We start from the raw sequence: 43,028 nt of genomic DNA on the forward strand, positions 1-43,028 counted from the left end.
TCTAAAGATGAAGGTGGTCGTCACACTCCATTCTTCAAAGGCTACCGTCCACAGTTCTACTTCCGTACAACTGACGTAACTGGTAACATCGAGCTACCAGAAGGCGTAGAAATGGTAATGCCTGGTGACAACATCAAGATGACTGTTGCTCTAATCGCGCCAATCGCGATGGACGAAGGTCTACGTTTCGCAATCCGCGAAGGTGGCCGTACAGTTGGTGCTGGTGTTGTAGCTAAAATCATTGAATAATGATTTGACTAATCACTAGTAAAAAGGGCATCATTTGATGCCCTTTTTCTGCGCTAAACTTAAATGGCGGTGATTTAGTAGTCAAAAATCAAGATTTTTGAACGAAAAGCCTGATTAAAAACAATTAGTCTAGAAAAAGTGCTTTTTGGTTGGGTGTCGATTTAGCATTTAATTCGACATCAGTGGTTTTGCCCTGCAGCAGCGGGGTTATTGTCGTCTATAGTAAGACTTGTGCAGGTTGGTTTATGAAAGCAAATCATGCTGAAACTCCTGATAGTTCAAGTGCAGCAGATAAGTTCAAGTGGTTAATTGCCATCCTTTTGCTGGCTGCCGCTGTTGTGGGTAACTCATTTTATGGTGAGACGTTTAATGTAGTGATTCGCACTGCAGGTGTTGTTGTATTAATTGCGGCTGCTTTAGGTATTGCTGCTACAACAATTAAAGGTAAAGCTGCGATTAGTTTTGCACGTGAAGCTCGTTTAGAGATTCGTAAGGTTGTATGGCCTTCACGTCAAGAAACGATGCAAACTACATTAATCGTTTTAGCTGTTAGTATTGTAATGGCTCTGGCACTATGGGGCATTGACGGCATTATGGTTCGTCTTGTTGCATTAGCGACTGGAGTATAGAGGGTTTATACATGAGTGAAGCTCCAAAAAAACGCTGGTATGTAGTTCAAGCCTTCTCTGGATTTGAAGGTCGCGTTGCTCAATCGCTTCGTGAGCATATCAAAATGCATGGTATGGAAGACCTATTCGGTGAAGTTCTTGTCCCAACGGAAGAAGTCGTTGAAATGCGCGCGGGGCAGCGTCGCAAGAGTGAACGCAAATTCTTCCCTGGTTATGTACTTGTTCAGATGATTATGAACGATGAATCATGGCATTTAGTACGTAGCGTTCCTCGTGTTATGGGCTTTATTGGTGGTACCTCTGATCGTCCAGCTCCGATTTCTGATAAAGAAGCGGATGCGATTTTGAATCGTCTAGAAAAAGCGAGTGAAGCTCCTAGACCGAAAACGATGTTTGAAGCTGGTGAAGTGGTTCGTGTTAACGATGGTCCATTTGCTGACTTTAACGGTACTGTTGAAGAAGTTGATTACGAGAAGAGTCGTTTGAAGGTTTCTGTTTCGATCTTTGGTCGTGCAACACCTGTCGAACTCGAATTTGGACAAGTTGAAAAACTTGACTAATAATTCGTCATTTTATTCTTGTGAAAGGCGCGAAATCTGTTTATAATTTCGCGCCTTTTTGTTAACGGGGAGCTGATCGGTTGATTAGCGTTTGAACCCACAATGTAGGAAATATCATGGCTAAGAAAGTTGAAGCTTATATCAAGCTGCAAGTTGCAGCGGGTATGGCAAACCCAAGTCCACCAGTTGGTCCTGCTCTAGGTCAACGTGGTGTAAACATCATGGAATTCTGTAAAGCGTTTAACGCAAAAACAGAATCTGTAGAGAAAGGTCTTCCAATTCCTGTAGTTATTACAGTATATAGTGACCGTTCTTTCACGTTCGTTACTAAGACTCCTCCAGCAGCAGTTCTTCTTAAGAAAGCAGCAGGTGTTAAGTCTGGTTCTGGCCGTCCAAACACTGAAAAAGTGGGCACAATCACTGACGCTCAAGTCCAAGAAATCGCAGAAACTAAAGCTGCTGATATGACTGGTGCTGATATTGAAGCAATGAAACGCTCTATTGCGGGTACTGCTCGTTCAATGGGCCTAGTGGTTGAGGGTTAATAATAATGGCAAAACTAACTAAGCGCATGCGCACTATCCGCGAAAAAGTGGATGTAACTAAAGACTACGAAATCAATGAAGCAGTTGCTCTTCTTAAAGAACTTGCAACAGCAAAATTCGTAGAGTCTGTTGACGTTGCTGTTAACCTAGGTATCGACGCTCGTAAATCTGACCAAAACGTACGTGGTGCAACTGTACTACCACACGGTACTGGTCGTGAAGTACGCGTTGCTGTATTTACTCAAGGTGCTAACGCTGAAGCTGCTAAAGAAGCTGGCGCTGACATCGTAGGTATGGAAGATCTTGCTGAGCAAGTTAAGAAAGGCGAACTAAACTTTGACGTTGTAGTTGCTTCTCCTGACGCGATGCGTGTTGTAGGTCAACTAGGTACTATACTAGGTCCTCGTGGTCTTATGCCAAACCCTAAAGTTGGTACTGTAACTCCTAACGTTGCTGAAGCTGTTAAAAATGCTAAAGCTGGTCAGGTTCGTTACCGTAACGACAAGAACGGTATCGTTCACACTACAATTGGTAAAGTTTCTTTCGAAACTGACCAAATTAAAGAGAACCTAGAAGCTCTTCTAGTTGCTCTTAAGAAAGCAAAACCATCAAGCGCTAAAGGTACTTACGTTAAGAAAATTAGTATCTCTACTACGATGGGTGCTGGTGTTGCAGTAGATCAATCTACTCTAAGCACTCAAGCATAATTGTATTTGCTTAGGCGCAGGATTGATGTATAATTCTGCGCCTAATATTTGTGGTTGGGGCTGAACTTTTGGTTCTTTTTGAACAATAACCCAGTCTCCGTCCAAGACCGTAGGCGTCTTTAGTAATAAAGACTTAATAGTACCTACGTAGATGGTGCCCGAACTGACAGAAAGCTCTATTTTAAATACCTTTCTTCTGGGAATGCACCTAAGAAGCTCTCACTGTTGTGATAATAGTGAGTGGTGTAACGACAACCAGGAGTAAATCCAAATGGCTTTAAATCTTCAAGACAAAAAAGCAATTGTTGCTGAAGTCAACGAAGCAGCCAGTGGTGCTCTTTCTGCAGTTGTTGCTGACTCTCGTGGCGTTGAAGTAAGTGCGATGACAACTCTACGTAAACAGGCGCGTGAAGCGGGTGTTTATGTAAAAGTTGTTCGTAACACACTAGCACGTCGCGCAGTAGAAGGCACAGCTTACGAATGTCTAACAGACGTATTCGTAGGTCCTACTTTGATCGGTTTCTCTAATGAGCACCCAGGTGCTGCAGCGCGTCTTTTCAAAGACTTCGCTAAAGAGAACAAAAAATTTGAGATCAAAGCAGCTGCATTTGAAGGTGCAATCGCTGACGTAGAAGTACTAGCAACACTACCAACTTACGACGAAGCTATTGCACGCCTAATGATGTGCATGAAAGAAGCTTCTGCTGGCAAGCTTGCACGTACTATCGCTGCTATCCGCGACCAGAAGCAAGAAGCTGAAGCTGCATAAAGCTTGCTTTTTACTGGTTGCTTATTAAACTAATTGTTGACTTAGAAGAGAATTGTTATGTCTATTACTAACGAGCAAATCCTAGACGCTATTGCAGATATGTCTGTAATGCAAGTTGTTGAACTAATCGAAGCAATGGAAGAGAAATTCGGTGTTTCTGCTGCTGCTGCTGCTGTAGCTGGTCCTGCTGCAGGCGGTGAAGCTGCTGCTGAGCAAACTGAATTCGACGTAATCCTAGCTTCTGCTGGCGGTAACAAAGTTGCTGTAATCAAAGCAGTACGTGGTGCTACTGGCCTAGGTCTTAAAGAAGCTAAAGCTCTTGTTGATGGCGCTCCTGCTGCTATCAAAGAAGGCGTTGAGAAAGCTGAAGCTGACGCTCTTAAAGCACAACTTGAAGAAGCTGGTGCAACTGTTGAGCTTAAGTAATTATAGCTTAATAGTTTAGCCGAGAGGCTAATGGCTGGTGGTTTATTGACCACCGGCCTTTTTGCGCTGTAGGGTGTCGACGAATTTTCCCGCTGTTTAAGCGTTCGATATCCGTGCAAAAAAACGTATTTTTTAACAAAGTTAATCAATACGTCACTACAGTAAACAGCTAGTTAGTTACTGTCCTACACCTACTGCAGGCGGACAGTTTGGGTCACTTATCAGCGAGCTGAGGAACCCCATGGTTTACTCTTATACCGAGAAAAAGCGCATCCGCAAGGACTTTGGTACTCGTCCACAGGTTTTGGACATTCCATACTTGCTATCTATCCAGCTCGATTCTTTCGATAAATTTATCGAACAGGATCCTGAGGGTCAATATGGTCTAGAGGCTGCTTTTCGTTCTGTATTTCCTATTCAGAGCTACAATGGTAACTCTGAGCTGCAATACGTTAGCTACCGTCTTGGTGAGCCAGTATTTGACGTTAAAGAATGTCAGATACGTGGTGTAACTTATTCGAAGCCACTTCGCGTAAAACTACGCTTGGTGATCTACGATAGAGATGCGCCGGCGGGTACTGTAAAAGATATTAAAGAACAAGAAGTCTACATGGGTGAAATTCCACTCATGACAGATAATGGTACCTTCGTAATAAATGGTACCGAGAGGGTTATCGTATCCCAGCTGCACCGAAGCCCAGGCGTGTTCTTCGACAGCGATAAGGGTAAGACCCACTCATCAGGTAAAGTTCTCTATAACGCACGTGTTATTCCTTACCGTGGTTCATGGTTGGATTTCGAATTTGATCCTAAAGATCATTTATACGTACGTATAGACCGCCGTCGTAAGTTACCAGCTTCAATTATCCTTCGTGCATTAGGTAAATCGACGGAAGAGATTCTGGATCTATTCTTCGAGAAGGTTAACTTTGAAGTTAAAGATCAAACTCTGATGATGGAGTTGGTCCCTGATCGTTTACGTGGCGAAACCGCAAGCTTTGATATCGAAGCTGATGGCAAAGTGTATGTTGAGCAAGGTCGTCGAGTTACCGCGCGTCACATTCGTCAGTTAGAAAAAGATGGTGTTCAGTTCATTGAAGTACCAGTGGAATACATCGTCGGTAAAGTTGCATCTAAAGACTATGTTGATGAATCAACAGGTGAACTGATCGTATCAGCGAACCAAGAAGTAAGTCTTGAAGCACTAGCGAATCTTTCTCAGGCTGGATACAAGAAGATTGAAGTTCTGTACACGAATGACCTGGATAACGGTCCGTTCATGGCAGATACTCTTCGTGTCGATAGCACCACTGATCGTATCTCTGCGTTAGTTGAAATCTACCGTATGATGCGCCCTGGTGAGCCGCCAACGAAAGAAGCAGCAGAAGCACTATTTGAAAGCTTGTTCTTCTCAGAAGATCGTTATGACTTATCGACTGTTGGTCGAATGAAGTTTAACAGCTCTATCGAGCGTACAGATGCAGAAGAGCAAGGCACTCTCGATGAAGTTGATATCATCGAAGTGATGAAAAAACTTATTGCTATTCGCAACGGTAAAGGCGAAGTGGACGATATCGACCACTTAGGAAACCGCCGTATTCGTAGCGTAGGTGAAATGGCTGAAAACCAATTCCGTGTTGGTCTTGTTCGTGTTGAGCGTGCGGTAAAAGAACGTCTAAGTTTGGGCGATCTTGATAACGTAATGCCACAAGATCTGATTAATGCGAAACCAATTTCTGCAGCCGTTAAAGAATTCTTTGGTTCTTCACAGCTATCTCAGTTTATGGACCAGAACAACCCGCTATCAGAAGTAACGCACAAGCGTCGTATTTCTGCTTTAGGTCCGGGCGGTCTGACTCGTGAACGTGCTGGCTTCGAAGTACGTGACGTACACGTAACTCACTACGGTCGTCTATGTCCTATCGAAACTCCGGAAGGTCCAAACATCGGTTTGATCAACTCCTTGTCAGCGTTTGCTCGTTGTAATGAGTACGGTTTCCTTGAAACCCCATACCGTCGGGTTGTTGATGGTCTTGTGACTGATGAAGTTGATTACTTGTCCGCGATTGAAGAAGGTCAATTTGTTATCGCTCAGGCGAACGCAAAATTGACTGAAGAAGGTTCGTTCTCTGATGAGCTTGTTACTGCTCGTCAACGTGGCGAATCCGGTCTTCACCCTCGTGAACACATTAACTATATGGACGTTGCAACTAACCAGGTTGTATCTATCGCTGCATCGCTTATCCCGTTCCTAGAACACGATGATGCGAACCGTGCATTGATGGGTGCAAACATGCAACGTCAGGCTGTTCCAACTCTGAAAGCTGATAAGCCTCTAGTTGGTACAGGTATCGAACGTAACGTAGCGGTTGACTCTGGTGTAACAGCGGTAGCGAAACGTGGTGGTCATGTTCAATCAGTTGACGCATCTCGTATCGTTATTAAAGTTAACGAAGATGAATTGGTATCTGGCGAAGCCGGTATCGATATCTACAGCCTAACTAAATATACGCGTTCAAACCAGAACACATGTATCAACCAGCGTCCTTGTGTGATGCCAGGTGAACCTGTTGCTCGTGGCGACGTATTGGCTGATGGTCCATCAACTGACCTTGGCGAACTAGCGCTTGGCCAAAACATGCGTATCGCATTTATGCCTTGGAATGGTTACAACTTCGAAGACTCGATTCTTGTTTCAGAACGCGTTGTTCAAGAAGACCGTTTCACGACAATCCACATTCAAGAACTGTCTTGTGTGGCACGTGATACTAAGCTTGGCGCAGAAGAGATCACTGCAGATATTCCAAACGTTGGCGAAGCTGCACTATCTAAGCTTGATGAATCCGGTATCGTTTATATCGGTGCAGAAGTGAAAGGTGGTGACATCCTGGTTGGTAAAGTAACGCCTAAAGGTGAAACTCAGCTGACTCCGGAAGAGAAACTACTGCGTGCTATCTTCGGTGAAAAAGCATCTGATGTTAAAGATACATCTCTGCGTGTACCAAACTCAGTAACTGGTACTGTTATCGATGTTCAAGTATTTACTCGTGATGGAGTAGAGAAAGACAAGCGTGCACTTGAAATCGAACAGATGCAGTTAAAAGAAGCGAAGAAAGACCTAACTGAAGAATTCCAGATTCTTGAAGGTGGTTTATTAGCTCGTGTTAGAGCAGTGCTTCTTACTGGTGGTTACTCGGAAGCTAGACTTGACGGCATTGAACGTAAGAAATGGCTAGAGCAAACACTAGAAGACGACGAACTTCAAACTCAGCTAGAACAATTAGCAGAGCAATGGGACGAGTTAAAAGCTGACTTCGATAAGAAATTCGAAGCTAAGCGTCGCAAGATTACTCAAGGTGATGATTTAGCACCTGGCGTATTGAAAATCGTAAAAGTATATCTTGCTGTTAAACGTCGTATCCAGCCTGGTGATAAGATGGCGGGTCGTCACGGTAACAAAGGTGTAATTTCTAAGATCAACCCTGTAGAAGATATGCCATACGATGAAAAAGGTAACCCAGTTGATATCGTACTCAACCCTCTAGGTGTACCATCTCGTATGAACATCGGTCAGATCCTTGAAGTTCACTTGGGTGCTGCTGCGAAAGGCATCGGTGACAAGATCAACCAAATGGTAAAAGAGCAGCAAGAAGTCGCGAAACTTCGTGAGTTCCTGCAAGAAGTTTACTCTTTGGGTAACGATATTCGTCAGAAAGTTAACATCGCTGAGATGTCTGATGACGAAGTACGTACACTAGCAAGTAATTTGCGCAATGGTCTACCTGTAGCAACTCCTGTCTTTGACGGTGCTACTGAGCCAGAAATTAAGAGTCTTCTTAAACTGGCAGATCTTCCAACGTCTGGTCAGCTAACATTGTTTGATGGCCGTACTGGTGATGCATTTGAACGTCAAGTTACTGTTGGTTATATGTACATGCTGAAACTGAACCACCTTGTTGACGACAAAATGCATGCTCGTTCAACTGGTTCTTACAGCCTTGTTACTCAACAACCACTTGGTGGTAAAGCTCAGTTCGGTGGACAACGTTTCGGTGAGATGGAAGTGTGGGCACTTGAAGCATACGGTGCTGCATATACGCTACAAGAAATGTTAACTGTTAAGTCTGATGACGTTAACGGCCGTACGAAGATGTATAAAAACATCGTCGATGGTAACCACAGTATGGAACCTGGTATGCCTGAGTCATTCAACGTGTTGTTGAAAGAGATTCGCTCACTAGGTATCAATATTGAGCTAGAAGACGAAGAGTAATTCGATTTTTTGTCAGGAAAAATTGGATTATCTAGTAGAAAGGGGCTCGCTGCTGGCGAGCGCCTTTTAACTCCTCACAGGAGCTGATTGTGAAAGACTTATTAAACTTTCTAAAAGCACAGCATAAGACTGAAGAATTTGATGCAATCAAAATCGGTCTAGCTTCTCCAGACATGATTCGTTCATGGTCATTTGGTGAAGTGAAAAAACCTGAAACGATCAACTATCGTACGTTCAAACCTGAGCGTGATGGTCTTTTCTGTGCGCGTATTTTTGGTCCAGTAAAAGACTACGAGTGTCTTTGCGGAAAATACAAGCGCTTAAAACACCGTGGTGTGATCTGTGAGAAATGTGGTGTTGAGGTAACTCAAACTAAAGTTCGTCGTGATCGTATGGGTCATATCGAGCTAGCGTCACCTGTTGCTCACATCTGGTTCTTAAAATCGTTACCATCTCGTATCGGCCTTCTTATGGATATGCCGCTACGTGATATCGAGCGCGTACTTTATTTTGAAATGTACGTTGTGACTGAGCCAGGTATGACTGATCTTGAAAAAGGTCAGCTATTAACTGAAGAAGAATATCTAGACCGTTTAGAAGAGTGGGGCGACGAGTTCGTTGCGAAAATGGGCGCGGAAGCAATCAAAGACCTACTTTCTACAATGGATCTTGTTGCAGAAACTGAGATTATGCGTGAAGAGTTGGATACCACTAACTCTGAAACTAAGCGTAAGAAAGTGACTAAGCGTCTAAAATTGGTTGAGGCGTTCGTTCAATCTGGTAACAACCCAGAATGGATGATCCTAACTGTTTTACCAGTTCTTCCACCAGATTTACGCCCTCTAGTACCTCTAGATGGTGGTCGTTTTGCAACGTCCGATCTAAACGATCTATACCGTCGTGTGATTAACCGTAACAACCGTTTGAAACGTCTTCTAGAGCTAGCCGCTCCGGACATCATCGTACGTAACGAAAAACGTATGCTGCAAGAGTCTGTTGATGCGCTTCTTGATAACGGTCGTCGTGGTCGTGCGATCACGGGTTCTAATAAGCGTCCTCTGAAATCTCTTGCTGATATGATCAAGGGTAAACAAGGTCGTTTCCGTCAGAACCTACTAGGTAAACGTGTAGACTACTCTGGCCGTTCTGTTATCACAGTAGGTCCATACTTGCGTTTACATCAGTGTGGTCTTCCTAAGAAGATGGCACTTGAGTTATTCAAACCATTTATTTACAGCAAGCTAGAAACTCGTGGTATGGCTACGACGATCAAAGCGGCTAAGAAAATGGTAGAACGTGAAGAAGCGATTGTTTGGGATATTCTTGATGAAGTTATCCGTGAACATCCAGTGTTACTTAACCGTGCACCAACACTTCACCGTTTGGGTATTCAAGCATTCGAACCAGTACTTATTGAAGGTAAAGCGATTCAGCTACACCCACTAGTGTGTGCGGCATATAACGCGGACTTCGATGGTGACCAAATGGCGGTTCACGTGCCTCTAACTTTAGAAGCACAGCTAGAAGCTCGTACACTGATGATGTCGACTAACAACATTCTGTCGCCAGCATCAGGCGATCCGATCATCGTACCTTCTCAGGACGTTGTTTTGGGTCTGTACTACATGACGCGTGAGATGGTTAATGCAAAAGGTGAAGGTATGTACCTTTCTGGCCCTGCAGAGGCTGAGAAAGCATATCGCACTAAAACAGCAGCACTTCACGCTCGCGTAAAAGTTCGTATTACCGAAACTGTACGTGATGAAGATGGTAATGAAACGACTGAAACTAAGATGGTTGATACCACTGTTGGTCGTGCAATGTTGTGGCAAATTGTACCTAAGGGTCTGCCATTCAGCATCGTTAACCAAAAGTTAGGTAAGAAACAGATTTCTAACCTTCTTAACGTTGCATACCGTCGCCTTGGTCTAAAAGACACTGTTATCTTTGCTGACCAAATCATGTATACCGGTTTTGCATACGCTGCTCTATCTGGTGTATCTGTTGGTATCGACGATATGGTTGTACCACCAGCGAAATACACTGAGATTTCAGCTGCGGAAGAAGAAGTTCGTGAAATCCAGGAGCAGTTCCAATCAGGTCTTGTAACTGCTGGTGAACGTTATAACAAAGTTATCGATATCTGGGCATCAACCAATGATCGCGTAGCGAAAGCGATGATGGCTAACCTATCTTCTGAAACGGTTCTAAACCGTGATGGTGAAGAAGAGCAACAAGAATCGTTTAACAGCATCTATATGATGGCTGACTCGGGTGCTCGTGGTTCTGCAGCTCAGATTCGTCAGCTTGCTGGTATGCGTGGTCTGATGGCTCGTCCGGATGGCTCGATCATCGAAACGCCAATCACTGCGAACTTTAAAGAAGGTCTAAACGTACTTCAGTACTTTATCTCAACGCACGGTGCTCGTAAGGGTCTTGCGGATACGGCACTGAAAACAGCAAACTCGGGTTACTTAACTCGTCGTCTTGTTGACGTTGCTCAGGACGTTGTTGTTACTGAACACGATTGTGGCACACACGAAGGTGTTGTGATGAATCCACACATCGAAGGTGGTGACGTTAAAGTTCCTCTGACTGAGCTAGCTCTTGGTCGTGTAGTTGCTGAAGATGTATTGAAACCTGGTACAGAAGAGATCCTCATCCCGCGTAATACGCTGATTGATGAGAAATGGTGTCAAATCATGGATCAGAACTCTGTTGACCAGATTAAAGTACGTTCGGTTGTAACTTGTGATTCAGACTTCGGTTGTTGTTCACAATGTTATGGTCGTGACCTTGCTCGTGGTCACTTGGTTAACCAAGGTGAATCTGTCGGTGTTATCGCTGCACAGTCAATCGGTGAACCAGGTACTCAGCTAACGATGCGTACGTTCCACATCGGTGGTGCGGCATCAACAGCAGCAGCAGAGAACAGCATTCAGGCGAAGAACACAGGTTCAGTCAAACTTCATAACGCTAAGTTCGTTGTGAACAAAGACAGCAAACTGGTTATTACGTCTCGTGCAACTGAATTAACGATTATCGATGAATTCGGTCGTACTAAAGAGAAACACAAACTTCCTTACGGCTCTACTTTAAATAAAGCAGATGGCGATGCAGTGACTTCTGGTGAACTCGTTGCAAACTGGGAAGCGCACACTATGCCAATCATCACTGAAGTGGCAGGTCGTGTTAAGTTCATCGATATGATCGATGGCGTGACGGTTTCTCGTCAAACTGATGATCTAACAGGTCTTTCTTCTAGCGAAGTAACTGACCCAGCAGCTCGTCCGTCAGCAGGTAAAGACATGCGTCCAGCAGTTAAACTTGTTGATGAAAAAGGTAACGATGTGATGATTCCTGGTACTGATATGCCAGCTCAATACTTCTTACCTGGTAAAGCGATCGTTAACCTAGATGACGGCGCAGAAGTAGGTGTGGGTGATACGGTTGCTCGTATTCCTCAGAAATCTGGCGGTAACCGAGACATCACGGGTGGTCTACCTCGAGTAGCTGACTTGTTTGAAGCTCGTAAACCTAAAGAGCCTGCGATTCTTGCTGAACACACAGGTACTGTATCGTTTGGTAAAGAGACAAAAGGTAAGCGTCGTCTAATCATCACTCGTGATGGTGGAGATACTTACGAAGAGATGATTCCTAAGCATCGTCAATTGAACGTGTTTGAAGGTGAAAAAGTGGAACGTGGTGATGTTATCGCTGACGGACCAGAGTCTCCGCATGATATCCTGCGTCTACGTGGTATCCATGCTGTGACTGCATACATCGCAAACGAAGTTCAGGAAGTTTACCGTCTGCAAGGCGTTAAGATTAACGATAAACATATTGAAACTATCGTTCGTCAAATGCTACGTAAGTGTACTATTACCTTTGCAGGTGATTCTAACTTCCTACCAGGCGAGCAGGTTGAGTACTCACAAGTTAAGATTGCAAACCGTGAACTTGAAGCTGAAGGCAAAGAGCCAGCACGTTTCGAACGTGAGCTTCTAGGTATTACTAAAGCATCTCTTGCAACTGAGTCGTTCATCTCTGCGGCATCGTTCCAAGAAACAACTCGTGTTCTTACTGAAGCGGCTGTTTCTGGTAAACGTGATGAGCTACGTGGTCTGAAAGAAAACGTTATCGTTGGTCGTCTGATTCCTGCTGGTACTGGTTTTGCGTATCACCAAGATCGTCACGCTCAACGTGAAGCGGAAAAAGAAGGACCATCAGCAGAGCAAGCAACTGATAACTTGGCTGCATTGCTTAACGCTGGATTCTCTTCAGAAGAGTAATTCTTCTTTGGGATTAAAAAAGGCGCCGATGGCGCCTTTTTTGTTTCTATCCTATCGAAGATGAGAAGAGGTTAAGATTGATTAACTTATCAAGCTCCTGGTGGGACAGATAAACTATCAGCAATGAGTTGAATTAGGTAGTCTTCTACTTCAAAGCGTTCTTCAAGTATTTCCCCTAGTCGCGATAAATCGAGATCAAAGTGTTCAAGATCATCACCGTCTTTAATATCTAGATACTTATCAGCAAAATTGAGTAGTGGATCGGTAGTATCGACGATTTTAAAATACGTATCATTAATTTCGTCTGTTGCCTGAAATCCAGTGCATTCCCATTTCGCTTTGACCATATCGTAAATTTTAAAATGACCAGTCGAAATATACTCCACCAGATTTTGGGAGAAATCTTCAATTTCTGAATAAGATGGCAATTCAGTAACGCCAGCTTTTGCTGATGCTGCATTTGGTTGAGTGGTTGCAAGTTTGCAGTACGTCACGAGTAAGCGTTGACGATCATCCAGCCATTGGTCTATGACCTCACTGGATCCTCCCCATTGTTCTTGCACTCTTTTAAATTTATTTAGCATGATTATGCCCTCATGATCAGATCTTCAGTTGAGAGATCAAATTGAGCTGAAGTACGTTATACCTCTTAATTCATACCTGAGTTTGTCTCATTTTTTAATTGGTTACATTTAACTCTGGTATGAAACTAGATTGCCAGTAAAATAATTGGACTGCAAGGAATAGGGGGAATCATGTTAAAAAAAAGTGACACAAATGACGCTTATTGGTGTGTTGTTTCAGGAAGTGAACTTTGGACTGTTGACGGACAAATACCTTTTGGTTCCGCCAAGCAGCTCTCTCTGCCAATTGAAGATGCAATAGAAGTAGGACGAGTTAATCATTGTCCTGTCTATTGGCTAAATGAATCTGAGCTGGAAGGCCAGTATGAGATGACATCGTTGCGGTATTTATTGGAAGTTGAAGAATCGCTGTTCTTTGCTGCGAGCAAAGCCGTGCAATATGGTCATATGACCCAATCTCTACGTTTCTGCCCTCAATGTGGTGGGCGAAATCATCTAAACCATCAAGAGCTAGCGATGCAATGCAACGACTGTCGTTCCATGCATTATCCGCGAATATTTCCATGTATTATCGTCGCAATCCGTCGTGATAATCAAATTTTGCTTGCTAACCACGCTCGTCACTCATCAGAGCTTTACACGGTTATCGCTGGATTTGTCGAAGTGGGTGAGACTCTGGAACAGACGGTGGCTCGTGAGGTTTTCGAGGAAACTGGTTTGAAGGTGAAAAACATTCGTTACGTGAGTAGTCAGCCTTGGGCTTTTCCATCCAGTATGATGGTCGGGTTTATGGCTGATTACGAGTCTGGAGAAATTCGTCCTGATTATACTGAGTTAAGCGATGCAAGTTGGTTTGATGTGGATAATATGCCTCAGCTGGCACCTGTAGGTACCATTGCACGTGCTCTAATTGAACAAACTGTTACTGATATTAAGCGCGATTCCTGACGACAAATGGTAGAATACCGCCCATAAATAAGATAAATAGCCTGATTGGAATAAGTATGACTCAGCTCAAGAACGATACCTATCTGCGTGCTTTGCTTAAACAACCCGTAGAGTACACCCCTGTCTGGATGATGCGTCAAGCAGGACGTTATTTACCGGAGTATCGTGAAACCCGTTCACGTGCAGGAGATTTTATGTCTCTCTGCCGTAATGCAGAATTGGCTTCTGAAGTCACTCTGCAACCACTCAAGCGTTTTAAGCTTGATGCCGCGATTCTATTTTCTGACATTTTAACCATTCCGGATGCGATGGGCTTAGGATTGTACTTTGAGGCGGGTGAAGGCCCTAAATTTCAATGTCCAATACAGTCTGTCTCTGACGTAAAAAAAATAGGTATCCCAGATCCTGAGGGTGAGCTTCAATATGTTATGAATGCGGTTCGCCAGATTCGTCAAGATCTTAATGGTGATGTTCCTCTCATTGGGTTCTCTGGAAGCCCTTGGACATTAGCGACCTATATGGTTGAAGGTGGAAGTTCTAAGGCTTTTACCAAAATAAAAAAAATGATGTACTCAGATCCGGCGGTATTGCATCTTCTTCTCGACAAGTTAGCCGATAGTGTTATCTCTTACCTTAACGGTCAGATTAAAGCCGGGGCTCAATCTGTGATGATCTTTGATACGTGGGGTGGAGTTCTAACCCCCCGGGACTATAAGGACTTCTCATTGCAGTACATGCATAAAATCGTGGATGGCCTAGTTCGCGAAAATGAGGGTCGTAAGGTCCCTGTTACGTTATTTACGAAGAATGGCGGTATGTGGTTGGAAAGTATCGCCGAAACTGGTTGTGATGCTGTTGGCTTAGATTGGACAATCAATATTGAGGACGCGAAGGCTAGAGTAGGGGATAAAGTTGCCCTCCAAGGGAATATGGACCCTTCTATGTTGTATGCTTCGCCACAGCGTATTCGTGAAGAGGTTGAGAGTATTCTAGCTGGCTTTGGTCACGCAAAGTCGGGTCACGTATTTAACTTGGGTCATGGTATTCATCTTGATGTACCACCTGAGAATGCGGGTACTTTTGTTGACGCTGTTCATGAGTTATCACGTCAATATCACGAGTAAACCGTATGTGAGCTGGCTGGATCAATTCAGCCAGTTCAGAGGGTTTTCTGCACGACTGTTTCGTCTTACCTCGAAGTAAAGCGCAGGGCTTGATTGCCCTCCGGTATCACCGGCAAGCGCAATCGTTTCTCCAGCAACAACTTTATCCCCTTCTTTTTTTAGAAGTGACTGGTTAAAGCCGTACAGCGTCATATCACCTTTACCATGGTCCAGTAGAATTACTAAACCGTATCCACGTAGATATTCAGAGAACACAACTCTACCGGAATAGATCGCTTTAACTGGTTGTCCATAATTCGCATCTATAACAATGCCTTTCCAGTTAATCTGCCCGGTCTGGTGGCTACCAAAATGATGTAATACACGACCTTTCAGAGGCCAAGGTAATTTACCTTTTTGGCTTGCGATACCATTCATTAGGACTGAATTACGTTTTGCAGCTTTTGCTATTTCAGCTTTTAGCCGAGACTCATTTCTCTGCAGCTCAGCCAAGTAAACCTTATCGCTGGAAATATCTGAACGAATTTTGCTGACTGTCGACTTTCTTTTATTCTGGGTTGTCTGGAGGCTATCTCTTTTTTGAGTCTGTTCAGTCAGCAAGGATTGGATTTGTTGTTTTTCGCTATTGAGCTTATCTTCGCTATTTCTAAGTTGACGAGTAGTATCTTCTAACTCTTCAATAGCATTAGCCCGCGCTTTAGCTAAATATTGAAAATACTGGCTGAGACGATCTTCTTCACTACCGTCTTCTAGTAAGCTAGATGCAGAATGACTGTCTTTCATGACGTAGTAGGCATGAATGAGTTGTTCTAGCTTGTCTGATTGCTGCTTCTTCTGTTCGGCTAGCTTGCTTATTTTAGCTTCAAGCTTCTGAATATTGGCGTTTGCACTAGCCAGTTTACGTTTGGTTTGCTCAATTTCTTTCTCCAACCCTGCAATACTCAGCTCCTGCTTCTTTAACTCGCTTTGCAGTTTATCCAATTTATTACTCTGACTCGCTAGAGACTGCTTTTGACGAGAGATTTCGCTAGAAACACCTTTTAATTCTTGCTGGCTGGCTGCGAAAGCACTCATTGTCGCGATGAAGCAACAAAAGTAAAAAATTATCTGGGTGAGAGAAAGTTTGTTTTTCATTATTATGGGCTTATAGAGTCGGACTAAGCATTCTGTGACATGAACTCTAGTATACAGAAAGAGAAACAGACAACGACAACGAAATCAAAAAAATCGCGATTTTCTAACAAAGAACCACAAAAAAGCCCCGAAATTCGGGGCTTTTTCTAATTTAAGGTTTGAACCTTAAAATAGTACATTACCGGACATTTCTGATGGAATTTCCATGTCAGTCAGAGCCAGCATTGTTGGAGCTAAATCGGATAATTTCCCCCCTTCTTTCAATGCTAAATCTTTACTACCAACATAAATTAGAGGCACCGGAAGATTCGTGTGGGCAGTATGAGTGCCGCCTGTTTCCGGGTTAACCATCATCTCTGCGTTACCGTGGTCAGCCGTGATGAGTAATTGACCATCAACTTTTTTGATGGCTTCCACAACACGTCCAATACAGTGGTCAACAGCTTCGCAGGCTTTTACTGCTGCGTCGTAGACGCCAGTATGACCAACCATGTCACCGTTAGGGTAATTACAGATAATCGCGTCATACTTTCCTGACTCGATTGCAGCAACCAGTTTATCGGTGAGTTCTTCTGAGCTCATTTCTGGCTGAAGGTCATAAGTAGCCACTTTTGGCGATGCTACAATTTGACGATCTTCACCATCAAATTCAGTTTCCACACCGCCGTTGAAGAAGAACGTTACGTGTGCGTATTTCTCTGTTTCAGAAATACGTAGCTGAGTTTTGCCCGCTTTAGCTAGCCATTCACCGTACGTATTTTCAAGAGATGCTGGTGGGTATGCACAAGATAGAGGAATATCTGCTGCGTATTGAGTTAACATAATAAACTCAACTGCAGGGAATGCAGCTCTTTCAAAGCCAGAAAAATCGGGAACGAATGTGCGAGTGATTTCACGAGCACGGTCTGCACGATAGTTCATAAATAGAACCACGTCACCGTCTTGAACTGCTGATGACTCTTGCCCTTCAGCCTGAAGTACCGTCGCTTTAACAAACTCGTCATTTTCATCACGAGCGTATGCCGCGTTAAGACCTTCTACTGCAGACGAATAGGTGTAAGCTCCTTTCGCTTGCGTGATAACGTCGTATGCTTCCTGAACGCGTTCCCAGTTATTGTCACGGTCCATTGCATAGTAACGACCTACCAATGTTGCGATACGGCCTTTGCCTAGTTTTTCAAATAACTCAGTGAAACGTTGTAATGAACCTTCGGCACTGCGTGGTGGCGTATCACGACCATCTAAGAAACAGTGTAGGTAGATTTTTTCTGCGCCACGAGCTGCTGCAAGTTCAACGGCTGCATAAATGTGATCTTCATGAGAGTGGACACCACCTGGTGACATCAGACCCATGATGTGTACCGCTTTACCAGCAGAAATCGCTTTGTCCATCGCATTAGTGATAGTTGGATTCTCTTGGAATTCACCATCTGCAATCGCTTTTGTAATACGTGTTAGATCTTGGTAGACCACTCGTCCTGCACCGATATTTGTATGGCCAACTTCAGAGTTACCCATTTGACCATCAGGTAAACCTACGTCCAAGCCAGACGCTGAAATCAGAGTATTTGGATTGTGAGCAACCAAACCATCAAGTACTGGAGTGTTTGCATTGTTGATTGCGTTGCTGCTGTCGTCCTCACGGTAACCCCACCCGTCAAGGATCACTAAAGCCATTGGCTTCTTCGCTGACATAGTTAGACCTCGTCAAATTTAAGTAACTGATAAATTAATTAAAGTAATTTTACTACACTTTTTAAGGTGTCTAGAAGATTAAGATCAATGATTCTTCCTATCAATGCAGATAAGTAAAACCTATCGTCGTTTCTGTTTTAATAATAATTATTCTTACCCTAGTATACTAAAACGCTTGTGCCTATCACTGCAACTATTGCTCCCATCCAGGCATAACGATTAGGTTTCTGACCACTGTATACCCAAAGCATTGGAAGCAGCATTATTGGTGTTGTTGATGACAGTAGAGCCACCATCCCGACGTTGCCGTCTCTGAGGGCATAGAGTATTAGAGTCATGCCGACAGCCATCGCTAAAAAGGCATTTAGAAATGTGATCGAAAAAATACGAACAGTAATAGTTTGATTGCCTTTAGCGATACGAGTTCCACTTAAATACAAAACATAATGAGCGAGAAAGGCGGCTATCATACGCAATGCCGACGCAGAAATGGGGTCGATATCGGTCTCCATTACCGGTTTGGCAATGATACCTCCTAGAGCCTGACATAAGGCGGCCAGTAATCCGAGTAATATACCTATCCAAAGGCTTCCAGATAAGGCATCCAGTTTATGCTCTGAGCCCTTTTTACGAAAAAAGATAGCAGTTACAACACCTGAAAAAACGAGCAAAGCTCCAAATAGTTCTCGAGTTGTCATTGTTTCGCTGAATAGGAAGTAACCAATAATGGCTGAAAATACGGCGTGGCAGGAGAACAGTAAGCCTGCTTGTCTTGGACCCATGCGATTAAAGCAGGCAAAAAGAGCTGTATCACCAACGAATATGCCGACCAATCCGGATAACATCATGGGTAAGAGATGTACGTCGGAAACCGTGCGCCAGCCACCAGTGAGGAGTGAAATAACGATCAAAATAGTAGAGGTACATCCCATTCGCCAACGACTATAGGAAAAGGTTCCTAAAAAGCGGGCAGGTTCGACAGATAACATGGTCGATATCGCCCAAAGTAAGGCAGCGGCTAGAGCAAGCCATTCGTAACCCACGTAACTCTCCTAAATGAAGCATTCAAATTCAGGAGGAAGACTATGCCCTAAACTATTATGAAAACAAAGTAATTATTATCAGCTCATTATCCAAGCAACCACGTAGACGATGATAAGCCCAATGCATCCCATGATAACGCCCATTTTAGCCATATCTTTGCTGTCGATGAGGCCTGTAGAGTACGCAAGGGAATTAGGTGGTGTGGATACCGGAAGAATCATTCCAAGCGAAGCGGAAAAAGCGACAACCACCAGTAAGCCTTGTAGTCCACCTACGTCATTGAGTGAACTCATTGACGAGCCAATAGCTGCGGCAATGGGCATCAATAAGTTTGCCGTCGCTGTATTAGACATAAAGTTTGCCATTAACCAACATACAACGGATAAAGTAATTAACACCAATATAGGTGATAAGCTTTGATAATTTATTGAGTGTGCCATCGCTGAAGCAAGCCCTGTTTCTTCAAGTCCTATTCCAATGGCAATACCGCCTGCAACTAACCAAAGAACATCCCAATTGATTTGCTTTAGTTCTTCCTTGCCCATGATTCCTGTCAGCGTAAAAACAGCCAAAGGAATAATCGAAACCACATAAGTATTCATTCCATGTAACGAAGTTGTCATCCAGAGAATAATGGTGAGAGCAAAAGTGATATAGACGGTAATTGCTCGCCAGGATTTACTAAACCCCCCCGATAGATTCAGTGTGATATTCGTTTCTCTGGAAGGGAACAGCTTCTGTAATAGGAACCAGGCAATCGTTAATTGCACGAGAACAAAAGGTAATCCCATTAACATCCAATTGAGGAAGCTAATACTGTTTTCTCCAGTGAGGTACTGAAGTGCTATTGCATTAGGCGGTGTTCCGATAGGAGTCGCAATACCTCCCGTATTGGCTGCAATAGGGATGCAGAGAACGAGCGCTTTCACTCCCTTATCCTGCTTGCTGGTGGAGGCTACGATAGGACCCAACAAAGCGAGCATCATAACGGTTGTTGCCGTATTGGACATGAACATGGAAAAACAGGCGGTAATAATCATTAAGCCCAACATAATGTACTTGGGATGGTGACCAAATGGCTTAAGAAGTACCCGCGCTAAATTATTGTCCAACTCGTATTTTGTTGCAGCAATTGCTAGTGCAAACCCACCCATAAATAAAATGATTATTGGTGACGAAAATGCTCCGAAGATATCAGTGTAGTTGATCAGTTCACCAAATTTATGCCCTTCGGGTGGGGTTCTAAATAAATGTAACCCTTTGTTCGAAATCATAATAAGTTCGAGTGCGATAATCAGTATCGATGTGGCGAAGACTGGAACGGGTTCAAGAACCCATAGTAGCGCAGCTAATAAAAAAATGGCGAGTAATCGGTGCTGTATTAGGGTCAGATCAGGTATGGGAATGCTATCAAGAGGCATCATCAAAAGGATGATGGGAGGAAGGAAACAGAGTACGAGTTTAATCAGTTGTTGTACAGAAAGTTTCGCCATAGCCTATGCTCTCAATACCAAATTTATAGCCATAATGTAGCGAGAGTCAGTACGTTTGTAATCGAGGTGGGTTATATTTTTCGAACTTGATAGGAATATTCGACCCAATCATTGGCACGGATCAAACATTTTAATTTACAGCCAGATGCATGAGATGCATCTGGCCGTGAATTCAGGATTAGGCTTTGTGTGCGTATGGCGTACCCATTACGGTGGGAAGCTCTACATTCATCTTGTCATCGAAGTGAATTTGGTCTTTGGCAAATAAGTTGATAACCGTTGATCCAAGTTTGAATCTCCCCATTTCTTCACCCTTTTGCAGTTTAATTGCTTTTTCTCCTGATTCTGGATAGTTCCAGCGATGTATTACGTTACCACGGGGTGGAGTGACTGTTCCCGCCCAGACTAATTCGATGCTCCCGACAATGGTTGCTCCAACCAATATCTGAGCCATGGGACCAAATGGCGTATCGAATATGCAAACAACCCGTTCATTTCGAGCAAAAAGATTGGGTACATTTTGGGCTGTCAGTGGATTTACCGAGAATAAATCTCCCGGAATATAAATCATTTGTCTCAATACACCATCGCATGGCATGTGAACGCGGTGATAATCTCGCGGTGATAGGTAAATAGTGGCAAATCCACCATCAGTGAACTCTTCCGATAAAGATTTATCTCCACCAAGCAATTCAAGAGCCGTATAGGTATGTCCCTTCGCCTGAATAAGACTACCATCAACAATCGGACCAAATTGACTGACTGCTCCGTCTGCAGGATGGACCAATACATCTTCACCAATAGCGATCGGACGAGAGCCATATTTTAGTTCTCGGGTAAAAAAGTCATTGAACGTCGCATATGAGGCTGGTTCAGGGTTCTTGGCCTCGTTCATATTGACATTATATTGTTTGATAAACAGTTTAATGATCGCGGTTGTTATTTTTCCCGCTTTTGCTGCTGCTAATTTACCGACTAGGCGAGTTAGAGCATGTTTAGGTAGCCAATACTGCAGGCCAATTTTAAATTTATCCATAGTCTACAAATCCAATTGCAGCTTGAATCGTATATTCAAGCTGTAAAATCTAACGTAAATGAGTGAGGAAAATTACAAATCTTGCTTCTTACTTTTTGAATACTGTCGGTTGGCTTTATTTTCCGACATGCTGTCTAAAATTCTGTGATAATTATCGAAACGAATCTTACTGATTTCACCTTTTTCAACCGCTTCTCGTATGATACAGCCTGGATCATCTAAGTGTTTACAATCTCTGAATTTGCAGCCATTTAAATAGGGGCCGAATTCTTTATAGGACTGAGTTATTTCTTCTGCGGTTAGGTGCCATAGTCCGAATTCACGAACTCCAGGAGAGTCAATTAAGTCGCCACCACTCGGAAGGTGATACAGTTTTGCTGCCGTTGTAGTGTGTTGCCCTAAACCAGACGTTTTCGACACTTCACCTTCTTCTATTACTTCATCGAGGTCGGGAAGAATAGCATTGACTAAACTAGACTTGCCTACTCCAGACTGACCAACAAAGATATTTACCTTATCTTTAAGGCAGATTTCGAGATCGGATAAGCCTTCTTTGGTTTCACGACTGACAAACAGAACTCGGTATCCTAGCGCTTGATAAATATCGAGCTTTTCTTGATAAAGATCTCGAGTGTCTGGTTCCAATAAATCGACCTTATTCAGTACTAAGAGTGGTTGAATTTCTAGAAGTTCAGACACAATCAGGTAACGATCGATGATGTTTAGCGATAATTCAGGAAGAACTGAAGAGACGATAATCATTTGATCGACGTTTGCTGCTACAGGTTTAAGACCATCGTAGTAATCGGGTCTGGTCAGAACCGATGTTCTTGGCTCAACAGCCTCTACAACACCAGAAATACCAGCCATACATTCTATGCCAGCGCGCCAGACGACTTTATCTCCGGATACTAACGTCTCAATACCTCGTCGTAGATTGCAACGGTGTATTTCGCCAGTTTCCAGATCTTCAATGTCTGCGTGTTGACCGAATCGAGTAATGACTAAACCGGGTTGAGTTGAGCCAAGCATTGAATCATCCCACTCTGGAATATCATCTTGCTTTAATCTTTTACTCTGATTATGTCGGACTCTACGGACCTGACCTTTGGTAAGCTTTTTCTTTTTCGCCACTATAAGAATCTTTTAAAATGAATTATCGAAAATAAACGATACATCACTGTTGTGCATTTGATGCACCAGTGTACCAGAGGTATCTTGTTTATAGAAATCTGCGGTATAGTACCGTTTTTATTCTCAAAGTATAGGTAAGCGCATGGCCTCTAACGATCAAAATTTGATATGGATTGATTTAGAAATGACCGGGTTAGACCCTGAGATCCATAAAATCATCGAGATAGCTACGATTGTCACAGATAGTGAGTTAAACATCTTAGCTGAGGGGCCGGTACTTGCGGTACATCAGTCCGATGATGAGTTGGATAAGATGGATGAGTGGTGTACAACAACCCATACAAACAGCGGCTTAGTAAAAAGAGTAAGAGATAGTTCTGTCTCGGAAGAAGAGGCGGTTAAGCAAACTATCGACTTCTTATCAAATTGGGTACCGAAAGGTAAGTCTCCAATTTGTGGTAACAGTATCGGACAGGACCGCCGCTTCTTGGTGAAGTATATGCCTGATCTAGAGGATTATTTTCATTATCGCTATTTGGACGTCAGTACTCTTAAGGAACTAACGCGTCGTTGGAAGCCCGAAGTATTGGATGGTTTTAAGAAACAGGGCAGCCATCTTGCGTTAGATGACATTCGCGAATCGATTGCAGAATTACGCTATTACAGAGAGACTATTTTTAAGATCTAATCGTTTCTATTCGTTTCCACTGCGTAAATAAGAGTGTTTTGATGGTTTTTTGTTCTAACAGAAAAAAAATACCGTTTTTTTTAAAGAAAGACTTGCATCCAACTAAAATGCTCTTATAATTCGCAGCCCTGAACGATGCAAAGCATCTATAAGGCGACACTAGCTCAGTTGGTAGAGCGCAACCTTGCCAAGGTTGAGGTCACGAGTTCGAACCTCGTGTGTCGCTCCAGAATTTAAAAGTAGTGGTGTTAAATCCGTTACTTAATGGACGCGGGGTGGAGCAGCTTGGTAGCTCGTCGGGCTCATAACCCGAAGGTCGTCGGTTCAAATCCGGCCCCCGCAACCAATTTATACAGGAAACATGCGGTGTCATGTTTATCCGCGAAGCGACACTAGCTCAGTTGGTAGAGCGCAACCTTGCCAAGGTTGAGGTCACGAGTTCGAACCTCGTGTGTCGCTCCAGTTTCAAAGTAATGACTTCTTAATGGGTCTTACTCATGGACGCGGGGTGGAGCAGTTTGGTAGCTCGTCGGGCTCATAACCCGAAGGTCGTTGGTTCAAATCCGGCCCCCGCAACCAATTATTTAGACAGCATGCAATGTCATGTTCGTCCACAAAGCGACACTAGCTCAGTTGGTAGAGCGCAACCTTGCCAAGGTTGAGGTCACGAGTTCGAACCTCGTGTGTCGCTCCAGTTTTAAAGTAATGACTTCTTAATAGGTCTTACTCATGGACGCGGGGTGGAGCAGCTTGGTAGCTCGTCGGGCTCATAACCCGAAGGTCGTCGGTTCAAATCCGGCCCCCGCAACCAATTCAATTCTTTTGCTCTTTTCATTAATGCTGAGAAGCATCATCTAAAATAATCCAATAAGGATTATACAATTCATAAGTTCGAGTTGTACTCGATATATATTCACAACCAATTGCCTTATTTAGCGGGTTCTCTAGCGAATTATATTATTTCATTAACAGAGTTATCCACAAATAACACTTGTGGATAACTCTGTTATTAATCTGTAATTTTGTTGCGGCTTGAGCGAAAAAGCAAAAGATCTTGTAAAAAGGCGTGTTGATGGTTATTAATTCTTGCCTTGTGTAACTGCTTGTAAAATATATATTTTTTATTTAAATGCTGCTGATCTTAAATTAATAATAATGATCTTGACATCTAAAAAAATTGATCGTAGGACTCAACGATTCTTGTGATTAACTTTTTTTGATGTTTAAAAATATAGAATATGCAAAAAGTTTTTCCACACTGTATTTATTTTGAAATTGAAATCAAATTGAAATCTAAAATCTCATTATTAAGCATCCCTTGGTAACCCTTTTTCAACAATCCTTATCAGGCGAGCGTGTGCTCTTGATGGGGAGTTATCTTTTATTGCTTGTTGTTCCATAGCCCAATCTACATGAACGTCTAGCAGCGGAGAAAAGCCTTTTCTCGCTTCAAGGGCCATAATTAGTGTAGGCGAAAATGGCGCATTTCCCATCGCAATAGCAATATTTCTTAACCATTGTTCGTGACCTATTCTTCTTATCGGCGAGCCTTCCAGATTTTTGAGAAAGGTTTTTTCATCCCAAGAGAACAGATCAATCAAGCTTGGATTATCAAATACAGAGCGACGCGAAAAATCGCTTTGATTCGTTAATGGTGATACTCGATTCCAAGGACAAACGAGTTGGCAGTCATCACATCCATAAATGCGATTGCCCATAGGCTTGCGAAATTCTTCAGGAATGACTCCCGAGTACTCAATGGTCAAGTAGGAAATGCATTTACGAGAGTCTATAACACCATCAGAGATAATGGCATTGGTTGGACATGATGTCTTACAAGCTTGGCACTTACCACATTGATTTTTACTAGGACTGTCGACAGGTAATGGAATATTGACCAACAGTTCTCCCAGAAAAAACCATGAGCCAACGTCTTCATCTAAAATAATAGAGTGCTTGCCTGTCCAGCCCAAGCCAGCATTCTGTGCGAGTGGTCTTTCAAGTATTGGTGCTGAGTCAACAAAAGGTCGAAATTGTAACGTTTCCGCTTCAGCTTGGATTTTCTCACCCAATTTTTTGAGTTGGGTCCTCACGACTTTGTGGTAATCACGCCCTAATGCATAACGACTTATGTATCCCAACTCAGGATTATTTAATGTCGAAGCGAATTGAGCATTTTCTGGAAGATAGTGCATACGGGCGCTGATAACACGAATGGTTCCAGGCAATAGTTCATCGGGGCGAGCACGCATCATTCCATGCCTTTCCATCCAGTCCATGTCTCCGTGATACCCTGCATCCAGCCAATCTTGTAATGCTTGCTCATGCTCACTAAGATCCACGTCGGCAATCCCCACTTTTTCGAATCCGAGCTCTTTTGCCCAAATTTTAATTTTGTTTGCGAGTTCTTGATAATCCATACGGAATCTTAGGTAGTATAAGGGGGCGAGATCTTAACGGATCTTAAGTTTAGGATCTAGGATGTGAATGGTAAATGATTGTCGAGTTTATTTGATTCTGAAGCGAAGATTTTCGATGAACAAACACTTCTTCACTTGTGTCGTAAATCTATCCCAGTTTACTATTTGGTTTTGTGAAAATTATGAATTAATACCTGCTAGAGAAAATATTCGTTATGAAGACATTATTTCATTTAAAAAATGAAGCCGAAACCATCAACTTAGGTCAAGTTTTATCAGGACTTTGCTCTCAGCAGACAACTATATATCTTCATGGTGATCTTGGTGCCGGAAAAACAACGTTTAGCCGTGGTTTTATCCGTTCTTTGGGCCATGATGGTAATGTAAAGAGTCCAACTTATACTTTGGTTGAACCTTACCACTTAGGAGCCTGGCAGGTTTATCATTTCGATCTTTACCGATTATCTGATCCCGAAGAACTCGAATTTATGGGAATCAGAGATTACTTCACATCCGACGCAATCTGTTTAGTTGAGTGGCCTGAAAAGGGTGCTGGCTGGTTACCTGAATGTGACGTTAGCATTGATATCCGTTACGATGGTGAACAGCGAATCGCCGAATTATCTGGCCATTCTGAGTATGGAAATCAATTACTGAGTCAGTTAGAGATATGAATTTCTTGAAGTACTGTGGAATAAAAAGCCATTGTGTATGGTTAGCTTTAATTATTGGAATGATTACCAGCTCATCACTTTATGCAAATACATTAAAGAATTTTCGAGTTTGGCCATCTCCAGATGAAACAAGAGTGGTAATTGATCTATCAGATGAAGCTCATTTTACCTATTTTACGTTGACTAATCCGGATCGTTTAGTCGTTGATGTTCAGGACTCGAACTCGGTCGCAAAGCTTCCGATGAATGTCAGGAAAAGCCCTGTTTTAAGCCGGATTCGTAAAAGTACCCCACCCAGTAAGGGGACTTATCGGTTGGTGTTTGAGCTAAAGAAGAAAACGTCGCCAGAGCTGTTTAAGCTCGCACCGACGCCGAAAGGAGAATACGGGCATCGCTTAGTTGTTGATTTGCCGCATGGTGCTCAATCTGGGGGTAATACTGTTGTTACTAAAGAGGAACAACCTTCTAGTACTGAAGCTCCGAAACAGATCTCAAGAGATGCCTCTCAATTTTATGGTAACAGCGATATTGTTGTTGCTATAGACGCCGGACACGGCGGTGAGGACCCTGGTTCAATTGGACCTGCTGGACATTATGAAAAAAATGTGACGTTTAGTATTGCTAAGAAACTAGAAGCGCAAATTGATGCGATTCCTGGAATGAAAGCGGTTATGACTCGCAATGGTGATTATTATGTCAACCTCAATAAACGTTCTGAAATAGCACGCAAGAATAAAGCGCATTTGTTAATTTCAATTCACGCTGATGCATTCCGAACGCCTCAGCCGCGTGGCGCATCTGTCTTTGTTCTTAATACTCGACGGGCGAATACTGAAATTTCTAAGTGGGTCGAAGATCATGAACGTCAGTCCGAGTTATTAGGTGGCGCGGGTCAGGTTCTTGCTAAAAATAATAACGATAAAAACGTGAGTCAAACGCTACTCGATTTACAGTTTAGCCATTCACAGAAAGAAGGGTATAAACTTGCAACGGATATTATTGGGGAATTAAAGCAGGTTGCTCATATGCATAAGAGCAGTCCAGTTAATGCTAGTTTGGCCGTACTTAAATCTCCAGATATCCCTTCAGTTTTGGTTGAAACAGGTTTTATCTCAAACCCTACCGAAGAGCGACTTCTTTTCCAAAGAACTCATCAGGATAAAATCGCCCGAGCTCTATCGAAAGCGATTGTGGAATACTTCAACGATAATCCCCCCGAAGGGACACTATTTGCGAATCGTAACAAGGCTAGGAAGCATAAGGTATCTTCCGGAGAGTCATTGTCTCTTATTGCACAAAAATATGGTTCAAGCGTCGATGATCTGATGTCTGCTAATAATTTAAAATCATCCAGTTTGAATGTTGGACAGGTACTTATCATCCCATCGCAAGGCGGCAGTATCTCTGTACCGGTGATTAAAAATCCGGTTGAAACAGAGGTAGTTACCCATACCGTTGATAAAGGCGAGTTTCTTGGCTTGATTGCCAACAAATATAAAGTCTCTGTTGATGCAATTAAAAAAGAAAATAATCTCTCTTCTAATGTATTACGTGTTGGACAAAAGCTGAAAATAACCGTGACATTAAAAGATAAACCTGTCCGTAAACATAAAGTTGCTCGCGGAGAATACCTTGGCAAAATTGCTGGCGATTACAATGTGAGTATTGATAATTTACGACAAGTAAATCAGCTAAAATCTGACTCGCTCAGAGTTGGACAGGTTTTAGTGATTCCGAATAGGTAGAAAAATGGCAATTGAAATTCTTCCAGCTCGTTTAGCCAACCAAATTGCTGCAGGTGAAGTGGTCGAAAGACCTGCGTCTGTTGTTAAGGAGCTGGTGGAAAATAGTCTCGATTCTGGAGCGACCCGTATTGAAATTGATATCGAAAAGGGTGGTTCTAAATTAATTAGGGTTAGAGACAATGGGCAGGGAATTCCCAAAGACGAGCTAACATTAGCCTTGAGTCGTCATGCAACGTCTAAAATCCATACGCTTGATGACTTAGAGGCAATTATGAGCCTAGGATTTCGAGGCGAAGCGCTTGCCAGTATTAGCTCTGTTTCCCGCCTGTCTCTGACTTCTCGGCCTGTAACTCAGGAAGAAGCATGGTTGGCATACAGTGAAGGTCGAGAAATGGATGTAAAACTGCAACCTGCAGCACATCCTGTCGGAACAACCGTAGAAGTATTGGATCTTTTTTTTAATACACCTGCTCGGCGTAAGTTTTTACGTACGGAAAAAACAGAATTCACTCATATTGATGAATTACTGAAGAGAATAGCGTTAAGTCGTTTTGATACAGCGATTACCTTAAAACATAATGGTAAGGTTGTAAGGCAATATCGTGCTGGTATTTCTGAACTGCAGAAGGAAAAACGATTAGCCGCAGTCTGTGGAACCCATTTTGTTAAGTCAATGTTAAAGATCGAGTTGGAGCACGACGATCTTAAACTGTATGGCTGGATCACCTCGCCTGATGGTGCTCGTCAGCAGAATGACTTGCAGTATTGTTATGTGAACGGGCGAATGATGAAAGATAAGTTAATCAATCATGCTATTCGTCAGAGTTATGAAGGATCGTTATCTTCAGACCAATATGCTGCATTTGTCCTTTTTATCGAGGTCGATCCTCATCAGGTTGACGTTAATGTTCATCCCGCGAAACATGAAGTCCGGTTCCATCAAGCAAGACTGGTACATGATTTTATTTATCAGGCACTTGCTAGTGCTCTTGCTGAAAGTCAGTATATTGATGTTCCTATGGTGAGTGAATCTGCATTTCATTATGATGTTGATTCTCATGCTGAGGCGAAACGTGAGTCATCTGTTACTCGAGCACAAGACGTCCCACTATACCCTGGACAGAAAGGATATAAAATACGTTCAGAGAATGCCTATGAAGATGGTGAGCCTGCACGCAGTCGGAATTACTCTGTTGATAAAGGCAATTCGCAGTCTAAGTATCGCTCGGAGTCTCCCAGTAAGAGGGAAGTCGAAGCTTATACTCAGTTGATAGCGACGAATAGAGAATCTGACGATTTCAATCTCAAAGAGCCTCGTTCAGAATGGCGTGGCGCGAATATCTCATCTGCTAGTACTAACGTCACTATTTCTCTTAAGTCCTCCTCTGATGCAGAACCATTTCCACTTTCTCTTGGGAAAGCTGTTTCTATTGTTGAGGGACGTTATACTTTGATGCAGGAGTCCCATCGATACTTCTTATTGTCTTTAGAGCGAGTATCTCAGCTCAGATTAAGAAAGCAGCTCGATTCGGATCAACCACTTAAAAGTCAGCCTTTACTCGTCCCTCTCACTATAAAGCTGGGAAAAGAGAAGGTAAGTTCACTTAGCTTATGGGATCCGATATTCATTCATCTAGGGATTGATCTTAAGTACAGAAAACCTGATGGTGTTATGGTGATGGGAGTGCCACAGCCATTGAGGCAACAAAATTTACAAAAAGTCATCGCAGATCTGTTATCTTACGCGTTTCAGTATCTTGACCCGAATAGTGCTCATAGCCGGGTTACACTTGCCAACTGGCTGGCTGATTATCTCTATCAGATAAATAAACATGAAAAACAGATCTATACTCTATCTGAAGCGATCCAATTGATCTCTGAGTTAGAAAATTTATGGCAGGGGAAAGTCCCTCTTGATGATGAGAAATTAGTGCGACCAGTGGATTTTTCACCAATAATTGAAGCGTTAAGTTAATGAATAATGAACTCCCTTTAGCTCTATTTTTAATGGGACCTACAGCGTCAGGAAAAACAGATCTTGCCATACGGCTTAAACAGCAATTCCCTGTCGAAATTATCAGTGTCGATTCTGCATTAATATATAAAGGGATGAATATTGGAACGGCAAAGCCAACAGCAGATGAACTAAGATTAGCGCCTCATAGGCTCATTGACATTTTGGATCCAGCAGAGGCTTATTCTGCCGCTGATTTTCGACGAGATGCGTTGAAAGAGATGGATGACATTGTAAAGTCAGGTAAAATTCCACTTCTGGTTGGTGGGACGATGCTATATTTCAAGGCTTTGCTCGACGGTTTATCTCCTTTGCCAGCGGCTGATCCAAAAATTAGGCAACAAATTGAACAAGAGGCATTGACTCTTGGGTGGAAAGTCCTGCACGATCAGCTTAAAGAAGTTGATCCTGTCTCGGCAGAGAGAATCCACCCTAATGATCCACAAAGATTATCTAGGGCATTGGAAGTTTACCGAATTTCGGGTAAAACTTTAACCGAGCTAACAGAAATTAAAGGCGAACCGATTCCATTTAATGTGAAGCAGTTTGCTATAGCCCCCAAGGATAGGGCAGAACTCCATCGCCGAATTGAACTTCGATTTGAGAAAATGATTGAAGCCGGGTTCGAAGACGAAGTCAGACAGTTATATTTAAGGCAGGATCTAAATAAAGATCTTCCGTCGATACGCTGTGTGGGTTATCGGCAGATGTGGGAATATTTTGACGGAGATGGCACTTTAGATGGCGCTGTGTTTCGTGGCGTGTGTGCTACCCGTCAATTGGCCAAGAGACAAATCACTTGGTTAAGAAGTTGGAGTGATTTGACTTGGTTGGATAGTGAGAACATTGAACAAGCATTTGAGACTGTTGCAAATACCATAGCATCTTAACTTAAACGCTGTGTATAATGTGATCGCTTTTGCGTGAAATACTCTGTAATGGATCTGTCACTTGAAAATGGGTTAATTAACCTTCATAACAGGTCTTGTCGGGTATCTTTTTGAATTTAGCTCAGATGCAAAAGCCGCACATGCTTAGTGCACCGATAGCTAAATAATTAATACAAATACAAAATAAGGAAAATAAAAATGGCTAAGGGGCAATCTCTACAAGATCCATTCTTAAATGCACTACGTCGCGAGCGTATCCCGGTATCTATTTACCTTGTAAACGGTATCAAGCTACAAGGTCAGATCGAATCTTTTGATCAGTTTGTTATTCTGCTGAAAAATACTGTTAATCAGATGGTCTATAAGCACGCTATTTCTACTGTTGTTCCTGCTCGTGCAGTTAGCCACCACAGTGCGAGTGACAGACCAGAAAGATCTTCAGATAAAGGCGAAGAGTAATTCTGAAATATAGCCAAATAAAAGTAAGGAGTTGATTGCTTGTTTGACCGTTACGAAGCCGGTGAGCGAGCCGTACTTGTTCATATCAACTTCACGCAAGAGGGTGAGTGGGAAGATCTACGCGAATGCGAAATGTTAGTTTCTTCTGCAGGTGTAGAGACACTACAAGTTATTACTGGTAGTCGTCAGTCCCCTCATCCCAAATATTATGTCGGTGAGGGTAAAGCCCAAGAGATCGCACATGCTGTTCATAGCGAGCAAGCGGATGTGGTGATCTTTAATCATGCCCTTTCTCCAGCCCAAGAGCGCAACCTTGAAATGTTGTGTCAATGTCGAGTCATCGATCGTACAGGATTGATTCTCGATATCTTCGCTCAACGAGCACGAACTCACGAAGGTAAATTACAGGTAGAGTTGGCCCAATTGCGCCATTTGTCTACTCGTCTTATTCGTGGTTGGACTCACTTAGAGCGTCAAAAAGGTGGGATTGGCCTTCGTGGCCCTGGTGAAACTCAGCTTGAGACTGACCGACGTTTATTGCGTGAACGAATTAAGGCGATATTGCGTCGTTTAGAGAAAGTATCTAAACAACGTGAGCAAGGCCGGAGAGCGAGAAATCGCGCAGAGATCCCAACTGTTTCTTTGGTCGGGTATACCAACGCAGGTAAGTCGACGTTATTTAACCGAATTACCCAAGCGGGGGTGTATGCTGCAGATCAGTTGTTTGCAACATTGGATCCTACATTAAGAAAGATCGATATCGATGAAGTCGGCACCGCAATATTGGCGGATACCGTCGGATTTATTCGTCATTTGCCTCATGATCTTGTTGCTGCATTTAAAGCAACGTTACAAGAAACGCAGGATGCTGACATTTTGTTACATGTTGTTGATGCCAGTGATGAGCGTTTTCGTGAGAATATTGAGGCTGTACAAGATGTTTTGATCGAAATTGATGCTAATGAAGTGCCTTCATTGGTCGTTATGAATAAGATCGATAATATCGAAGGCAGGACTCCAGGCATCGAGAGAGATGATGAGGGAGTACCACAGCAAGTCTGGGTATCCGCAATGGAAGGAGAAGGCATTGACCTTTTATTCCAGGCCTTAAAAGAGCGTTTAGCCAATAATGTCATTGAGCATACTTTGAGTCTGCCGCCAGAGTTTCAAGGGAAATTACGCAGCTTATTTTATGAAATGCGCGTAATTCAGCGGGAAGAGTATGATCAACAAGGCAATTTATTAATAAATGTTCGTATGCAGCAAGCGGATTGGTCTAGACTTGAAAAAAGAGTCGTAGCAGATTTACGTGACTTTATAGTTACTTAAAGGACTGCTACAGTATATCGTCATATCAAATGATGGAGATTACTGATGGCGTGGAATGAGCCTGGTAATAATGGTAATAATAATGGCCGCGATAACGACCCATGGGGAAACGGTAAGCGCAAAGGCCAAGATCAGGGGCCACCAGACTTAGATGAAGTATTTAACAAGCTAAGTCAAAAATTGGGTGGTAAATTTGGTAAGAAGGGAGGTAAAGGTCCTTCTTTTTCTGGAGGAAGCACCATAGGATTCGGTGTTATAGCCGTTATCGCTATTGCTATATGGTTCTTCTCTGGATTCTATACTATCGGTGAAGCTGAACGTGGGGTTGTCCTGCGTTTGGGTAAATATGATCGTATTGTCGAACCAGGTTTGAACTGGCGACCTCGATTCATTGACGATGTTTCAGCCGTCAACGTTCAGGCTATTCGCTCACTCAGAGCGACAGGTCTGATGCTAACGAAAGACGAGAATGTTGTCACTGTTGCGATGGATGTTCAGTATCGAGTTGCAGACCCGTACAAGTACCTATACCAAGTAACCAATGCCGATGATAGCCTCCGTCAGGCAACTGACTCAGCACTAAGAGCTGTTATTGGTGATTCATTGATGGATAGTATTTTGACTAGTGGTCGTCAACAAATTCGTCAGAGCACTCAGGAAACCTTGAACGAAATTATTGACAAGTATGACATGGGACTGATGGTTGTTGATGTCAACTTCCAATCAGCGAGACCACCAGAGCAAGTAAAAGATGCGTTTGATGATGCGATTGCTGCTCGTGAGGATGAAGAGCGTTTCATCCGTGAAGCAGAAGCCTATAAAAACGAAATTCTTCCTAAAGCGACGGGGCGTGCTGAGCGTTTGAAGAAGGAAGCTCAAGGATATAGCGAGCGAACTGTAAACGAAGCTAAGGGTCAGGTTTCCCAGTTTGAGAAACTACTCCCTGAATACGAGGCTGCACCTAAAGTGACTCGTGAACGTCTATATCTTGATACGATGGAGCAAGTGTACTCAAGTACACCTAAGGTTCTTATTGACTCTAAATCGAGTGGTAATCTTCTGTATCTGCCGATCGATAAGCTAGTTAAAGAAGGTAAGCTGCCAACGAAGCAGGATTTAAAATCATCACCTTTGTATGACCATATCACCTTGGACTCGGATAAGAATTCAGACTCATCGTCAGATTCTCGTTCAACTGATACAAATAGCAATCGTCAAGGGAGATACTAATCATGCGTAAGTTAATTATCCCTGTTATTGTTTTGGGCTTGATTGTCGTGCTCATGTCGATGTTCGTTATCCCTGAAGGAGAGCGCGGTATCGTTGTTCGATTCGGACGCATCCTAAAAGTAGATGACATGGCGAAAATATATGAGCCAGGCTTGCACTTTAAGATGCCGATATTTGATCGGGTGAAAACTCTGGAAGCTCGTATCCAAACGATGGATGGCCGCTCAGACCGATTCGTAACATCTGAGAAAAAAGATGTCATTATTGACTCCTATGTAAAATGGCAGATCGAAGACTTTGGTAAGTTTTATTTGGCTACTGGTGGTGGTAATACTCTTACAGCTCAGGCTCTGTTAGAACGAAAAGTGACGGATGTCCTCCGTTCCGAAATCGGTTCTAGAGAAATTAAGCAGATTGTTTCTGGACCTCGTAATGATGACGTTCTTCCATCGAGTCCTGATGCTGATGTGGTAACGACTGAAGCAGCAAAAGAAGCATTGAAAATCGATGGTCAACGCGATCAAATTATGGAAAACGTTCTAGTTAATACCAGAGAAAGTGCCATGAAGGATCTTGGTGTTAATGTCGTCGATTTCCGGATGAAGAAAATTAATTTACCGGATGAAATCAGTGAATCTATTTATCGTCGTATGAGAGCAGAACGTGATTCTGTAGCTCGTAAGCATCGCTCTCAAGGTCGTGAAAAAGCAGAGGTGATTAAGGCTCAAGCTGAGCTTGAAGTTGCTACTATTTTAGCTGAAGCGGATAAGACTGCGCGTGTTACCCGTGGTGAAGCCGATGCACAAGCAGCGAAAATTTACTCATCTGCATATAAGAAAGATCCTGAGTTTTTCTCATTCCTGCGCTCTCTTAAAGCGTACGAAAAATCCTTTAATGGTCAAGGTGATGTTCTTATCCTTGATCCGAATAGTGAATTTTTCCAATATATGAAAGGAATGAAAGGTTCGGTCGCGAAATAATGTCGAATTAATCTTAGAATAAAGGGCTCCTTGTTAGGAGCCCTTTTTGTATTAACGAACGGAAATCATAAAGAGAATAAATATGGCACATTCTATATGGCTTGCTTTTGGTCTGTTGTTACTCGTTGAGGGGATTGGGCCATTTATTTCCCCTCGGAAGTGGCGGAATACCATTTTACTGTTAGTGGGGCAGACTGATGATAATCTGCGAAGAATTGGAGGCAGCTTAGTGGTAGCTGGATTCGTTATTTGCTACTTTTATTTACGTTAACATGGTATTTAAAGTTAAGTAGACATCAATAATGAGGTGGCGGTGTCTCTTCCGATGGATCCGCTAAATTCGAGCTCGTCATTGTTTTCAGCTTCCCTATCATAAACTGCATCTGTTCTTGCATCTTGCTCATTTGCAATTGCTGCTGTGCGAGCGCGTTATTTAATGAGTCAATAGTTTGCTCCTGATAGGCTATCTGATATTCGAGATCATCGATTCTCTGCTCTAATTTAGTTTGCTTGCCGCTCATCATTTTTTCCCGCTTATTTCCCATGCTTCTGCGATACCGGAAGAGGAACCAGAAACAATTTTATGCTCACTACTGAACGCCGCATCATACACGACAGCACTTTGAGGTCGAGTATCTTTTTTCGCTTCCACTGTAAACTCATCGATTTTATCGCCAGATAAGGTATCCCATAGGATTAGTTGGCTAGCCGGAGTACCGGTTACTAAACGTTTACCATCATCGGAAAAACGAGCAAAGGAAAAGATAAGTTGTCTGGCGAAACTATGGAGTTCCGATATTTTTTTACCGGTCTTCAGACTCCATATTTTACCTGAATTACCACCATCGGAAGTAAAAGCGTACTCACCATCTCTTTGTAAGGCGACCCTTACAATTCGCTGGTCATGGGGAAAGGTTTCGAGTATTTGTCCGGTTTTTGTACTCCAGAAATACGCCTTATAGTCATTTCCACCGCTCAGTGCATACTGCCCATTTGGTGATATCGCTACTGAGTTGACTTTTTCTTGATGTGCAAGGAACTCAAGGCGTCTACCGCTGACTAAATCAACGTAAATTGCTTTGCCGTTGGATAAGCCCAGTAAGACTTGCTGACCATCATTCGATATATCAATGTCTCTAATCAAGGCATCAGAAATCGACCAAAGGCCTTTGGATTGAGACCAGGCTAGGTCCCAAACAGAAAAGGTAGTTTGGCTTGCTGTCACTGCGTAACGCTCATTATCTGAAATCTTAATAAATGAGACTGTCGACTTTTGTTGGTCCAATGGCCCAAGATGCGCTAACAACTTGTTTTCTTTTAGATCCCATAGGACTATTTGGTTTTCGTCAGAGTAGGTTAATGCAAATCTGGCATCGCGACTCAGTCCGAATGCCGTTGCTCCATTGGGTTCAATTAGCCATTTTTTTGTTGGGCTGGAGGATAAAAAACATCCATTTAACAGCATGCTGACAAAAAATACAGTGGTATAAAGAGAAAATGTTCGCATCTATATTGATATCCATTTAGAGTGAACAGACACTCTTAAGTTTACAACACATCTTGGTATAACAATATTTTGCGCACTAAAAGTGAGTTTGTGAACCACTTAGTTAGCAAGATGAGAAGGTTTGCCTTATACATTGGAGTTTTTAATGAAATCATTGTTTAAAGTGTCTTTACTTGCTGCAACTGTGATGCTTGCTGTCGGTTGTCAGAAAGAGGATGCTGCTGAGACGAGTAAAACTGATACACCTGCTGCACAGACAGAAACGAAGCAAATGACGTTTAAGTCTGAAGACGAAAAAGCGGCCTATGCAATTGGTGTTTCTTTTGCGAACTACTTAAACACCAGTTTAGACAAGCCTAAAGAAATGGGCATTGAATTAGATAAGAAAATGGTTCTTGCTGGTATAGAAGACGCATTTGCTGATAAGTCAGGTCTTTCTGAAGAAGAAGCACACAAAGCGTTGGAAGGTTTCGATAAACGTCTGAATGATGTGGCTGCTAAGAAAGCGAAAGAAAAAGCGGATGCCGATAAGAAAGCGGGTGATGATTTCCGTGCTAAATTCGAAAAAGAAGACGGCGTGAAGAAAACAGAATCTGGCCTTCTCTATAAAGAGTTAACTCCGGGCACTGGCAAATCACCAAAAGCGACGGATACAGTAGAGGTTCAGTATAAAGGTACTTTGATTGATGGAACTAAATTTGATAGTTCGTACGATCGTGGTAAGCCTGCAACTTTCCCTCTGAATCGCGTGATTCCTGGCTGGACAGAAGGTGTTCAGTTAATGAAGGAAGGTGCGAAGTATGAATTTGTTATTCCGCCAGAGCTTGCTTATGGTGACCAAGCGACACCGACAATCCCTGCGAATTCGACATTAGTATTTGAAGTAGAGCTGATTAAGGTTCATGATGCTAAAGAAGAGAAAAAAGCACCAGCAGATGCAAAAAAAGCGGATAAATAAGCAATAAATTATCATTATTGTAAAAAGCCTGAGTTTCGTCTCAGGCTTTTTTTGCTTTTTTATTCAGGACATTATTTGTTCTAAATCACTAGTTAATGATATTGCTTAGTCCAACATTAAAATTTTCTGATAAACTTACACCAATTTGTTGATTTAAAGGTTGGATAACAGTGACAACAACTGAAGCGCTTAACGCAGAAATGTTGCTTGAAATGGAATCCGTACACGTGAAGCCATTTACTGAGCAGGATAAAATTATCTTGCGATCCTATGAAGCGGTTGTTGATGGGATAGCAAGTCTTATAGGTCCCTTCTGTGAGATTGTTCTTCATTCTCTGGAAGATTTAAATACATCGGCAATTAAAATTGCTAATGGTGAGAATACCGGTCGCCAGGTTGGTTCGCCAATCACCGACCTAGCACTGCGAATGCTTAGAGATATTGAAGGTTCAGAGCGTAATTTCTCTCGTTCCTATTTTACTCGTGCTAAAGGTGGTGTCTTGATGAAGTCGATCACTGTCGCCATTCGCAACGGTGAAAACCGGGTTATTGGTTTACTGTGTATCAACGTGAATCTAGATGCGCCTTTTGCCCAAGTATTACAGTCGTTTCTGCCAACTCAGGAAGCTGAGGATGCGACGTCATCTGTTAACTTTGCTAGTGATGTTGAAGAGCTGGTGGATAAAACAGTGGAAAGAACGATAGAAGAGATTAATGCCGATAAGACTGTATCAAATAATACCAAAAATCGTCAGATTGTTATGGCGCTATTTGATAAAGGGATCTTTGACATTAAGGATGCCATCAACCGTGTGGCTGATCGTCTCAATATATCCAAGCATACTGTTTATCTGTACATCCGCCAGAGAAAAACTGAGGACGAAGAAAAGTAATGTCGGCGCTATCTTATACATTACTCGTGAATGGCTCAGTATATGGTAGTCAGTCGGCGTATAGCGCTTATAACTTTGCTTGTGCTCTACTAGAAGAAGGCCATAGCTTAAAGAAGGTTTTCTTTTATCAGGATGGCGTTTTGAATGGTAGCCGACTTGTCGTTCCTGCAAATGATGAGTTTAATCTCTCTTTGGCTTGGAGTAATTTAGCCAAAGAGCACAATGTTGCTTTAGAGACTTGCGTAGCGGCTTCTCTTCGCCGAGGCATAATTGGTAAGGAAGAGGCAAAACTGCACGAGCTGGATAGTCATAATTTGGCACCGGAATTTGAACAGGCTGGATTAGGTAGCCTCGCTGAATCGCTAGTTTCTTCAGACAGGGTAGTTCAATTTTGAGTCAGATTACCTTTGTTTTTCAAACCGCACCTCATGCCACATCAAGTGGCAGAGAGGGGATTGACGCTCTTTTGGCTACATCGGCATTAACCGACGATATTTCGGTAGTGTTTTTAGCCGAGGGAGTCGCGCACTTGTTGTCAGGACAAGATACCCGAGCAATACGCACTAAGAATTATTCACCAATGATTAAGTTGTTTGATTTGTATGACATTGAAAATGTGTATGTATGTCAGCAGTCTTTGGATGATTTAGGGTTAAATGATGCGGAAATGGTTATCCAAGCGAAGCCATGCACTCTTCAAGAGCTGACAGCTATGATGCGTGCTAGTAAAAAAATTGTCCATTTTTGAGCCGTTATGTTGCACATATTAAAATCACAATCCATCGCATCTACTGCACTAAAATATGTTAGTGAAGAGGACTGTATTCTTCTTATTGAAGATGCGGTCTATCTGGCGAATGATAAGCATCAACAACATGCGTTAATTAATCGTTTTAACGTATATTGCCTAAAAGAGGATGCTGATGCTCGAGCGATTACATCGTTTATCAGCTCAGAAATCTCTCTAATTGGTTATCGACAATTTGCCCGCCTAACCGCTGAGCATGAGCAATCTCTGACGTGGGATTAGCTCTGCGCATATCAAGTTAACCAACTATACTCGGGTTGCGCTTATTAAATCGGCAAAAAGATCTGTATATTTCTTGACAGTCCCATCGATGGTGCATAGAATTTTGCGTCCCTATTTGCATCAATGTAATTAGGGGTAGATTTTTCACAAAAGCTTACTTTAAGTAAATCAGGAGCTAGTTAATGGCAACTATTAACCAGTTGGTACGTAAACCTCGTGTTAAGCAAGTTGAGAAAAGCAACGTGCCTGCACTAGAAGCGTGCCCACAAAAACGTGGTGTATGTACTCGTGTTTACACTACTACACCTAAAAAACCTAACTCAGCACTTCGTAAAGTTTGTCGTGTTCGTTTGACAAACGGTTTCGAAGTAACTTCGTACATCGGTGGTGAAGGTCACAACCTACAAGAGCACTCAGTGGTTCTTATCCGTGGTGGTCGTGTTAAAGACCTTCCAGGTGTGCGTTACCACACTGTTCGTGGTGCACTTGACTGTGCAGGCGTTAATGACCGTAAACAAGGTCGTTCTAAGTACGGTGTGAAGCGTCCTAAGTCTTAATGGATTCCGTTAAGTAAGGCCAAACACTAATTTATTGATTAATTTGAAGAAACTGAAAAGTTTTGGATAACCTGAAGAAGACAACGGAGAATATCCATGCCACGTCGTCGCGTTATTGGTCAGCGTAAGATCCTTCCAGATCCAAAGTTCAAATCTGAATTGCTGGCAAAATTCGTTAACATCCTAATGGTTGACGGTAAAAAATCAGTTGCAGAAAAGATCGTTTATACTGCACTAGATACTATGGCTGAGAAATCTAATAAAGATCACTTAGCTGTTTTTGAAGAAGCTCTTGAAAATGTTCGCCCTGCGGTAGAGGTTAAATCTCGTCGTGTGGGTGGTTCAACATACCAAGTGCCTGTAGAAGTTCGTCCGGTTCGCCGTAACGCACTTGCTATGCGTTGGATTGTTGATGCTGCGCGTAAGCGTGGTGAAAAATCTATGGCTGGTCGCCTAGCAGCAGAAATGCTAGACGCAGCTGAAAACAAAGGTTCTGCTGTTAAGAAACGTGAAGACGTTCATAAAATGGCAGAAGCGAACAAAGCGTTTGCTCATTACCGTTGGTAATACCTTTCGTGCTGCGAGCTTGCTCGCAGCACATTGCTATTTTTTTCTAAGGATAACCTTAGTAAGAGGATACAATCGTGGCTCGTAAAACTCCGATCGAGCGCTACCGTAATATCGGTATTTGTGCTCACGTAGATGCAGGAAAAACTACTACTACTGAGCGTATTCTGTTCTACACTGGCCTTTCTCATAAAATTGGCGAAGTTCACGATGGTGCTGCCACCATGGACTGGATGGAGCAGGAGCAGGAGCGTGGTATTACAATTACCTCGGCTGCAACTACTACCTTCTGGCGTGGTATGGACGCACAGTTCGAACCTCATCGCATCAATATCATCGATACCCCAGGACACGTTGACTTTACTATCGAAGTAGAGCGTTCTTTGCGCGTACTTGACGGTGCCGTTGTTGTATTTTGTGGTGCATCAGGTGTTGAGCCTCAGTCAGAGACTGTTTGGCGCCAGGCAGATAAATATCATGTTCCTCGCATGGTGTTCGTTAATAAAATGGACCGTGCTGGTGCAGATTTCCTACGTGTAGTAGATCAAATTAAACATCGTCTTGGTGCAACTCCGGTTCCTATTCAATTGAATATTGGTGCCGAAGAAGAATTTAAAGGTGTGATCGACCTTATCAAGATGAAAGCCATCAACTGGAATGATGAAGATCAGGGTATGACATATACTCATGAGGATATTCCAGCCGATATGCTTGAACTTGCTGAAGAGTGGCGTACTCATATGGTTGAGTCAGCTGCGGAAGCAAATGAAGAGTTGATGGATAAATATTTAGAAGAGGGCGAGCTGACCGAAGACGAGATCAAGCTTGGTCTGCGCACTCGAACGCTGAATAACGAAATTGTTATCGCAACCTGTGGTAGTGCCTTTAAGAACAAAGGTGTTCAGGCTGTACTGGATGCTGTTATTGAATTTTTACCAGCACCAACAGAAGTACCAGCAATCAAAGGTATTGATGACAATGAAAAAGAAGTTGAGCGTCATGCTGACGACAACGAACCGTTTGCAGCGTTGGCATTCAAAATTGCAACAGACCCATTTGTAGGAACGCTGACATTCGTTCGTGTTTACTCTGGTGTGTTGAATTCAGGTGATGCCGTTTATAACTCGGTTAAACAGAAGAAAGAGCGTGTTGGACGTATTGTTCAAATGCACTCAAATAAGCGTGAAGAAATTAAAGAAGTTCGTGCTGGTGACATCGCAGCCGCTATCGGTCTGAAAGATGTGACGACTGGGGATACATTGTGCGACCAAAACCACAAAGTGGTTCTGGAACGTATGGAATTCCCTGAACCGGTTATTCAGATTGCTGTTGAGCCTCGCTCAAAAGCTGATCAGGAAAAAATGGGTATTGCGCTGGGTAAACTGGCGGCTGAAGATCCATCATTCCGTGTTGAAACGGATGAAGAAACGGGTCAGACTCTGATTTCTGGTATGGGTGAGCTTCACCTAGATATTATCGTTGATCGCATGAAACGTGAGTTCAGCGTTGATTGCAACGTGGGTAAACCTCAGGTTGCTTACCGTGAAACCATTCGTGGTAAGACGGAAGTCGAAGGTAAATTTATTCGCCAATCAGGTGGTCGTGGTCAATATGGTCATGTATGGCTAAAAATTGAGCCGGCAGAAGATGGTGAAGGATTTGTTTTCGTAGATGAAGTCGTGGGTGGTGTAGTTCCTAAGGAATACATCAGTTCGGTAGCGAAAGGTATCGAAGAACAAATGAACAACGGTGTGTTAGCTGGCTATCCTGTATTGGATGTTAAGGCGACATTATTCGATGGTTCATACCATGATGTTGACTCTAGTGAGATGGCGTTTAAAATCGCTGGCTCAATGGCGTTCAAGAAAGGTGCTCTCGAAGCACAGCCTGTAATTCTTGAACCACTAATGAAAGTAGAAGTAACCACTCCAGAAGATTGGATGGGTGATGTTGTTGGTGACTTAAACCGTCGTCGCGGCCTCATTGAAGGAATGGACGAAGGCCCTGCTGGTCTTAAAATTGTTCATTCAAAAGTCCCTCTATCTGAGATGTTTGGTTACGCAACTGATTTACGTTCTGCTACTCAGGGACGCGCATCATACTCAATGGAATTTTCCGAGTATGCTGAAGTTCCTAAGAATATTGCTGAGGCAATTATCGCAGAACGTGGTTAGATCTTACTTGATTAGTAACGAATCTATTGCGTTGACGGAAGTTGGCGCATAAAATAGCAACTTCTGGCGCGCCCTGAGAATTACGTGCTTGGGGCGAATCATAACTAGGAAGGAACACGATCGTGTCTAAAGAAAAATTTGAACGTACGAAACCGCACGTAAACGTTGGTACTATCGGCCACGTTGACCACGGTAAAACAACTCTAACAGCAGCTATCTGTACAGTACTATCTAAAACTTACGGTGGTGCAGCTCGTGACTTCGCATCTAT

General features: G+C 42.9%; 40 protein-coding genes and 6 tRNA genes. 36 read left to right on the forward strand and 10 right to left on the reverse strand.

Going from position 1 to position 43,028, the window contains the following annotated elements:
- The 9 genes from EES38_RS20760 to rpoC form a co-directional block, all read left to right on the forward strand.
- A partial coding sequence (locus EES38_RS20760) for an EF-Tu C-terminal domain-related protein (protein ID WP_500691479.1) occupies window positions 1-249 on the forward strand: 249 nt, incomplete at its 5' end.
- A 245-nt stretch (window positions 250-494) separates the two neighbouring features.
- Window positions 495-878, forward strand: a complete 384-nt coding sequence (gene secE / locus EES38_RS20765; RefSeq protein WP_124939138.1) for a preprotein translocase subunit SecE — start codon at window positions 495-497, stop codon at window positions 876-878.
- An 11-nt stretch (window positions 879-889) separates the two neighbouring features.
- Entirely contained in the window at window positions 890-1,438 is a 549-nt protein-coding gene (nusG, locus tag EES38_RS20770) for a transcription termination/antitermination protein NusG (RefSeq protein WP_124939139.1), read from the forward strand.
- Between the two features lie 116 nt (window positions 1,439-1,554).
- Complete coding sequence (gene rplK / locus EES38_RS20775) at window positions 1,555-1,983, forward strand: 50S ribosomal protein L11 (RefSeq protein WP_124939140.1); 429 nt, start codon at window positions 1,555-1,557, stop codon at window positions 1,981-1,983.
- Window positions 1,984-1,988: 5 nt separating this feature from the next.
- Window positions 1,989-2,690, forward strand: coding sequence for a 50S ribosomal protein L1 (rplA, locus tag EES38_RS20780; protein WP_124939141.1), 702 nt, complete (start codon window positions 1,989-1,991; stop codon window positions 2,688-2,690).
- Window positions 2,691-2,961: 271 nt separating this feature from the next.
- The gene (rplJ, locus tag EES38_RS20785) at window positions 2,962-3,459 is read left to right on the forward strand and encodes a 50S ribosomal protein L10 (RefSeq protein WP_124939142.1); all 498 of its coding nucleotides are present in this window, start codon (window positions 2,962-2,964) and stop codon (window positions 3,457-3,459) included.
- 57 nt (window positions 3,460-3,516) lie between these two features.
- The gene (gene rplL, locus EES38_RS20790) at window positions 3,517-3,885 is read left to right on the forward strand and encodes a 50S ribosomal protein L7/L12 (protein WP_124939143.1); all 369 of its coding nucleotides are present in this window, start codon (window positions 3,517-3,519) and stop codon (window positions 3,883-3,885) included.
- 241 nt (window positions 3,886-4,126) lie between these two features.
- On the forward strand, window positions 4,127-8,158 hold the full coding sequence (gene rpoB, locus EES38_RS20795; RefSeq protein ID WP_124939144.1) for a DNA-directed RNA polymerase subunit beta: 4,032 nt from the start codon (window positions 4,127-4,129) through the stop codon (window positions 8,156-8,158).
- An 89-nt stretch (window positions 8,159-8,247) separates the two neighbouring features.
- Entirely contained in the window at window positions 8,248-12,450 is a 4,203-nt protein-coding gene (gene rpoC, locus EES38_RS20800) for a DNA-directed RNA polymerase subunit beta' (RefSeq protein WP_124939145.1), read from the forward strand.
- Window positions 12,451-12,539: 89 nt separating this feature from the next.
- On the opposite strand, the gene rsd is transcribed toward rpoC, so the two are convergent.
- The gene (gene rsd, locus EES38_RS20805; protein ID WP_124939146.1) at window positions 12,540-13,034 is read right to left on the reverse strand and encodes a sigma D regulator; all 495 of its coding nucleotides are present in this window, start codon (window positions 13,032-13,034) and stop codon (window positions 12,540-12,542) included.
- Window positions 13,035-13,205: 171 nt separating this feature from the next.
- Between rsd and nudC the strand changes: the two genes are divergently transcribed.
- The gene (nudC, locus tag EES38_RS20810; RefSeq protein ID WP_124939147.1) at window positions 13,206-13,982 is read left to right on the forward strand and encodes an NAD(+) diphosphatase; all 777 of its coding nucleotides are present in this window, start codon (window positions 13,206-13,208) and stop codon (window positions 13,980-13,982) included.
- A gap of 56 nt (window positions 13,983-14,038) precedes the next feature.
- On the forward strand, window positions 14,039-15,106 hold the full coding sequence (gene hemE / locus EES38_RS20815) for a uroporphyrinogen decarboxylase (RefSeq protein ID WP_124939148.1): 1,068 nt from the start codon (window positions 14,039-14,041) through the stop codon (window positions 15,104-15,106).
- A gap of 21 nt (window positions 15,107-15,127) precedes the next feature.
- Here hemE and EES38_RS20820 read toward each other — a convergent pair whose 3' ends face one another.
- From EES38_RS20820 to rsgA, 6 genes are all read right to left on the reverse strand, one after another.
- Window positions 15,128-16,240 (reverse strand): murein hydrolase activator EnvC family protein, encoded by a 1,113-nt coding sequence (locus tag EES38_RS20820; protein ID WP_124939149.1) that lies wholly within the window; start codon window positions 16,238-16,240, stop codon window positions 15,128-15,130.
- Between the two features lie 165 nt (window positions 16,241-16,405).
- The gene (gpmM, locus tag EES38_RS20825; protein WP_124939150.1) at window positions 16,406-17,935 is read right to left on the reverse strand and encodes a 2,3-bisphosphoglycerate-independent phosphoglycerate mutase; all 1,530 of its coding nucleotides are present in this window, start codon (window positions 17,933-17,935) and stop codon (window positions 16,406-16,408) included.
- A gap of 158 nt (window positions 17,936-18,093) precedes the next feature.
- The gene (locus tag EES38_RS20830) at window positions 18,094-18,978 is read right to left on the reverse strand and encodes an EamA family transporter (RefSeq protein ID WP_124939151.1); all 885 of its coding nucleotides are present in this window, start codon (window positions 18,976-18,978) and stop codon (window positions 18,094-18,096) included.
- Window positions 18,979-19,056: 78 nt separating this feature from the next.
- On the reverse strand, window positions 19,057-20,472 hold the full coding sequence (locus EES38_RS20835; RefSeq protein ID WP_124939152.1) for an SLC13 family permease: 1,416 nt from the start codon (window positions 20,470-20,472) through the stop codon (window positions 19,057-19,059).
- 178 nt (window positions 20,473-20,650) lie between these two features.
- A complete protein-coding gene (gene asd / locus EES38_RS20840) occupies window positions 20,651-21,508 on the reverse strand; it encodes an archaetidylserine decarboxylase (protein WP_124939153.1) in 858 nt (285 codons plus the stop codon).
- A gap of 72 nt (window positions 21,509-21,580) precedes the next feature.
- The gene (rsgA, locus tag EES38_RS20845) at window positions 21,581-22,642 is read right to left on the reverse strand and encodes a small ribosomal subunit biogenesis GTPase RsgA (protein ID WP_124939154.1); all 1,062 of its coding nucleotides are present in this window, start codon (window positions 22,640-22,642) and stop codon (window positions 21,581-21,583) included.
- 142 nt (window positions 22,643-22,784) lie between these two features.
- On the opposite strand from rsgA, the gene orn reads away from it, so the two are divergent.
- From orn to EES38_RS20880, 7 genes are all read left to right on the forward strand, one after another.
- Window positions 22,785-23,330 (forward strand): oligoribonuclease, encoded by a 546-nt coding sequence (gene orn, locus EES38_RS20850; RefSeq protein ID WP_124939155.1) that lies wholly within the window; start codon window positions 22,785-22,787, stop codon window positions 23,328-23,330.
- 153 nt (window positions 23,331-23,483) lie between these two features.
- A tRNA-Gly gene (locus EES38_RS20855) sits at window positions 23,484-23,559 on the forward strand.
- Window positions 23,560-23,599: 40 nt separating this feature from the next.
- Window positions 23,600-23,676, forward strand: a tRNA-Met gene (locus tag EES38_RS20860).
- A gap of 40 nt (window positions 23,677-23,716) precedes the next feature.
- Window positions 23,717-23,792 (forward strand) — tRNA-Gly (locus EES38_RS20865).
- 40 nt (window positions 23,793-23,832) lie between these two features.
- A tRNA-Met gene (locus tag EES38_RS20870) sits at window positions 23,833-23,909 on the forward strand.
- A gap of 39 nt (window positions 23,910-23,948) precedes the next feature.
- A tRNA-Gly gene (locus EES38_RS20875) sits at window positions 23,949-24,024 on the forward strand.
- Window positions 24,025-24,064: 40 nt separating this feature from the next.
- Window positions 24,065-24,141: transfer RNA gene (locus EES38_RS20880), tRNA-Met, on the forward strand.
- 496 nt (window positions 24,142-24,637) lie between these two features.
- Here EES38_RS20880 and queG read toward each other — a convergent pair.
- Window positions 24,638-25,750, reverse strand: coding sequence for a tRNA epoxyqueuosine(34) reductase QueG (queG, locus tag EES38_RS20885; RefSeq protein ID WP_124939156.1), 1,113 nt, complete (start codon window positions 25,748-25,750; stop codon window positions 24,638-24,640).
- A gap of 215 nt (window positions 25,751-25,965) precedes the next feature.
- Between queG and tsaE the strand changes: the two genes are divergently transcribed.
- The 9 genes from tsaE to EES38_RS20930 all read left to right on the forward strand — a co-directional run bounded on the left by tsaE (window position 25,966) and on the right by EES38_RS20930 (window position 35,342).
- The gene (gene tsaE / locus EES38_RS20890) at window positions 25,966-26,424 is read left to right on the forward strand and encodes a tRNA (adenosine(37)-N6)-threonylcarbamoyltransferase complex ATPase subunit type 1 TsaE (protein WP_124939157.1); all 459 of its coding nucleotides are present in this window, start codon (window positions 25,966-25,968) and stop codon (window positions 26,422-26,424) included.
- A gap of 59 nt (window positions 26,425-26,483) precedes the next feature.
- Entirely contained in the window at window positions 26,484-28,169 is a 1,686-nt protein-coding gene (locus tag EES38_RS20895; protein WP_243694243.1) for an N-acetylmuramoyl-L-alanine amidase, read from the forward strand.
- Window positions 28,170-28,173: 4 nt separating this feature from the next.
- A complete protein-coding gene (gene mutL, locus EES38_RS20900) occupies window positions 28,174-30,144 on the forward strand; it encodes a DNA mismatch repair endonuclease MutL (RefSeq protein ID WP_124939159.1) in 1,971 nt (656 codons plus the stop codon).
- Window positions 30,144-31,073, forward strand: coding sequence for a tRNA (adenosine(37)-N6)-dimethylallyltransferase MiaA (gene miaA / locus EES38_RS20905; RefSeq protein ID WP_124939160.1), 930 nt, complete (start codon window positions 30,144-30,146; stop codon window positions 31,071-31,073). The genes mutL and miaA overlap by 1 nt, the downstream gene beginning before the upstream one ends.
- A gap of 198 nt (window positions 31,074-31,271) precedes the next feature.
- Entirely contained in the window at window positions 31,272-31,532 is a 261-nt protein-coding gene (gene hfq, locus EES38_RS20910; RefSeq protein WP_124939161.1) for an RNA chaperone Hfq, read from the forward strand.
- Window positions 31,533-31,571: 39 nt separating this feature from the next.
- The gene (hflX, locus tag EES38_RS20915) at window positions 31,572-32,861 is read left to right on the forward strand and encodes a ribosome rescue GTPase HflX (protein ID WP_124939162.1); all 1,290 of its coding nucleotides are present in this window, start codon (window positions 31,572-31,574) and stop codon (window positions 32,859-32,861) included.
- Between the two features lie 45 nt (window positions 32,862-32,906).
- Complete coding sequence (gene hflK / locus EES38_RS20920; RefSeq protein WP_124939163.1) at window positions 32,907-34,091, forward strand: FtsH protease activity modulator HflK; 1,185 nt, start codon at window positions 32,907-32,909, stop codon at window positions 34,089-34,091.
- 2 nt (window positions 34,092-34,093) lie between these two features.
- Window positions 34,094-35,071: a protease modulator HflC gene (gene hflC / locus EES38_RS20925; protein WP_124939164.1), complete on the forward strand. Its 978-nt coding sequence runs from the start codon at window positions 34,094-34,096 to the stop codon at window positions 35,069-35,071.
- An 82-nt stretch (window positions 35,072-35,153) separates the two neighbouring features.
- Complete coding sequence (locus tag EES38_RS20930; protein ID WP_124939165.1) at window positions 35,154-35,342, forward strand: DUF2065 domain-containing protein; 189 nt, start codon at window positions 35,154-35,156, stop codon at window positions 35,340-35,342.
- A gap of 25 nt (window positions 35,343-35,367) precedes the next feature.
- Here the strand turns inward: EES38_RS20930 and EES38_RS20935 are convergent, their stop codons facing one another.
- A complete protein-coding gene (locus tag EES38_RS20935) occupies window positions 35,368-35,595 on the reverse strand; it encodes a SlyX family protein (protein ID WP_124939166.1) in 228 nt (75 codons plus the stop codon).
- Entirely contained in the window at window positions 35,592-36,578 is a 987-nt protein-coding gene (locus EES38_RS20940; RefSeq protein WP_124939167.1) for a WD40 repeat domain-containing protein, read from the reverse strand. The genes EES38_RS20935 and EES38_RS20940 overlap by 4 nt, the downstream gene beginning before the upstream one ends.
- Before the next feature lie 145 nt (window positions 36,579-36,723).
- Here EES38_RS20940 and fkpA point away from each other — a divergent pair, with 145 nt between their 5' ends.
- From fkpA to EES38_RS20985, 9 genes are all read left to right on the forward strand, one after another.
- Window positions 36,724-37,536, forward strand: a complete 813-nt coding sequence (gene fkpA, locus EES38_RS20945; protein ID WP_124939168.1) for an FKBP-type peptidyl-prolyl cis-trans isomerase — start codon at window positions 36,724-36,726, stop codon at window positions 37,534-37,536.
- 170 nt (window positions 37,537-37,706) lie between these two features.
- Complete coding sequence (locus tag EES38_RS20950) at window positions 37,707-38,429, forward strand: helix-turn-helix transcriptional regulator (protein ID WP_124939169.1); 723 nt, start codon at window positions 37,707-37,709, stop codon at window positions 38,427-38,429.
- Window positions 38,429-38,824: a sulfurtransferase complex subunit TusD gene (tusD, locus tag EES38_RS20955; protein WP_124939170.1), complete on the forward strand. Its 396-nt coding sequence runs from the start codon at window positions 38,429-38,431 to the stop codon at window positions 38,822-38,824. The genes EES38_RS20950 and tusD overlap by 1 nt, the downstream gene beginning before the upstream one ends.
- On the forward strand, window positions 38,821-39,177 hold the full coding sequence (gene tusC, locus EES38_RS20960) for a sulfurtransferase complex subunit TusC (RefSeq protein WP_124939171.1): 357 nt from the start codon (window positions 38,821-38,823) through the stop codon (window positions 39,175-39,177). The genes tusD and tusC overlap by 4 nt, the downstream gene beginning before the upstream one ends.
- Before the next feature lie 6 nt (window positions 39,178-39,183).
- Complete coding sequence (tusB, locus tag EES38_RS20965; RefSeq protein WP_124939172.1) at window positions 39,184-39,459, forward strand: sulfurtransferase complex subunit TusB; 276 nt, start codon at window positions 39,184-39,186, stop codon at window positions 39,457-39,459.
- A 182-nt stretch (window positions 39,460-39,641) separates the two neighbouring features.
- Window positions 39,642-40,016 carry a 30S ribosomal protein S12 gene (gene rpsL / locus EES38_RS20970; protein WP_124939173.1) on the forward strand — a complete coding sequence of 125 codons (375 nt, stop codon included), beginning with the start codon at window positions 39,642-39,644 and terminating at the stop codon, window positions 40,014-40,016.
- 96 nt (window positions 40,017-40,112) lie between these two features.
- Window positions 40,113-40,583 carry a 30S ribosomal protein S7 gene (gene rpsG, locus EES38_RS20975; protein ID WP_124939174.1) on the forward strand — a complete coding sequence of 157 codons (471 nt, stop codon included), beginning with the start codon at window positions 40,113-40,115 and terminating at the stop codon, window positions 40,581-40,583.
- A gap of 77 nt (window positions 40,584-40,660) precedes the next feature.
- Window positions 40,661-42,757: an elongation factor G gene (gene fusA / locus EES38_RS20980; protein WP_124939175.1), complete on the forward strand. Its 2,097-nt coding sequence runs from the start codon at window positions 40,661-40,663 to the stop codon at window positions 42,755-42,757.
- A 122-nt stretch (window positions 42,758-42,879) separates the two neighbouring features.
- Window positions 42,880-43,028 (forward strand): GTP-binding protein (locus EES38_RS20985; protein ID WP_243694244.1); only part of this gene is annotated, 149 nt, incomplete at its 3' end.

The organism is Vibrio viridaestus (genome assembly GCF_003856525.1).
Taxonomy (GTDB): Bacteria; Pseudomonadota; Gammaproteobacteria; order Enterobacterales; family Vibrionaceae; genus Vibrio; species Vibrio viridaestus.

Coding starts and splice junctions, on each gene's coding strand:
- secE (WP_124939138.1), top strand. CDS start 495: ATGAAAGCAAATCATGCTGAAACTCCTGATAGTTCAAGTGCAGCAGAT.
- nusG (WP_124939139.1), top strand. CDS start 890: ATGAGTGAAGCTCCAAAAAAACGCTGGTATGTAGTTCAAGCCTTCTCT.
- rplK (WP_124939140.1), top strand. CDS start 1,555: ATGGCTAAGAAAGTTGAAGCTTATATCAAGCTGCAAGTTGCAGCGGGT.
- rplA (WP_124939141.1), top strand. CDS start 1,989: ATGGCAAAACTAACTAAGCGCATGCGCACTATCCGCGAAAAAGTGGAT.
- rplJ (WP_124939142.1), top strand. CDS start 2,962: ATGGCTTTAAATCTTCAAGACAAAAAAGCAATTGTTGCTGAAGTCAAC.
- rplL (WP_124939143.1), top strand. CDS start 3,517: ATGTCTATTACTAACGAGCAAATCCTAGACGCTATTGCAGATATGTCT.
- rpoB (WP_124939144.1), top strand. CDS start 4,127: ATGGTTTACTCTTATACCGAGAAAAAGCGCATCCGCAAGGACTTTGGT.
- rsd (WP_124939146.1), bottom strand. CDS start 13,034: ATGCTAAATAAATTTAAAAGAGTGCAAGAACAATGGGGAGGATCCAGT.
- nudC (WP_124939147.1), top strand. CDS start 13,206: ATGTTAAAAAAAAGTGACACAAATGACGCTTATTGGTGTGTTGTTTCA.
- hemE (WP_124939148.1), top strand. CDS start 14,039: ATGACTCAGCTCAAGAACGATACCTATCTGCGTGCTTTGCTTAAACAA.
- EES38_RS20820 (WP_124939149.1), bottom strand. CDS start 16,240: ATGAAAAACAAACTTTCTCTCACCCAGATAATTTTTTACTTTTGTTGC.
- gpmM (WP_124939150.1), bottom strand. CDS start 17,935: ATGTCAGCGAAGAAGCCAATGGCTTTAGTGATCCTTGACGGGTGGGGT.
- EES38_RS20835 (WP_124939152.1), bottom strand. CDS start 20,472: ATGGCGAAACTTTCTGTACAACAACTGATTAAACTCGTACTCTGTTTC.
- asd (WP_124939153.1), bottom strand. CDS start 21,508: ATGGATAAATTTAAAATTGGCCTGCAGTATTGGCTACCTAAACATGCT.
- orn (WP_124939155.1), top strand. CDS start 22,785: ATGGCCTCTAACGATCAAAATTTGATATGGATTGATTTAGAAATGACC.
- queG (WP_124939156.1), bottom strand. CDS start 25,750: ATGGATTATCAAGAACTCGCAAACAAAATTAAAATTTGGGCAAAAGAG.
- tsaE (WP_124939157.1), top strand. CDS start 25,966: ATGAAGACATTATTTCATTTAAAAAATGAAGCCGAAACCATCAACTTA.
- EES38_RS20895 (WP_243694243.1), top strand. CDS start 26,484: ATGATTACCAGCTCATCACTTTATGCAAATACATTAAAGAATTTTCGA.
- mutL (WP_124939159.1), top strand. CDS start 28,174: ATGGCAATTGAAATTCTTCCAGCTCGTTTAGCCAACCAAATTGCTGCA.
- miaA (WP_124939160.1), top strand. CDS start 30,144: ATGAATAATGAACTCCCTTTAGCTCTATTTTTAATGGGACCTACAGCG.
- hfq (WP_124939161.1), top strand. CDS start 31,272: ATGGCTAAGGGGCAATCTCTACAAGATCCATTCTTAAATGCACTACGT.
- hflK (WP_124939163.1), top strand. CDS start 32,907: ATGGCGTGGAATGAGCCTGGTAATAATGGTAATAATAATGGCCGCGAT.
- hflC (WP_124939164.1), top strand. CDS start 34,094: ATGCGTAAGTTAATTATCCCTGTTATTGTTTTGGGCTTGATTGTCGTG.
- EES38_RS20930 (WP_124939165.1), top strand. CDS start 35,154: ATGGCACATTCTATATGGCTTGCTTTTGGTCTGTTGTTACTCGTTGAG.
- EES38_RS20935 (WP_124939166.1), bottom strand. CDS start 35,595: ATGATGAGCGGCAAGCAAACTAAATTAGAGCAGAGAATCGATGATCTC.
- EES38_RS20940 (WP_124939167.1), bottom strand. CDS start 36,578: ATGCGAACATTTTCTCTTTATACCACTGTATTTTTTGTCAGCATGCTG.
- fkpA (WP_124939168.1), top strand. CDS start 36,724: ATGAAATCATTGTTTAAAGTGTCTTTACTTGCTGCAACTGTGATGCTT.
- tusD (WP_124939170.1), top strand. CDS start 38,429: ATGTCGGCGCTATCTTATACATTACTCGTGAATGGCTCAGTATATGGT.
- tusB (WP_124939172.1), top strand. CDS start 39,184: ATGTTGCACATATTAAAATCACAATCCATCGCATCTACTGCACTAAAA.
- rpsL (WP_124939173.1), top strand. CDS start 39,642: ATGGCAACTATTAACCAGTTGGTACGTAAACCTCGTGTTAAGCAAGTT.
- rpsG (WP_124939174.1), top strand. CDS start 40,113: ATGCCACGTCGTCGCGTTATTGGTCAGCGTAAGATCCTTCCAGATCCA.